Genomic DNA, 53,445 nt, shown 5'->3' with positions numbered 1-53,445 from the left:
TCTCGAACTGGGTCGTCGCCTGACCAAGGCCGATCAGCAGATAGGCCGCGATCCACACCGCCGGGCGCGCCTCGGCAAAGGCCGCCAGCGCCAGCCCCGCCGCCCCGACCAGCGGGCCGTAGCGCAAGAGCGTGGCGCCCCGGCCCCGGTCGACCAGCCGCCCCATGCGCGGCGCGATCAGCGCGGCAAGGATCAACCCGACGGTCGGCCCCGCCGCCAGCAGGGTGCGTGGCATCTGCGCGCCGGTCACCGGATCGCTCAGCGCGACCAGAAGGGCGGCAAAGGCGAAGTTCAGCGTGGCGTAGCCGGTGGTCTGGCCCGCCGCGATCAGCCAGACGCCAAGGCCCCCGGCCGAAGGCGCGGCGGCGCGGCTCACAATGCGTAGATCTCGCCGAACTTGGCTTCCAGGTAGTCCAGCAGCGGCGCCTCGGAGGGCGCAAAGCCGCAGGCCCGCGCGATGACCTCGCGTGGTTCGTAAAGCCCGCCGTGGCGTTGCACATTCTGGTGCAGCCACGCCGTGGCCGGGCTCGCGTCGCCCTGCGCGAGTGCGCCGTCCACCCCCGGCACCGCCGCCCGCATCGCCCGGTTCAGGCACCCCGCATAGACATTGCCCAGCGTGTAGGTCGGGAAATAGCCGAAGAGGCCGACCGACCAGTGCACATCCTGCAACATCCCGTGCGAGGGCCTGTCGACCGCCACCCCGAAATCGTTCAGGAACCGGGCGTTCCAGGCCGCCTCAAGGTCCGCCACCTCCAGCCCGCCGCCGATCAGCGCGCGTTCCAGATCGAAGCGCAGCATGATGTGCAGGTTGTAATGCACCTCGTCCGCCTCGGTCCGGATGAAGCCGGGCTGCACCCGGTTCACCGCCGCATGGAAGGCGTCGGCCTCCGGGACGGACAGCGGGCCGAAGGTTTCGCCCATCCGCCCGTAAAGCCAGCCGGTGAAGGGGCGCGACCGGCCAAGCTGGTTCTCGTAGATCCGGCTCTGGCTTTCGTGCACCCCCATCGACACGCCCTGCCCCAGCGGCGTCAGCAGATAGGCGGGGTCGATGCCCTGTTCATAGCAGGCGTGGCCGGTTTCGTGGATCGTCGAGTAGACGCAGTTGAACGGCTCGGCCTCGACGACGCGGGTGGTGATGCGCACGTCATGGCCCGAACCGGACGAGAACGGGTGGACAGCAAGGTCCAGCCGCCCGCGCGACCAGTCATAGCCGAAGGCCCGCGCCAGCGTGCGGGCCAGCCGCATCTGGCCTTCGGCGGGGAAATGCCCATCCAGCGCGGCGGGGGTCGGCACCCCCAGCACCCGCTCGCGCAGCGCCACCAGCCGGGGCCGCAGCCCGTCGAACATCGCGCCGACACTGGCCGCCGTGGCGCCGGGCTCGTAGTCGTCCAGCATCGCGTCGTAAAGGTCGCCGTTGGCCGCCAGCGCGGCCGCCTCCTGCCGCTTCAGGTCCACGACGCGGGTCAGGGTGGGCAGGAATTGCGCCACATTCTCGGCCCGGCGCGCCTCGGCCCAGGTGCCCTGCGCGACCGAGGTGACGCGGGCAATCTCTTGCGCCAGATCGGCGGGGATGCGGGTCGCGCGCAGGTGGCTGCGGCGGATCAGCCGCAGGTTGGCGCGGGCCACATCGTCCTGCGGCGCGGCATCCTCCAGCCATTCGGCGATGCGCGGGTCCGACCGGCGGGCGTGCAACACGCCCTCGATCGCGCCGGTCTCCTCGCCGCGCTGATCGGCGGCGCCGCGCGGCATCATGGTTTCCTGATCCCAGCCCAGGCGGCCGGCGATCTGACCCAGCGCCTCGGTCTCGCGCTGGAAGGCCATCAGGCGGGTGTAGGCGGTCATGCGGTTCCCTTTCGGATCGAGCCCACGATGGGGTAGCGCGCAGTATGGCGGGCGCGCAGGATCAGCACCCAGAGGAGCACGGCGCCCAGTTGGTGGACAATGGCGATGTGCAGCGGCGCGGCATAAAGCGCGGTGAAGATGCCCAGCGTCATCTGCAGCACCAGCATCGCCGCCATCGCCGCAAAGGCGCCGCGCGTGGCGGCGTGCGAGGATCGGCGCGCGCGGATCGCCACGACCAGGCCGAAGACCACCAGCAGATAGGCCGTGATGCGGTGGACGAACTGCACGAGGCCCGCATTCTCGAAGAACGCCCGCCAGAGCGCGCCATCGACCTTGAACGCATCCTCGGGGAAGACGTGGCCGTTCATCAGCGGCCAGGTCGGATAGTTGCGGCCCGCGTCGATGCCCGCGACCAAGGCACCCAGCAGCACCTGCAGGAACGCCAGGTGCATCACCCCGGTAGCGAGGCCGAAGAGCTTGCGTTCGCCCTGCCGTCGCGCTTGCAGCAATGCGGCCTCGCTGCGCGACATCTGCAGGATGAACCATGCCGTCAGCCCGAGGATCACGAAGCCGATGCCAAGGTGGGTGGCGAGCCGGTAGGAAGCGACGGCGGTCACGTCGCCGGTCAGCCCCGAGGCGACCATCCACCAGCCGATCGCGCCCTGAAAGCCGCCGAGCACGCCCAACAGGAACAGCCGCCCGCGCCAGCCGGTGGGGATCATCCCCGCCGCCCAGAAGCCGAAGAACCCGATCGCCCAGACCAGCCCGATGCTGCGGCCAAGCTGGCGGTGGCTCCACTCCCACCAGTAGATGGTCTGGAAGTGGTCAAGGGTCATGCCCTTGTTCTCGATCAGGTATTGCGGGCTTTGCTGATAGGCCGCGAAGGCGTCGACCCAGGCCTGCGCCCCGATCGGCGGCAAGGCGCCCGAGACCGGCTTCCATTCGGTGATCGACAGGCCCGATCCGGTCAGCCGGGTCAGCCCGCCGACGATGATCATCGTGGTGAGCATCGCGAAGATCAGCATCAGCCAGGCCCGGATCGCGCGGCGGGCGCCTTGCCCCTTGCCGCTGATCAGGCTGCCTTGCGGGGTCGGGGCGGTCTTGCCGCCGACCTCTTCGAATATCATGCGTTTCTGAGCCATGCTGCCTCCGTTCGCGCGGGGGGAACAGTAGGCCCCGCCCCCGCCGCCTTCAAGTCGGCCCGCCGTCGCGTCCGCGGACGATCTGCCGCAGCATCCCGTGCAGCGTCTGCACATCGGCGCGCGTCAGCGGCAGGCGGCCCCACATGTTGCGCAGGTTGACCTTCATGCTGGGTGCCTTCGGGACCGGAAAGAAGAACCCGGCGCGGTCCAGCACATCCTCGACATGGTCACCCAGCTTCTCGATCTCGATGCCGGTGGCAAAGTCGGTGCCCGCCAGCGCCATCGCCTCGGGCGGCAGTCCGGCGGCAAGGCGGCGCCATTCGTAGGCCACCAGCAGCACGCATTGCGCGAGGTTGAGCGAGGCGAAATCGGGGTTCACCGGCACCGTGATGATGGCATCCGCGCGCGCCACGTCGTCATTTTCCAGCCCGGTGCGCTCGGGGCCGAACAGGATGGCGACCTGCTTGCCCTCGGCCGCCAGCGCGCGGGCGTGTGCCATCGCGCGTTCGGGCGTCATCACCGGCTTGGTCAGTTCGCGCCCGCGCGCCGTGGTGGCAAAGACATAGTGGCAGTCGCGCAAGGCTTCCGGCAGCGTGTCGAAGCGGCCCGCAAGGTCCAGCACCCGGCTGGCGCCCGAGGCCATCGCGACCGCCTTGGGGTTGGGCCAGCCGTCGCGCGGCGCCACCACGCGCAGCTTCGTCAGCCCGAAGTTCAGCATCGCCCGCGCCGCCGCCCCGATGTTTTCGCCCATCTGCGGGCGCACGAGGATGACGGCGGGCTCTGGCATGGGCTCTGGCATGGGCTCTGGCATGGGCTCTGGCCCGGACTCTGGCATGGGCACCTTCGGCGTGGAACGGCGGGTCGCGGCCTGATACGCTGCGGCCACCGGCAAGGCAAGCGGAGGGGCGTCATGGCCTATGACGAGGGGCTGGCGCAACTGATGCGCGACGAACTGGAGGAGCTGCCCGGCCTCACCGAAAAGAAGATGTTCGGCGGGCTCTGCTTCCTGCTGGACGGCAACATGGTCTGCGGCGTGCACAAGGGCGGCGCGATGTTCCGGGTCGGCAAGGGCAATGACGCCGCCGCAAAGGCCCTGCCCGGCGTGGGCGAGATGACCTTCACCGGCAAGCCGATGGCCGGTCTGGTGCAAGCCGACCCCGAGGCGACCGGCGACGACGCCACCCGCGCCAGCCTGATGGCGATGAGCGTGGCGACCGCCCGCGCCCAGCCGCCGAAGTAAGTGCCCGACCAGCCCCCCAAAGGCGGTTATGACCCCGTCGGCCGCATCGCCGACCTCGACGCCGGGCGGCGGCGGCTGATCGTCCATGCCGCCGAAAGCTGGCACGCGGCGGTGATGGGCGGGCGTTTCGACTTCTTCGTGAAGCTCGCCGCCACGGCGCGGGCCGAAGCGGTGCAGCCGCTGCTGGTGAAGGCCGAACGCCCGGCCTCGCAGCGGCTGCTGGGCCAGCGCGGGCTGCACCTGCTGATCGGACCGCGCCATCCGGTGGCGCCGAACGTGCTGCACGTCCACCCCGGCTATCTGTGGGGCTTCTGGTATCTCGACCCGCAGGGGGTCAACTACCGCTCTTCGCTTGGTCAATTGACCTTCGACCCGCAGGGGATCGACCCGCAAGAGGCAGCGGACTTTGTGCGCGAACTGCGCGACCGCCTCGTCGCCGCCAACGTCTCGAAATTCCCGCAGGCGGCGCGGGCGCCGCTGCCCCCGGCCTACGCCGCGATCTTCGTGCAGGAGATCGAGAGCTATGGCACCCCCGTCCACCACCTGACCAGCGAGACGATGCTGCGCGTCACGGCCGCAGCGGCGGGCGGCGCGCCGGTGCTGGTCAAGCTGCACCCGGCGCAATCGGCCGATACCGCCGCGCGGCTGACCGCCCTTGCCGCCACCCTGCGCGGCGTGCAGGTCACCGCCGCCAGCCTGCACGACATCGCCGCCGCCGCGCGGGTAATCGTCACCCAGAACTCCGCCGCCGGGTTCGAGGCTCTGGTGCAGCATCGCCCGGTGATCATCTGCGCGATCAGCGACTACCATGCCGCCACCCTTGTCGCGCGCACCCCGGCCGCGTTGACCGAAGGCCTGCGCGAGGCCCCGGCCCGGCTCGCCGCCTTTCCCTACGACGCCTTCCTTTACTGGTTCCTGCGCCAGCACCAGTTCCAGCCCGCCGCGCCGGACTTCGCCGCCCGCGTCTGGGCGGCCTGCCTGGCCACCGGGGCGATTTGAGCGGATTGACGGAATCGGCGTCCGGGCCCAGCATTCCGGAACGCCTCGCCCGCAGCGTTCCGCACAAAGGATTTCGCCATGAAACTGATGCTTTCCGCAGCACTTCTCGCGGTATCGGTCCTGCCCGCCGCGGCGCAGTCCATTGGCGGCCGCTATGCCGTGCAGGGCACCAACCTCGACGGTTCGGCCTACACCGGCACCGCCACCATCACGCTGATCAGCCAGACCACCTGCACGATCAAGTGGGTCACCGGCGGCAGCACCTCGACCGGCATCTGTTCGCGCAATGGCGACGCCTTTGCGGCGGCTTATGTGCTGGGCAAGGATGTCGGGCTGGTGATCTACAAGGTCAACGGCGACGGCACGCTCAGCGGGCTCTGGACCATCGCCGGGCAGGACGGCAGCGGCACCGAAGACCTGACGCCCGAGTGACCTGACAGCCCAGTGACCTGACGGCGTCGATGTCGCAAACGGACGCGACCGGGGGCTGTGCGACGGCTACCCACGCCGCATGACCAAGCCCGCCGACCGCATCCCCCTCGGCGTCGCCTTCATGGTGGGGTTCTGCGCGATTGCCCCCCTGATCGACGTCTTCTCGAAGCTCGGCGCGCAAAGCGTGTCGGTCGGCGAGGTCACGCTGGCCCGCTTTGTCGTGCAGGCCGTGCTGATGGCGCCGATGGTGGTCTGGTCGGGCCAGGGCTTCCGGATGTCGCCGCGCGTGCTCTGGCTGACGACGATGCGCGCGCTGGTCTCGATCCTGTCCACCTACTGCTTCGTGGCGGCGGTGCAGAAGATGCCGATCGCCGATGCGCTGGCGATCGCCTTCGTCGAGCCGTTCATCATCCTGCTGCTGGGTTGGCTGGTCTACAAGGAACACGTCGGGCCGCGCCGCCTCGGCGCCGCCACCGTGGGCTTTCTGGGCGCGCTCCTGGTGATCCAGCCGAGTTTCAGCCATTTCGGCGCGGTCGCCTTCTTCCCGCTGGGCACCGCGCTGTTCTTCGCGCTCTACATCCTGATCACGCGGCAACTGGCGCCGCTGATGCACCCGATCGCGATGCAGTCGCACACCGCCATCGTCGCCACCCTGCTGTGGCTGCCGGTGATGCTGATCGCGACCGGCGCAGAGATCCCGTCGCTGGCCTTCGACATGCCCGCGCCGCTGGTCTGGGCGTTCCTGTTCGGCGTCGGCTTCGCCGCGACGGTGTCGCACATGTCGATGAGCTTTGGCTTGCGGCTGGCCCCCGCCTCGACCCTCGCGCCGCTGCACTATCTGGAAATGGTCAGCGCGGCCACCTTCGGCTACCTCGTCTTCGGCGACTTCCCGAACGCGCTGACCTGGACCGGGATCGGCATCATCTGCGCCTCGGGGCTTTACATCATCCACCGCGAACGCGCGCTGGCCCGCCGTCCGGCCGATGATCCGGGACCAGCGACGCTATTGCCGGAGGCAGCGCTGCCCGAGGAAGGATGACCAGCATCCGCGGCGCCGAGAAGGTCAGCCGCACCTCGGGCGCCGAAACCTCGTTCGAGGTGCCGATCCGGCCGTCGGGCGCGAACGCCAGCCCACCGATCGGCCAGCGCAGCCCGGTGCTTTCCCCCGCCACCGGCCCCAGCGGATAAAGCGACAGCCGCGCGCCGACCTTCAGCCTTAGCGTCAGCGACAGCGGCGCCAGAAAGCACACATCCTGCGCCGACAGCACCAGACAGCGGCGCTCGGCGTGCTGCGCCAGCGCGCTGAAGACCGCCAGCGTGTGATCGACCCGCGCGCCGGAAAACCCCACCGCCAGCACGAAGGGCGCGTCGATGCTGCGCAGCGCCTTGTCGAAGTCGGTCGTTTCCTGTTCCGCGATGCGGTGCAGGGCGGCGGCGGGCAATCGCGCCCGCGCCGCGGCACTGATCGAGTCGAAGTCGCCGATCACCGCCTCGGGCATCAGCCCCGCCGCCAAGGCCCGGTCCGCGCCGCCATCCGCCGCCACCAGACGCGGCGCAAGCCGCAGCGCGGCCCGCAGCAACGCCGGGGTCGCCTGCCCGCCGCCCACCAGGGTGACGCCGGAGCGTGACTGGACAATCATCCGTTTCATGGAATCATTGTCACCGAATAAGGCAGGGGTGCACAACGGTGGCCACAATCAATCCTTGAAATTACCCGCGTCTGTGCACGGAATTGTTCCCCCGGTCGGGCAAAGTTGATCGAACTGGAATTGTCAGAAAGCGAGCTTCCGATGGTCGGTGCAAGCAAGATCCTCACGGTATCTTACGGAACCTTCTCCTGCACGTTGGAGGGGTTCGACGAGCCATTCTCGACGATGAAGGCAATTGCCGAATACTTCCGCGACCTTGCGGCCGATGATCGCTACTTCGGCGCCGAACCGCCCACCCCCGATGCCGACATGCTGCACCGCATCGCCGAGCGCGAGATCCAGCGCCGGGTCGAGGCGAAGATTCAGGAACATGGCGTCGTGCTGCGGGCCGAGGCTCCGGCGGCCCCGCTCGCCGCCCCGGCCCCCGCCATCGTGGAAGCGGCCCCCGTCAGCGCCCCCGCCGCCGCTGCAGCCGTGCCGCCCGCCGCCGAAAGCATCGCCGCCAAGCTGCAACGCATCCGTGCCGCCGTCGACCATGCCCGCGCGGCGAGTGCCGCCGAAGACGCCGAACTGGCCGAGGATGTTGAAGAGCCCGCGCCGGTCGCCGAGCCCGTGGTGGTGAAAGCCGCCGCGGCCGAACCCGAGCTGGCCGCCGAGGAGGCGGTGTTTACGGTCGAGGACACCTTCGCGGCAGAGCCGACGATTGTCGCGGCGCCCGCTGCGGCGGCCGAACCGGTCGCGGAACCCGTGCAATACCTCGAAGACACGATCAGCGCCGTGATGGCCACCTTCTCGCTCGACGCGGCGGCCGAACCCGCGCCGCAGCCGGTGACCGAAGCGCCCGCCGCGCCGGAACCGGTCGCACCCGACGCCGCCCCGCGCACCCGCGCCCGGGTCATCAAGGTGCGCCGGATCGAGTCGGACCAGCCGGGCGGCCGCACGACGATCGAAACCGAACACCTCGACCCCGAAACCGCCGCCGCACGCGACGCCGAGGCCAAGGCCGCGGCGGCGACGAAGGCAGCCGAAGCGAAAGCGGAAGCCGAGGCGAAGGCGGAAGCAGAAGCGGAAGCCGAAGCGAAAGCGGAAGCCGAGGCGAAGGCGGCGGCCGAAGCGGAAGCCGAAGCGAAAGCGGAAGCCGAGGCGAAAGCGGAAGCCGAAGTGAAGGCGGAAGCCGAGGCGCAAGCGGAAGCCGAGGCGAAAGCGGAAGCCGAGGCGAAAGCGGAAGCCGAGGCGAAAGCGGCGGCCGAGGCGAAGGCGGAAGCCGAAGTGAAGGCGGCGGCCGAGGCGAAAGCGGAAGCCGAGGCGAAAGCGGAAGCCGAGGCGAAGGCGGAAGCCGAAGCCGCGTTGGAGGTGATCGCTGCGCCGGTGGTCGAAACCGCCGTGGCGGCGTCGACCCTGACGCCCGAACAGGAAGCCGAACTCCAGGCCGAACTGGCCGAGGTCGAGCGCGAACTGGCGGCGGAGCCTGTCGCGGAAGTGCCGCAAGCGCCTGAAGCCATTGCCGAACCCGAAGTCGCGGTGGAACCCGAAGTCACGGCCGAACCCGAGGTTGCGGCGGAACCCGAAGTCGCGGCGGAACCCGAAGTCGCGGCGGAACCCGAAGTTGTGGCCGAGCCCGAAGTCGCGGCCGAACCCGAAGTCACGGCGGAACCCGAAGTCGCGGCCGAACCCGAAGTCGCGGCGGAACCCGAAGTCGCAGCGGAACCCGAGGCCGTCGCCGCGACGCCGGTCGAACCCGCCGCCCCGGAAGCACCTGCCCCGGCGCGCACGCCGCTGTCGGTCCGGATCGGCGATCTCGCTGCCGGCGCGTTGGCGGCGGCCGGTCTGAGTGGGGCCGCGAAAGTCGCTGCCAAGGTTGGCGAAGGCCAGACCCGCCAGGGCTTCCTCGGCGGCAATGTCGAGGCCGATCCGAACGCGGTCGACCGCCTGATGCAGCATGCCGAGACCGAGGCGGGCGAGCCCGAGACCCGCCGCCGTCAGGCCACGCTCTCGCACCTCAAGGCCGCCGTCGCCGCGACCGAGGCCGAAAGGGAACTGAGTGACGGCCCGGCGGACAGCACCGCCCCGACCGAGCTTGACCGTTACCGCGACGATCTGGCCCAGGCCGTGCGCCCGCGCCGCCCGTCGGCGCCCGCCGCCCCGACCACCCGCCCGGTGGTGCAGCCCGAACGCCCGGCCCCGCTGGTGCTGGTGTCCGAGCAGCGCATCGACGCGCCCGGCCGGGTCGAGCCCGTGGTGATCCGCCCGCGCCGCATCGCGGCGTCGAACATCGTCGCGCTGGAAGAAGCCGAGGACGACGCCGAAGAGGCGGAAGGCGATACCGGCAACATCTTCGCCGACTCGCGCAGCTTTGCCGAGTTTGCCGAACGCATCGGCGCGACCGCACTGCCCGACCTGCTGGAAGCCGCCGCCGCCTATTCCGCCTGTGTCGAGGGTCGCCCCACCTTCTCGCGCCCGCAGATCCTGCGCTCGGCCGCCGCCGCCGCGGAAACCCCGGTCAGCCGCGAACAGAGCCTGCGCAGCTTCGGGATGCTGCTGCGGCAGGGCAAGATTCAGAAGGTGAAGCGCGGCCAGTTCGCCATCGCCGAAACCTCTCGCTACCTGCCCGAGGCGCGCAAGATCGCGCGCTGACGGCCAGACGAGTGGGTGTCGTCACGAGTATCGGGCGGCGGGGGAAACCCGGCCGCCTTTGTCACTTTTCGGGCGGGGCGTCCGGGTCGGACTGGCCGACGCCCAGAAAGACAAAGCGGAACGGCAGCATCCACAGAAAGCCGAGCCCGACGTAGACCGCCAGTTCCAGCCAGACCGGCGGCCGGTCGAGCAGACCGACCAGCGTGACCGCCACCACGATGTAAAGCGGCAGACCGACCAGCAGGATGACCAGCGACCAGCGCCGCCGCGCCTTGTAACTCAGGGCCATGCGCCTAGTCCGCGAAAGGGTCGGTGACGAGGATCGTATCGTCACGCTCGGGCGAGGTCGACAGCAACGCGACCGGGCACTGGATCAGCTCTTCGATGCGCTTGACGTATTTGATCGCGGCGGCGGGCAGGTCGGCCCAACTGCGCGCGCCCGCGGTGCTTTCGCTCCAGCCGGGATGCGTCTCGTAGATCGGTTTGACGCGGGCCTGAAGGTTGGCGGCGGTGGGAAGGTAATCCCAGGTCTTGCCGTCCAGCTCATAGCCGGTGCAGATCTTCAGCGTCTCGAACCCGTCGAGCACGTCCAGCTTGGTCAGCGCGATGCCCGACACGCCCGAGGTCGCACAGGTCTGGCGCACCAGGACCGCATCGAACCAGCCGCAACGGCGCTTGCGCCCGGTGACGGTGCCGAATTCGTGCCCGCGACGGCCGAGCGTGTCGCCGTCGGCGTCGAACAACTCGGTCGGGAACGGGCCTTCGCCGACGCGGGTGGTGTAGGCCTTCACGATGCCCAGCACGAAGTCGATCGCGGTGGGCCCGAGCCCGGTGCCGCTGGCCGCCATGCCGGCCGTGGTGTTGGACGAGGTCACATAGGGGTAGGTGCCGAAATCGACATCGAGCAGCGAGCCCTGCGCGCCCTCGAACAGGATGCGCTTGCCCGCCCGGCGCGCCTCGGTCAGCACCTTCCAGACCGGGGCCGCGAAGGGCAGGATCTTCGGCGCAACCTCCAGCAGCGCCGCCGTCAGCGCCGCGCGGTCGATCGGGTCAAGGCCAAGGCCCGCCCGAAGCGCGTTGTGATGCGTGAGCAAGCGGTCGATGCGCAGGTCCAGCGTCGGCGCGTCGGCAAGGTCGGCGACACGGATCGCCCGACGGCCCACCTTGTCTTCATAGGCCGGGCCGATGCCGCGCCCGGTGGTGCCGATCTTGGCAACCGCGTTCTGCGCTTCCCGCGCCCGGTCAAGCTCGCCGTGGATCGGCAGGATCAGCGGCGTGTTCTCGGCGATCAGCAGGTTCCCGGGGGTTACCACCACGCCCTGCCCGGCGAGCTTGTCGATCTCGGCCAGCAGCGCCCAGGGGTCGAGCACGACGCCGTTGCCGATCACGCTGAGCTTGCCGCCCCGCACGATGCCCGAGGGCAGCAGCGACAGCTTGTAGACCACGCCGTCGATCACCAGCGTGTGGCCGGCGTTGTGCCCGCCCTGGAACCGCGCGATCACGTCGGCCCGCTCTGACAGCCAGTCGACGATCTTGCCCTTGCCTTCGTCGCCCCACTGGGCGCCCACCACCACGACGTTGGCCATTCGCCCCTCGCGTTGCCTGAAACCGAAGCGCGGTATAGCCCCCCGGACCGGGCCGCGAAACCACTATTTCGTCGCGTCTTCCCGATGGTTGGCCCGGAACGCTGGACAGGGCGCGCCTTGTGAGGGTAACCAAATGATATTTGCGTGACAGGTCCGGGGAGGGCGAATGACGGGCATATTCCTGCGGTGGTTCTTCGCCTTCGTGCTTCTCGCTGCCACCTTCAACCCGACGCCGTTCAACTATGTCCGCTGGGTCGAGGCGAACCAGACCAGCAATCTGTCGCTGTCGGTGTTCTTCGGGCTGATCCTCTTTCTCGGCTACGTCATCTACCTCAGCGCCACGCTGCGCTCGATCGGCACTTTCGGCGTGATCATGGTCTTCGCCGTGTTCGGCTCGCTGATCTGGGTGCTGCACGATCAGGGCATCCTGCTGCTCAGCAACTCCGACCTCAACCTCTGGCTTGGCATCTTTGCGCTGTCGCTGGTGCTGGGCATCGGCCTCTCTTGGGGCTTCCTGCACCAGGCGCTGACCGGCCGCGTCGACGTCGACGAACACGAGGAGTGAGGGCGGCGACGTCAGGGGTGATGGATTGAATAAGATGCGTCAATTAGAAGAAACTGCGGGAGCCATCACGCTTTGATAGCGATTACCCGGACTCATACTTACGGGGGCGGGGTTTCGCGGATAGGGTTCAAGTCCGAGTTTACAGACAACCTGAAGCTTGTCCTCGTTGAAAGGCGCAGGTTGATTGCCTTTGAAATCCACGATCAGCGCATCGTAGGCAACCGTGACCGGCCTTTGGAATGGGCGTTTGAGCACAATTCCCCTTGCGTCGAAAAACGCTGCGTCCAGCCCGGACACATTCTGTTTCTGAAGGGCCGTCAACGCGCTGGTTGCCGTAGCCGCGGCGTCGGTCGTCGTTGTGGTTCCGACGACGACCGTGGGTCCATAGCTCGCGCCTCCCGTCCCCGCAACCGCAGCGGATTGCTTGGCCAAGGCCAGGATAGAGGCGTTTTGATAGCTGAAATTGATCTCACGGGTCAAATAGTCGAGCGTCACGACCTTGTAGTCCAGAACCACGTCGATCGGCTTGGACGGATCATCGCCCGCTCGCCGCCGCTTGTCCTGAAAGCGCTCGAACAGGAGTTTGACCGCGCGTCGGCATTCCTCCGGCCGCTTCGGAGGCATCATCTTCTCGATCTGCCCACTCAGGTCTGCGGCAACTCTAAACTTGGACGCTGCGTAGCTGCGCACGTCGCCAAAGTCGACAGTGACCGTCGTTCGATTGCTGCTGAACAACCCGCCAAGAAAGGCCGGGCCCACGTTGGCCCAACCGAAGTTTGTGCCTGCGTCTGCACTGATTGACGGAAACGCGACCGCTGGTAGTGGAACATTCGTGGCGGCGCCCGCCGAGAGTTCCAGCCGCCCCTTCGGGAGGTCCAACTGTTTGATATCCAAAGCGGTCCCGGTCACCGTGGTGTCACTGAACGAAACCCGCCCGTTCAGGTTCTTCTGCGCGTCGGAAAATACTTCCGCGATGTTCCCGACGCGAATCTCCTCGGAGTCCAGCGGCCCTGCGATCTCACCCGGCTTAAGTTTCCGTGCAATTTCCAGGTACACATCGCCGACCTGAAAATCCTCTCTGGGCGGATACACAGGGATCAGGTCGAGTTTTCGCACCTCGGCGTCATATTGTTGCTCTACGCTGTCCTTGGGCAGACTGCACGCAGAGAGCGAGAGCAACCCAAGAAATGCCGCGCCAATTCTAGAAGCATGCATGAATTCCTCCCAACGACAAGGAAGAGGTGAGATGCAAGTAAAATACCGAATCAGATCACGTTTCCGTGAATATCGACAATAACATGGTGCAAGCCAGTTTTCTATTTGGAATTGGTTTTCCGACGTGGCGTTCGCGCCCGCTCCACCTCAGGCGCGCTGACTGCCCGACCTGCGTCACCCCAACGTCAGGGGTTGCGGCACGGAGTGCATGCGCCTAAATAGCCCCGTCCGAAGCCAGCGGAGCCCCGGCGCTATGGAAAATGTCGTCCTTGTCATCCACCTGATCCTGGCGCTTTGCCTGATCGGCGTCGTGCTGTTGCAGCGGTCGGAAGGCGGCGGGCTTGGCATGGGCAGCAGTGGCGGCGGTGGCGGCGTGATGACCGGGCGGCAGGCGGCGACCGCGCTGGCCAAGCTGACCTGGATCTTCGCCGCGGGCTTCTTCGCCACCTCGGTGACGCTGACCGTCCTTGCGGCGCGCCAGGCCAGCGTGGGCTCGGTCGTCGATCAGCCGACCAGCAGCGCCCCGGCCACCACCACCGGCCCGGCCCCGCTGCCGAAATCCACGCTGCCCGCGCCTGGCGAGCTGTTGCCGCCCTCCGCGACCGGCACCGCACCGGCCCCCGACACCACGGCCCCCGCCGCGCCAGCCGATGCGCCCGCCGCACCGCCCCGCGCTGGCAACTGAGGCAATCCACTAGCCTTTGATCGCGCCCGCCAATTGATTACTGCATCTTGCGGTCCGCTTGCGGTCGCGCCGGATTTGGACTATGAGTCAAATCCCGTGATGCTGTTCCGCGCAGGCCGCGAATCGCATTCCTTGAACCGGAACTTTCACGGGGGTCCATCCGCATGGCACGTTACGTTTTCATCACTGGCGGCGTGGTGTCCTCGCTCGGCAAGGGGCTGGCCTCGGCCGCGCTTGGCGCGCTGTTGCAGGCGCGCGGCTACTCCGTCCGGCTGCGCAAGCTCGACCCCTACCTGAACGTCGATCCCGGCACGATGTCGCCCTTTGAACACGGCGAGGTCTTCGTCACCGACGACGGCGCGGAAACCGACCTTGACCTCGGCCACTACGAACGCTTCACCGGCGTCGCCGCGCGCAAGACCGACAGCGTCTCTTCCGGCCGCATCTATTCCAACGTGCTGGAGAAGGAACGCCGCGGCGACTACCTTGGCAAGACGATCCAGGTGATCCCGCACGTCACCAACGAGATCAAGGACTTCCTGAAGATCGGCGAGGCCGAGGTCGACTTCATGCTGTGCGAGATCGGCGGCACCGTCGGCGATATCGAGGGCCTGCCGTTCTTCGAGGCGATCCGCCAGTTCACCCACGAACGCCCGCGCGGCGAGTGCATCCTGATGCACCTGACGCTGGTGCCCTACCTTGCGGCCTCGGGCGAGTTGAAGACCAAGCCGACCCAGCACTCGGTCAAGGAACTGCAAAGCATCGGCCTTGCCCCCGACGTGCTGCTGCTGCGCTCCGAACACCCGATCCCCGACAAGGAACGCGAAAAGATCGCCCTGTTCTGCAATGTCCGCAAAAGCGCCGTGATCGCCGCGCCCGACCTCAAGACCATCTACGACGCCCCGCTGGCCTATCACCGCGAGGGGCTGGATCAGGCCGTGCTGGACGCCTTCGGCATCTCGCCCAGCCCGCGCCCCAACCTCGCCCGCTGGGAAGACGTGATGGACCGGCTGACCCATGCCGAGGGCGAGGTGCGCGTCGCCGTGGTGGGCAAGTACACCCAACTGGAAGACGCCTACAAATCCATCGCCGAGGCGCTGACGCATGGCGGCATGGCCAACCGCACCCGCGTGAAGGCGGAATGGATCGACGCCGAAATCTTTGAACGCGAAGACCCGGCGCCGTACCTGGAGCCCTTCGACGCCATCCTCGTGCCCGGCGGCTTTGGCGAGCGCGGCACCGAGGGCAAGATCAAGGCCGCCCAGTTCGCCCGCGAAAAGGGCGTGCCCTACCTCGGCATCTGCCTGGGCATGCAGATGGCGGTGATCGAGGCCGCGCGCGATCTGGCCGGCGTGACCGACGCGGGAAGCGAGGAATTCGACCACGAGGCGGGCCGCAGACGCTTCACGCCGGTGGTCTACCACCTGAAGGAATGGATTCAGGGCAACCATGTGGTGGAACGCAAGCTGGGCGACGACAAGGGCGGCACCATGCGCCTGGGCTCCTACACCGCCACGCTCGCCCCCGGCAGCCGCGTCGCCGCGATCTACGGCAAAACCTCGATCGAGGAACGCCACCGCCACCGCTACGAGGTCGACCTGCGCTACCGCGACAAGCTGGAAAGCTGCGGCCTGATCTTCTCGGGCATGTCCCCCGACGGCCGCCTGCCCGAGATCGTCGAAATCCCCGACCACCCCTGGTTCATCGGCGTGCAGTTCCACCCGGAACTGAAGTCGAAACCGTTTGCACCGCATCCGCTGTTCGCGGATTTCATAAGGGCGGCGGTGGAGGTGAACCGGCTGGTGTAGACATTCTACCTTTACAAGTAACTTTTCATCCGGTATGTGTTCAAAGTGGACATTGGAGGCTGGCATGAAAGTACTTGGATTTTGGAACAACAAAGGCGGCACGGGCAAGACTAGTCTGTCCTTCCAGACCATATGTGCGTTTGCAGCGCAAAACCCCGAATCGAGGATACTTGTGGCGGATGTCTGCCCACAGGCAAACCTGAGCGAATTGCTATTGGGTGGACAGGAAAATCACGGCGGCCAGAACCTACTATCTCTTCACGGAAGCATTCCAAGGCGTTCTATTGGTGGATACTTCCAAACCAGAATGCCGAAGCCCTTCGATCCCTCCGGTACTGCAACTGGTAGTTTTATCTCTATCCCGCATAAATTCAACAAATCAATCCCAAGGAATGTGTCGCTGCTTGCTGGTGACCCACTGTTAGAATTGCAGGCAAATGCGGTTTCCACGCTGGCGAATACACAACTCCCCGGCACCGATAGTTGGGGTATGGTAGTGAGTTGGCTGAGGGACTTCCTAGAAGTGAGCATTGATGAATTTGACTTTTGCTTTGTGGATATGAATCCAAGCTTTTCGATGTATACGCAAATAGCTTTGGCCGCCTGTGAACGTTTGGTACTGCCCGTAACTGCGGACGACTCTTCACGACGCGGGATTCAAAACGCTTTGAGCCTCATATATGGAATTGCATTGCCATCGGATATTTACGCTCGGCACAACTTCCAGTCTCGCATGAGCGCTGCGTCTCTCCCGCTACCAAAGGTTCACTTGATCGCCAAAAACAGACTGACGCAGTACATCAAAGTTGCAAAGAGCTATTCGGCAGTGCTTGACGGAATCGACGACGATATCAAGGCGCTCTTGAAATCATCTCCTAGTTTCTTTACGTTCACGAAGTTGAACGATGGAGTGTTCAACGTCAAAGATTTTCAGACGGCGGGGGTGGTAGCGTTTGCTCGAGGCACTCCATTTGTAAACATGCAATCGGGCACCTTAAGTGTTGCTACACAACGAGTACAGGTCAATAAGGATCAGTTGGACGAGGACCGTGAAATCGTGGATACGCTGGCTAAATTGCTCTGGTGAGCGAAGCAAGGGATGCCCCCCCGCCGCCCCGCCCGCTATCACTGCCCCAGCCCCGAGCGGAGCCGCCATGACCGACGACCTCAGCCTGTTCTTCGTCATCGACGGCCCCCGGCTGGAGGTGCAGTCGCTGCTGCTGGCCGCCACGCTCAGGCACCACAATCCGCAGGCGCGGCTGATCGGCTACATCTCGGCCGAGACCCGCACCGCGCTGCGCGAGGTCAGCCGCGCCGTTTATGCGGCGACGGGGGTGGAGCTGCGCGATCTGCCGGGGCCCGGCGCGCTCTGGGCGCGGCCCTACCCGCATGGCAACAAGCTGATCGCGGCGGCGGAACCGCGCGAGACTTCGGTCTCGGTCTTCCTCGACACCGACATGGTGGCGGTGGCGCCGATCGACCCCGCCGACCTGCCGGGGCCGGGCGAGGTCTGCGTGGTGCCCGAAGGCGTCGCCAGTTGGGGCGCCAAGGGCGATCGCTGGGAACGCGCCTATGGCTTCTTCGACCTGCCGCTGCCGACCGAACGGGTGACGCTGATCCGCCACGGCCGCAGCTTCGTGCCCTATTTCAACGCCGGTTTCGTCGCCTTCCGCGAGAATGACCCCGCGCCGGGGCAAAGCTTCGGCCGGCTCTGGCGCGATACCGCCAGCGCCTTCGATTACGGCTGCCAGATCGCCAACAAGCGGCCCTGGCTTGACCAGATCACGATGCCGCTGGCGATGGCGCGGCACGGGCTGCGCTACCGGGTGATCGACGCCGCGAACAACCTGACGATCTCGAACCGGCTGCCGGTGGAGGGGCTGGCGCCGAAGATCCTGCACTATCACCGCGGCCGCTATCTGGTGCCCTGGCCGCAGTGGCCGGGCGTGCTGGCGCAGACGCTGGACGCGATGCCGCCCGCGCTGCGCCCGGCCTTCCTGACCGCGCTGGACGACAGCCGGTTCGCCGCCGAGGATGACGCGCCCGAGGCCGACGCCGCCGAATAGCGGCGCCGCTCCGCCCATGCGCGCGCCTCCCCCTTTTCCTAAGCCGACACCCCGGCTATCACGGCTCCGTCAACCGGAGCGACCGATGCGCCCATTCCCGATCCTTGCCGCCACCGCACTGCTGGCGCTTGCCGCCTGCGCGCCCGGGCCGACCCCTCCCGCCGCCGAGGCGCCGCTGGGCCGCGTGGCGGGCGAAACGCCCGAGATGGACGCACTGATCGCCCGGGCCGCCAAGTCTTATGACGTGCCGGTGACGCTGATCCACCGCATCGTGCGGCGCGAGTCGAGCTACAACCCGCGCGCCCGCAACGGCCCCTATTACGGGCTGATGCAGATCCTGCCGCAGACCGCGCATACGATGGGCTATCAGGGCCCCGACAGCGGGCTTTACGATCCCGGCACCAACCTGACCTATGGCGTGAAATACCTGCGCGGCGCCTGGCTGCTGTCGCACGGCAATCAGGACACCGCGGTGATGTGGTACGCCAAGGGCTACTACTACGAGGCGCGCCGCCGCGGGATGCTGGAACAGGTCGGCCTGAACTGAGCCTCACTCACGCGCGGATCACGTCCCGGCGACCGGGCGTCCGCGATGTTGCCCGGCCTGGAGACCGCCGCTATCCTGCGCGCCGACAGGGGGGACGTGCGATGGCGGGCTCGATTTCCACGCGGATGGGCGGATGACCGGCAGCCTGCCCGGTGCCGCAGGGGCCGCACTGATCTGCGCGCTGGCCGGGCCGGTGGCGGCGCATCCGCATGTCTGGATCAGCTATCACCTGGATCTGGTGTTCGATCATGCCCGGCTTTCGGCGATCCATCAGAACTGGCAGCTTGACCCGCAGTTCTCCTCGATGCTGTTGCAGGATCAGGCGCCCGACCACCGCAAGGGCCAGCCGCTGAGCGCCACCGATATCGCGGCGCTGCGCGATCACGCCTTCGCCAACCTCGCGCATTACGCCTACTTCACCCAGGTCTGGGCGGGGGCCAACCCGGTCGCGCTTGGCCCCGCGCGCGACTACACCGCGCACCTGACCGGCGACGCGCTCAGCTACAGCTTCGTCACCCCGCTGGCGGTGCCCGCCGACCCGCGCGCGGCCCCGCTGATGATCGGCGTGTGGGACGACAGCTACTACGTCGATCTCGAACCGACCGACCCCGAAAGCGCCGCCGTCACCGTGCAGGGCGACAGCACCTGTCGCGCCGCCATCGCCGAAGCCAAGGATCACCCGATCTACTTCGGCACCGTCATCCCCCTTGCCATCAGGATTGCCTGCTCATGACCGCTTTCCGCGCCCTCGCCGTCCTGCTGCTCGCGTTTTTCTGCCTCGCCGCCCCGCCCGGCCCGGCGCGCGCGGGCACCGACTACTTCGGCCACCCCGACGCCGCCACCGCGGCACAGGCCGCCCAGACCCCGGTCGAGGCGCGCGTGACCCTGCCAGAGCCGTTCCGGACCCTCCTCGGCACCGCCGTCCTGTTCCAGCGCGCGCTCGACGCCCGGCTGCGCGCCGATCTCGATGCCGCGAACCACGGCGGCGGCTGGGCGGCGGATGCGGCCATCGTGCTCGCGGCGTTCCTGTACGGCGTGCTCCACGCCATCGGCCCCGGCCACGGCAAGGTGGTGGTCGCCAGCTACCTTGCCACCCGCCGCACCCGCTTTGTCCATGCGCTGGAGATGAGCGGCACCGTCGCCGCCGTGCAGGCGCTGTCGGCGGTGGTGCTGGTCGGCGTGCTGGCGGTGATCTTCGGCACCACCGGCAAGGCGATCCTCGACCATGCCGGCACGATCGAGATGGCAAGCTACATCGCCATCGCCCTGATGGGCCTCGGGATGGCCTGGGCCGCGCTGCGCCCCGGCCCGGCCCCGGCCTGCGGCTGCGGGATGCCGCATGACCATCACCACGGGCATGAGCACGCGCACGGGCATCACCATGACGCCGCACCGCCCCGCAGCCAGCTTGCGCAGATGCTGACCACCGGCGGGCTGGCCGGGTTGCGGCCCTGCTCGGGCGCCATCCTCGTGCTGCTGTTCACGCTGGCCAACGGCATCTTCCTCGTCGGCGTTGCGGCGACGCTGGCGATGGGGGTCGGCGTCGCGCTGACGGTGGCGGCGGTCAGCGTCGGCGCGGTCGGGCTGAACCGCGCGGTGGCGGCCACGGGCGGCGGCGCGCGCGGCCGCTGGCTTGGTCGCGCCGCCGCCTTCAGCGGCGCGATGGTCATCGCCACCTTCGGCGCCGCCGCCGCGACCGCCATCGCCACCGGCATGATCGCCCCGCTCATCGGCTGAGACAGCGCGGATAGGCGGATTTGCTCTGGATCATGGCCCCCTGCGCGGGATCGCGTTAGATGAATCTCATATCTGGCTGCTCTAAGCGGCCCGGTGTTTTCACGCCCTGCATTCGGAGCTGCTGATGCCCACCCCCGAAGACCTGCCCGGCCGCGACTGGCTGGAAGCCGAACTGGCCGACACGCTCGACGAGGATATCGAGCTGGAACTGGAAGATGCCGCCCTGAGCCGCGAAATCGCGCGCATCTACAAGACCAAGCACCCCGACGCGATCGACCGCGTGACCTATTTCCACGCGCTGATCCGGATGCAGGCCGAACTGATCAAGCTGCAGGACTGGGTGCAGCATCACAAGGAAAAGGTCGTGGTCATCTTCGAGGGCCGCGACAGCGCCGGAAAAGGCGGCGTCATCAAGCGGATCACCCAGCGCCTGAACCCCCGCGTCGTCCGCGCCGTGGCGCTGCCCGCGCCGTCCGACCGCGAGAAATCGCAGTGGTATTTTCAGCGTTACGTCCCCCACCTGCCCGCGGGCGGCGAGATCGTGCTGTTCGACCGCTCGTGGTACAACCGCGCGGGCGTTGAACGCGTGATGGGCTTTGCCTCGGACGCGCAGGTGGAAGAGTTCTTCCATGACGTGCCTGAATTTGAACGGATGCTGGTAAGGTCCGGGATTCGCGTGATAAAATACTGGTTCTCGATCACCGACGAAGAACAGCAGATGCGGTTCCTGATCCGCATTCACGACCCTTTGAAGCAGTGGAAACTCAGCCCGATGGACCTGCAATCCCGGGTCCGCTGGGAACAGTACACCAAGGCCAAGGAAGAGATGTTCGCCCGCACCAACATCCCCGAGGCGCCGTGGTATATCGTTGAGGGCAATGACAAAAAGCGCGCGCGGCTGAACTGCATCGACCATTTCCTGTCGATGGTTCCTTATGGACCGGTGCCGCATGACGAGGTCAGCCTGCCCGACCGCGTGTTCAACCCCGACTACGAACGCACCGTGCTGCCGCCCGAGCTTTATGTGCCGCAGAAATACTGACCGTTCAGTAATTGCCGGTGTTGCCGCCCCCGGTCGACCCACCGCCGCCTTTGTTCCCGCCCCCATTGTTCTGGGCCGGCGGAGGGGCGGCCGCGACGCCGGGGATCAGCACGAACCCGTGGCCGTTCGGGCCGACGCCGAGGGTCGCGGGCCCCGAGCCGCTCACGTTGGCCTCGACCCGGCCGGTGAGCCGGAGGATCGTGATTCCGGGCAGCCCGGAGGTGTCGATGGTCAGCGTCTTGAACGGTTGCCGCAGCGCCTGTGCGGGCTCCGCCTTCCCGGTTGCCGACAGGTGCGCAGCCGTCATGTCCGCGAACCGCAAGTTCTCGCAGGGCGCACCCCCGCGGCAATCGGGGAAAAACAGGTAGACGCCGGGCGTCAATTTCAGCGTCGTGGTGAACCGGCCCTTGTGGTCGGTATGGAAGGCGGCGATCGTGGCGCCGCTGGACACGATCCGCGAGAAGCCATCATAAAGCGCGCCCGCCACCGGTGGGGCGATCGGCTCGGGGATGCTGTGTTGCTCATCCGCCACCGTCGGCAGGGCAAGACCGGCCACCAGAGCCACAACCAGCGGGGCGAGGCGACGCATCGGCGCCAAGACAGCGATCAGCCGGGTGAGAACCTTCAAGACAGGGCGTCGCATTGCAAACCTCATACCAGAAATGACTTTAACAGCGCTGTCGTGAATACCTGCGCCTGTCCGATGAGTCGATCAAGGGGCAAGGCTTCACCGCGCGCTTCGCCGCCGCTACCATGCCGCTCCGGAGGCCGCGATGCTGACGTTCCACAGGCTTGATGTCTTCCCCCCCCGGCCTTTCGTCGGCAGTCGGCTGGCCGTGGTGGTGGGGGCCGACGCGCCCGGCCCGCGCCGGATGCCGACCCTCGCCCGCGCCCGCCTCACCCCCGCCGGGGTCGGTGCGGACGTTCAGGCCCGCATGATCTCGACCGGCACCGGTATACCGGAACACCACGCCACCGGGTCGGTGAGCGCGATCCTCGCCGTGCAACCGCACGCGGTCGGACTTGTGGCGCCCGGCATTACCCGCTCCCCCCTGATGCAGGGCGTCGAGGTGGCCCGCCCGCCCGATCTGGCGCTGACGACCTGGGTCGGCGGCCGGACGGCGATCCGCGTCAAGGGCGCGGCGGTGCCGATCTCGTCGGGCCTCCTCCACATGCCTGAGCTTCCACCCGCAACCGATTGACACAGAAGGATACCACATCGTGCCCAAGGGATACTGGATCGTTCAGGTCGACGTCCATGACGCGGCCGCCTACAAAGCCTATCAGGCGCTGACCCCGGCCGCGCTCGCCAGGTTCGGCGGGCGGATGATCGTGCGCGGCGGCGCGCAGGAGATCCGCGAGGGCAGCGCGCGCCCGCGCAGCGTGGTGGTCGAATTCCCCAGCCTGCAAGCCGCGCGGGACTGCTACGACAGCCCGGATTATGCGAAAGCCCGCGCCCTGCGCGCCAAGGTGGCGACCGCCGACCTCATCATCATCGAGGGGGCGCCCGACTGATCACCGCTCATTTCCGCGTCATCGCAGGCGCTTGCCTCTTGGCGCGTCGCCTTCGGCTGCCTATACCCCTTTCATGTTCGCCGATCTCCTCCGTGGCCTGCTGGCCCCCGAACCCTCGCGCCTCAGCCACCCTGACGCGCGGCTGGCGCTGGCTGCGCTGATGGTGCGCATTGCGCGCGTCGATGGCGACTATTCCGACGCCGAGATCGGCCGGATCGACCGCATCCTCATGTCGCGCTACGCCCTGTCGCCCTTCGACGCGATCGCGCTGCGCCACGAGGCCGAGGCGCTGGAGGCGGAGGCCCCCGACACCGTCCGCTTTACCCGCGCGATCAAGGAGGCGGTCGATTATGATCACCGCGAAAGCGTGATCGAGGCGCTATGGGAGGTCGTGCTGGCCGATGGCGCACGCGATGGCGACGAGGATGCGATCCTGCGGCTGCTGGCCAACCTGCTCGGCATCAATGACCGCGACAGCAACCTCGCCCGCCAACGTGTTGAGTCCCGGCAGAAATGATCGCCACGCTGCCGATGTACGACATGACGGCGCTGCAAGGCGCCAATGATGCGTTCTGGGCCGCGGTGCGCGACGCCCTGCGGGCGCGCGGGATCGCCGCGCCCGATGCGCTGAGCCGTGACATCGGCATGTGGGAGGGCTGGCAGGCGCCCGATCTGGTGCTGGGCCAGACCTGCGGGATGCCCTACCGCACCCGTCTGCACGGCCGGGTGGCGCTGATCGCCGCTGCCGATTACGGGCTCGATGACACCGCGCCCGGCCACTACCACAGCGTCTACGTTGTGCGCGCGGATGAACCCGGCGACGGGGCCGAAGCCTTCGCCACCCGCCGGTTCGCCTACAACCAGCCCGACAGCCATTCGGGCTGGGCCGCGCCGCAGACCTGGGCCGCCGCGCGCGGTTTCCGGTTCGATCCCACGCTGGAGACCGGCGGCCACCGGCTTTCCGCGCTGGCCGTGGCCGAGGATCGCGCCGACATTGCCGCGCTTGACGCCGTGACCTGGCGGTTCCTGACGCGCCATGATCCCTCTCTCACCACCCGGCTGCGCGTCGTCGGGCGCACCCAGACGGCCCCCGGCCTGCCCTTCATCGCCGCCCCCGGCGCCGATGCGGCGGGAACGCTGGCGGCCCTGTCCGAGGCGCTTTCAACCCTCGACGAAAGCACCCGCGACACCCTGATGATCCGGGGCTTTGTCGCCATTCCGGCGGTGGATTACCTGGCCGTGCCAACCCCGCCCGGCCCCTGACCTGCCGAATTCCGTTGCTTTCCGACCGGCTTTCAGCCAACTGAGGGGTGTAGCAACCCCCAAGTGACATTGTGACCGCGCCCGCCCCCGCCCGTGACCCCCACCGCCAGCCCGGCAATCCCGGCTGGATCGGGGGCCAACCCGGACGGGGACGCGCTCTGTCATTGTCGCTGGGGACTGCCCTTCGGCGCGCTGCGCCGGAGGCCCTGCCGCGCCATTCCGGTCGGCAGCCCAACCCCCGGTGAGATGATGAAGAACTGGCTCAGAAAACACCCCGAGGTGCGCACAATCCGCGTGGCCGCCGCCGACCTGAACGGTCAGGCCCGTGGCAAACGCATCCCCGCGCGCTTTGCCGAAAAGGTCGTGACCGACGGCACCCGCTTCCCGATGTCGGTCCTGAACCTCGACATCTGGGGCGAGGATATCGAGGACAGCCCGCTGATCTTCGACTCGGGCGATGCCGACGGCGTGCTGCGCCCGACCGAACGCGGCTTCATCCCGATGCCCTGGCTGGAGGCGCCGACCGCGCTTTTGCCGATCTGGATGTTCCGCGAGAACGGCACGCCCTACGAGGGCGATCCGCGCCACGCGCTGGCCGCCGTGCTGAACCGCTATAAGGCGCGCGGGCTGACCCCGGTCGTCGCAGTGGAGCTGGAGTTCTTTCTGATCGACGACAGCGGCAAGACGCTTCAGGTGCCCACCAGCCCGCGTTCGGGTCGTCGCCGCAAGGCCGCCGAGACGCTGGCGCTGCGCGCGCTCGACGCCTTCGACACGTTCTTCACCGACCTTTACGACATGTGCGAGGCGATGGACATTCCCGCCGATACCGCCATTTCCGAGGCCGGGTTGGGCCAGTTCGAGATCAACCTGATGCACAGCGATGACGCGCTGAAGGCGGCCGACGATGCCTGGCTGTTCAAGATGCTGGTGAAGGGCCTCGCCCGGCGCCACGGCTTTGCCGCAAGTTTCATGGCCAAACCCTACCCGGATTATTCCGGCAACGGGCTGCATACCCATTTCTCGGTGCTGGATGCGGACGGCGCCAACATCTTCTCGAATGGCGGCCCCGAAGGCTCCGCCGCGCTGCACCACGCGATTGCGGGGTGCCTGGCCGCGATGCACGACTCCACCCTGGTCTTCGCGCCGCACGCCAACAGCTACGACCGGCTGGTGCCCGAGGCGCATGCGCCCAACAACGTCTGCTGGGCCTATGAAAACCGCACCTCGGCGATCCGTGTGCCTTCGGGCAGCGTCTCGGCGCGGCGGATCGAACATCGCGTGTCGGGGGGCGACATCAACCCCTATCTGATGCTGGCCGCCATCCTTGGCGCCGCGCTGATCGGGATCGAGGAAGCGCTGATCCCGCCGCCGCCGATCACCGGCAGCGCCTACGCGCTTGATCTGCCGCAACTGCCCGTGGCCTGGGACGAGGCGATCGACGCCTTCGACAAGAGCAAGATCATGCCCCGGATCTTCCCGGCCGAACTGATCCGCAACTATGTGCTGACCAAGCGGCAGGAACAGCGCTACATGGCCGAACTGAGCGCCGAGGAGCAGGTTGAAGTCTACCTCGATACCGTCTGACGCCCCCCTTGCCGCGCGGCGGGGGCCGGTCTAGGCTTTGTGAAACAACCAACAAGAGCACCATATGCTGATTGGCATCCTGCAAACCGGAGAAGCGCCAGAGGCGCTTCGCGGGCGCACTGGCGACTATCCCGACATGTTCGAAACCCTGCTGGCGGGCTATGGCTTCACCTTCCGCACCTGGCGCGCGCTCGACAACGAACTGCCCGCCTCGGTGCAGGACGCCGACGGCTGGCTGATCACCGGCTCGCGCCACGGCGCCTATGACGACCTGCCGTTCATCAAGCCGCTGGAAGCCTTCATCCGCGCCGCCTACGAGGCGCATGTGCCACTGATCGGCGTCTGCTTCGGCCACCAGATCATCGCCCAGGCGATGGGCGGCAAGGTCGAGAAATACCACGGCGGCTGGTCGGTCGGCCCGCAGGAATACGATTTCGATGGCAGCAAGATGGTCATCAACGCCTGGCATCAGGATCAGGTGACGGAAAAGCCGCCGGGGGCGACCCGCGTCGCCTCGTCCGATTTCTGCGAGAATGCGGCGTTCCTCTATGACGACCGCATGTTTTCGGTGCAGCCCCACCCCGAGATGACCGACGACTACGTCGCCGCCCTGATCGAGACACGCGGCAAGGGCGTGGTGCCCGATCATGTCATGCAGACCGCCACCGCGAAGCTTGGCACCCCGCTTGACAGCGGCAGCCTGGCCGACCGCATGGCGGCATTTTTCAAGCAACCCAGAGGTTAAGCCCGAAAGGCCACCCGATGTCCGACTGGAGCCAGAAACTGCCCGAAGCCGCCCGCGACTACATCGCCGGGCGCCGCCTTGACGAAGTGGAATGCATCATCGGCGATATTGCCGGCGTGGCGCGCGGCAAGGCCATGCCCGCGTCGAAATTTGCCAAGCAGCCCAGCTTCTTCCTGCCGAACTCGATCTTTCTGCAAACGATCACCGGCGAATGGGCGAACAACCCGGTCGGCGCCTTCACCGAGCCGGACATGATCCTGGTGCCGGATTTCTCGACCGCCACCGCCGCGCCCTGGACCGCCGACGTGACGCTGCAGGTGATCCACGACGCGCAGGATCAGCAGGGCAACCCGATCGCCTTCAGCCCGCGCAACGTGCTGCGCCGCATCATCTCGCTTTACGAGGCCGAGGGCTGGACCCCGATCGTGGCGCCCGAGATGGAGTTCTTCCTCGTCGCCCGCAACACCGACCCGAACCAGCCGATCATCCCGCCGATGGGCCGCTCGGGCCGCCGCGCCGCCGCGAAACAGGCTTATTCGATGTCGGCGGTGGACGAATACGGCAAGGTCATCGACGACATCTACGACTTCGCCGAAGCGCAGGGCTTCGAGATCGACGGCATCCTGCAGGAGGGCGGCGCCGGTCAGGTCGAGATCAACCTGAACCACGGCGACCCGGTGAAGCTGGCCGACGAGATCTTCTACTTCAAGCGCCTGATCCGCGAGGCGGCGCTGCGCCACGACTGTTTCGCTACCTTCATGGCCAAGCCGATCGAGGGCGAGCCGGGATCGGCGATGCATATCCACCACTCGATCGTGGACGTGAAGACCGGCAAGAACATCTTTTCGGACAAGAAGGGGCAGGAAACCGAAAGCTTCATGCACTTCATCGCCGGGATGCAGACGCACCTGCCCGCCGTGATCGCGCTGCTCGCGCCCTATGTGAACAGTTACCGCCGCTACGTTCCGGACTTTGCGGCGCCGATCAACCTCGAATGGGGCCGCGACAACCGCACCACCGGCCTGCGCGTGCCGATCAGCGACCCGGCCTCGCGGCGGCTGGAAAACCGGCTGGCGGGGATGGACTGCAACCCCTACCTCGGTTTCGCGGCGTCGCTCGTCTGCGGCTACCTTGGGCTGAAAGAGGGCAAGCTGCCGCGCGCCGAATGCACCGGCGACGCCTATATGTCGGAGGACGAGCTGCCCACCAACCTCGGTGATGCGCTCGACATCTTTTCGGAAAGCACGCCGATCCGCGAGGCGCTGGGGGCCGATTTCTGCAACGTCTACGAGTCGGTGAAGCGCAACGAATACAAGGAGTTCCTGCAGGTCATCAGCCCGTGGGAGCGTGAACACCTGCTGTTGAACGTATGAACCTGCTGCACGCCAACGACCGGCCCGGCGCCTATCCCGCCAGCTTGTATGCCGCCACCGCCACCCCGCTGGCGCCCTTCCCGGCGCTGGCGGGTGCCGTGCGCGCGGATGTCTGCATCGTCGGCGGCGGCTACACCGGCCTGTCGGCGGCGCTGCATCTGGCGCAACAGGGGCTGTCGGTTGTGCTGCTGGAGGCGCACCGGGTTGGCTTCGGCGCCTCGGGGCGCAACGGCGGACAGGTCGGTTCGGGCCAGCGACTTGAACAGGACGCGCTGGAGCGGATGGTGGGCAAGGCCGACGCCCGCCGCCTGTGGGACATGGGCGAGGATGCCAAGGCGCTGTTGCGCGCGCTCATCATCGACCATGCGATGCCGGTAACCTTCCACCCCGGCGTCGCCCATGCCTGTTCCCGCCCCGGCGAGGTGGCGCAATCGCACGCCTATGCCGAAAAGCTTGCCCGCGATTACGGCTACGACAAGGTCCAGCCGCTCGACCACGCCGAAATGGCCGCCCTTACCGGATCGGCGGCCTATGCGGGCGGGGCCCTCGACCACGGCGCCGGGCACGTTCACCCGCTGAACTTCGCGATCGGGTTGGCGAAGGCAGCCGCCGCGGCGGGCGTGCGAATTTGCGAGACCAGCGAGGTCACGGCGATCACCCAAGGCCCGCCGCACCGCATCCGCACCGCGCAGGGCGAGGTTACGGCGGATCATGTGATCCTGGCCTGCAACGGCTATCTTGGCGGGCTGGAACCGCAGGTCGCGGCCCGGGTGATGCCGATCAACAACTTCATCGTCGCCACGGAACCCCTTGGCGAGCGGTGGAAATCCATCCTGCCGGGCAATCAGGCGGTCGCCGACTCCAAGTTTGTCGTGAACTACTGGCGCCGCTCCGACGATGGCCGCCTGCTGTTCGGCGGCGGCGAAAGCTATGGCTACCGCTTCCCGCGCGACATCGCGGCGGTGGTGCGCAAGCCGATGCTTCAGGTCTACCCCCAACTCGCCGATGCCCGCATCGACTACGCCTGGGGCGGCACGCTGGCCATCACCATGAGCCGCCTGCCCTGCTTCCTGCGCATCGCCCCCACCATCCTCTCGGCCTCCGGCTATTCCGGCCATGGCGTCGCCCTCGCCACCCTCGCGGGCCGCATCCTGGCCGAGGCCGTGGCGGGTCAGGCTGGCGCCTTCGACCTTGTGGCGAAGCTTCCGATGCGACGCTTCCCCGGCGGGCCGGGCCTGCGCACGCCGCTGCTGATCCTTGCGATGACGTGGTACGCCCTGCGTGACCGGATCGGCATGTGAACGCCGATCACGCCCTTTTGCCATAGCCAAATCGCCCGTCAGCATTTACACAAATCCTGAAACAGACCTTCAGGAAAGGTGAAGCATGGCCCTTGCTCCCAACGTCTATGACGCCGAGCCGATCCCCGATGCCGCCCGCGCCGAGATCGAGCGGCTGCTGACCTCGGGCGACCTCTTCCGCTACACCTCCGAAGGCTCGCCCGTCTACCTGCTGGAGCAGGAATTCGTCGCCCTGATGGGCAGCCGCTACGCCCTCGCCGTCTCGTCCTGCTCGGCCGCGCTGTTTCTGTCGCTGAAGGCGCTGGGCCTGCCGCGTGACGCCCGCGTGCTGATCCCCGCCTTCACCTTCGCCGCCGTCCCCTCGGCCGTCGTCCACGCAGACTGCGTGCCGGTGCTGTGCGAGGTCGGTGCGAACTACCGCATCGACATGGCTGATTTTGCGCGCAGAATCGACGACAACATCGCCTGCGTCCTGATCAGCCACATGCGCGGCCACACCTCCGACATGGACGCGATCATGGCGGCCTGTGACGCCCGCGGCATTCCGGTGGTCGAGGATGCGGCGCATTCGCTCGGCACCGAGTGGAACGGGCGCAAGATCGGAACGATCGGCAAGATCGGCTGCTTCAGCTTTCAGTCCTACAAGCTGGTGAACGCAGGCGAAGGCGGCATCCTGATCACCGACGACCCCGAGCTTGCGGCCCGTGCCACCATCATGTCGGGGGCCTACGAGCATAACTGGAAAAAGCACGCGGGGCTGCAGAACAGCTTTCACCACTGGCAGAACAAGCTGCCGCTCTACAACATGCGCCTGCAGAACCTCTCGGCCGCGATCATCCGGCCGCAACTGCCGCTGGTGGCCGAACGGGTCGCCAAGGGCCGCGCCAACCACGATTACGTCGCCGACCGGCTGAACACCTCGGCCTGGCTCGACGTCCCGCCGCCGCTGGGGCCCGAGGAACGCGCGCCCGACTCGATCCAGTTCAACCTCGTCGGCTTTGCGACCGACGCCGAGGCGCGGGCGTTTCAGGATGCGGCCAAGGCGCGCGGCGTGGTGGTGCAGGTGTTCGGCCTCAGCGCCGATAACGCGCGGGCATTCTGGAACTGGCAGTTCCTGGGCGAGGCGCCCGACCTGCCGCAGACCCGCGCCATGCTGATGCGCGCCTGCGACGTGCGCTTGCCGGTGCGCCTGAGCCGGGAAGACCTCGACGTCATCGCCGGGGCGCTGCTGGCCGCTGCCGAAGACGTCAAGGGCGAGGCGCGCGCCTACGGCACCTGAGCCCGCCCGTCATCCCCGCGCCAGCGGGGATCTCCCCGTTCGCGCATCCGCTCAGACATCGGCAAGGACGAGGTAGGCGGCCACCTCCCACGGCGTGCCATCCGGGCGGGGCACCAAGGCACGCAGCACCTCCACCGCGACCTGCCTGAACCCCGCCGCGCGGTGCAACGCAGACAGGTCTTCGGCCGTGCGGGTCACGATCCCGAATTCGGCCCGCATCGCGGGCATGTCGGCGGCCGTCTCGGGCGTGGTCGAGGCCGTCACCAGCCGCCCGCCCGGGGCAAGAACCCGGCGAATCTCGCGAAGTTGCCGGACGGGGTCGGGCCAGAAGTAGATGACGTTCACCGCCAGCGCCCGGTCGAAGCTGCTGTCCGCCACAGGGATCGCGGCGGCCTCGGCCAGTTCGAAGGCGGCCACCCCCGCGGCGATGCGGTCGGCGTTGAACGCCCGGGCCTCGGCCACCATCGTGGGCGAGACGTCGATCCCGAGGTAACGCAGCCCCTCGGCCCGCGCGAGCAAATCGGGCAGAAGGCGGCCGTTGCCCGGCCCGATCTCCAGCACCGACTGGCCGGGGGCCAGCCCCAGCCGGTCCAGCGCGGCGGCGTTCCCGGCGCGATTGGTCCGGTTCATCCGAAGGCCGATGTCGATGCCGACCTCGCCCTCCGGCTGTCCGAGTTGCTGCGCCTGCGCCGAAGGGGGCAACGCTGTGAAATCCGCCATGGGGCCTCGTGCGTCCTGTTCTCCCTCACCTCAGCATCGGCGCCGTGGCCTGTCAACACCGTCCCGTCATCCCCGCGCAAGCGGGGATCTCCCGTCGCCGCGCCCGTTACAGCACCCGCAGGTCGCCCGCGATCCAGGGCATCCGCGCCTCCGCAGGCGCCACGATCAGCTCCTGCAACAGCGGCCGGAGCCGCCCCGCGACCTGTTCCGGCATCCCCCGCAGCACCCCGCGCCGGGCGTTCAGCGAAATCGTGCGGCTGAGCGGCGCGAAGGGCAAGGGCAGCGCGTCGGCCTTGTCGCGGAACCGCTGCGCGTGCTGCAGCCCCAGCGGCGTCAGGATCGTCCAGCCCGCGCCCTGCACGACCATCGCCATGATCGCGTGATAGCTGTCCAGTTCGAACCGGTGCGCCAGCCGTAGATCCTGCCGCGCCAGGTGTCCGGCGATCTGGCGCCCCATGTGGTGACGTTGCGAGTAAAGGATCAGCGGCAGCGCCCTCAGTTGCGCCAGCACGTCGCCGCCGGGATCGACCGCCCCCTTGGGGGCCGCCACCACGAAGGGCTCGGTCAGCAGCGGATGCACCTCCATCCACTCGGCCGCGGCGCCCATGTCGGCCGCCACCACCATGTCCAGCGCGCGCCCGTCAAGCTGGTCGAACAGCCGGTGGCTGGCGCCGGTTTCCAGCAGGAACTGGCAGCTTTTCAGTTCCTCCGCCATCGCGCTCAGCAGGCGGGGTGTCACGTCGCTGTCGAAATCCTCGACCATGCCCAGCCGGAACAGCGTCAACCCCGCCAGATCGCCCGAGGCGAGTTCCGCCCGCGCCTGTTCGGCCTCGTTCACGATCACCTGCGCCCGGCGGCGAAACATCTCGCCGGCCGGGGTCAGCGTCATCGGCCGGGCCGAGCGGTCGAGCAGTTCCACCCCCAGCGCCAGTTCCAGCGCCGAGATCTGCTGGCTGACCCCCGAAATGCTCGCCCCGAGCCGCCGCGCGGCGGCCGAGATCGAGCGTTCCTCGGCGGCGGCGAGGAAAACCTCGACCCCCCACAGCGTGATGCGACCCTGCGTGTCGGCCATAGGGCCAGCCTCCCGGGCCGGCGCTACAGCTTCGCGAGCTTGGCCTGAAGATCGGCCAGTTGCTTGCGGATCTGCTGGAGTTCCCTGGAATTGTCGGCGGCGGGCGTCGCTTCCGACTCGGCCCCGGTCGAGGCCGCGGGCCAGCCCGCCATCATCGTGCGCATGAAGGCCTGCTGCTGATGCTGCATCGCCTCGAAGCCCGGCAGGCTGGCCATCGGGTTGGGGAGATGCGTCAGGTTTTCCATGATCTTCGACTGGCCATCGCGCAGCATCTCGAACGACATCGCGAGGAACTGCGGCACCACGCTTTGCGCCTGCGTCGTGTAGCTGCGCACGAGGTCGGTCAGCACATTGATCGGCAGCACGCTTTCGCCCTTGCTCTCATGCTCGGCGATGATCTGAAGCAGGTATTGCCGGGTCAGATCGTCGCCGCTTTTCAGGTCGATGATCTGCACTTCGCGGCCCGCGCGGATGAACCTGGCGATGTCGTCGAGCGTGACGTAATCGCTGGTTTCGGTATTGTAGAGTCGACGGCTGGCGTAGCGCTTGATCAAAAGCGGCTTGTCGGTCTCGGCCATCGGTCTCTCCCCATGTCGCGGTGCAGAGAACTCTAGGACGCTTCCGCAGAAAAAGAAAGGGCGGGCACAAGGCCCGCCCTCTGCATCACCGACGGGGAGGACGTCGGTTCTGCGTCGATTACTTCACAGCCGCAGCGGCTTTCTTCGTCGCGGAGGTAACGTCGTCGGTCGCCTTCTTCACGGCGGAGGTCGCGTCTTCCGAGATGTCCTTGCCAGCGGCCAGCATCAACTCGACGGTTTCCATCTGGACCTTCTTCGCGACTTCGGCGAAGGCGGCCAGATTCTCGGCGGCCATCTCAGCGGCCGACGAGGCGAAATCCGAGATCGACTTGGTGTAGTCGGTCGGCTCGTCCTTGGCTTTCGCCATGTCGCCGAACTTCGCGATGGTGTCCTTGGCCCACTTGCTGGAAATCTCGGTCGATTTCTCGGCAGCCTCCAGCGCAACCTTCGCCATCTTCTCGCCCAGCGCGGCCTGGGTCTTGAACGCGCCTTGGAACGCGGTGGTGTCCATCGGGAACGACGCCATCATGTCCTGCATGGTTTTGGTGAAATCTTGGGTCTTCGCCATGATCTTGATCTCCAACTGGTGCAGGGCCACCCGGTCCCGCTTCTGGACACTGTATACACGCCGCAGCGCAGCAATTCAAGAAAAATGCTGCACTGCGGCATTATGACGGAAGGCCACCCGAGAGCCTTGCAAGATCAGGGACTTGGTGTCGCCGTCACATAGGTTCCGGGCGCCCCAGCCAGCACGGGATGGGTCGAATCACCCGCAACACGGGCCGGAACCCTGGCCCCCGACCGCTTCGCCAGCCACTCGCCCCAATGGGGCCACCAGGAGCCGCGATATTCGGCGGACCGCGCCTTCCAGGCATCGGGATCGTCGAGCGGCCCCTCGCTGAGGTAGTGACCGTACTTCTGCTTGGAGGGCGGATTGACGATGCCCGCGATATGCCCGGACTCCGACAGGATGAAGGTCTTGTCCTTGGCGCCGAACTGCCGGATGCCGTTGAAGCTCGACCGCCAGGCGGCGATGTGGTCGGTCTCGCAGGCCACGGCGCAGACCGGCAGCGTGATGTCCTTCAGCGACACGGTTTCGCCCAGAATGGTGAATTCCCCCTTGGCCAGCTTGTCCTCCTGACACAGGCCGCGCAGGTATTCCACGCTCATCTTCGCCGGCAGGTTGGTGCTGTCGCCGTTCCAGAACAACAGATCAAAGGCGGGCGGCGCCTCGCCCATCATGTAGCTTTTGATCGCGGGCTGGTAGATCAGGTCGTTCGAGCGCAGGAACGAGAAGGTCCGCGACATGAAGAACGAACTGAGCATCCCGGTTTCGTTCACCTCGCGCTCGATGCCGTCGACGAAATCGTTGTCGAGGAACACGCCGACCTCGCCCTGATCCGAGAAATCGGTGAGCGTGGTGAAGAAGGTCGCCGAATTGACCGACCTGTCGCCGGTTTTCTTCATGTAGGCCAGGGTCAGGCTCAGCGTGGTGCCCGCGATGCAGTAGCCGACGGCGTTCACCTTCGGCACGTCGCAGATCGTCTTCACCACCTCGATCGCGGTCAGATAACCCTCGCGCACATAGTCACCAAGGCCGACGTCGCGGTAGCTGGCGTCCGGGTTGACCCAACTGACGACGAAGAGCGTGAAGCCCTGATCGACGATCCATTTGATCAGGCTGTTCTGCGGCTTCAGGTCAAGGATGTAGAACTTGTTGATCCACGGCGGAAAGATGATCAGCGGGGTCTTGTGCACCGTCTCGGTGGATGGCGCGTACTGGATCACCTCCATCATGCGGTTGCGGAACACCACCGAGCCCGGTGTGGTGGCAAGGTCCACGCCCACTTTGAAGGCGTCCTTGTCGGCTAGGGTGACCATCAGATCGCCCTTGTTCGCCTCCAGATCGCGCACCAGGTTTTCCAGCCCCTGCACCAGCGACTGCCCCTCGGTCTGCACCGCCCGTTCCAGCGCATCCGGGTTGGTGGCCAGAAAGTTGGTGGGCGACATCAGATCGACGATCTGCTGGGCGAAATACTCGACCCGCTTCTTCTCGCGCGGATCGAGCCCGTCAAGACCCTCGATCGCCTTGTCCATCGCCTCGGCGCCGAACAGATACTGCTGCTTGATGAAGTTGAAGTAGGGATGGGTTTCCCACAGCGGGTTGGCAAAGCGGCGATCCTTCGGCGTCGGGTCGGGCGGTGCTTCCAGCTTGCCCTTGGCCAGCAGTTGCTGCGCCTCGACATAGTGCTTCAGCGACTTGCCCCAGTAGGACACCTGGTTCTCGATGATCTTGGCCGGGTTGTTCATCATCTCGGCCATGTAGGCCGCCGCCGCCTTCATGAACAACTCGTCACTCGGCCGCTGAAGGCTGGCGTCGATGGTTCGCTTCTGTGCCATCGCGGCCACAAGTCGCTGCGTCAACCCCTCGACCTTGGCGAGGTTGGCGTTGAGGCGGTCGAGCTTGTCGGCCTCTGCGGCCTCTTGCTCTGTTGTCATGCTAATGTTTCCCCCCTATCTTGCCGCTAAGCAGCATACTGTCGCCCTTCTGGGGGGAAAAGCGACGATTTTTCCGCGGGCATCGCCCGACAAGGAGACGACATGAAGAATATGGCCACCTACGACCTGATGGAGGCGACGCGGAACACCAACGAATGGCTGGGCGCCTCGGCCCGCGCCTTCGCCTCTTACCCCATTTTCGGCATGGTGCCGCATCCGTTCTTCAAGGTGCTCTCGGCCTGGGGCCGCATCACCGAACGCAGCTTTGCCCGCATGGTGATCAAGCCCGACTGGGGCATCATCTCGGTTCCCGGCGACGACGGCCGCGATGCGGTTGTCACGGTCGAAAGCACTGTAAAGAAAGCCTTTGGCGACCTGATCCACTTCAAGGTGCAGGGCCGCGCGCCGCGCCCGCGCCGGGTTCTGCTGGTCGCGCCGATGTCTGGCCACTATGCCACGCTCCTGCGCTCCACCGTCATCAGTCTGATCCCTGATTGCGAAGTCTACGTGACCGACTGGCACAATGCGCGTGACATTCCGGTGTCCTCCGGCAAGTTCGATATCGAGGATTACACGCTTTACCTGGTGGAGTTCATGCGCGCGCTGGGGCCGGAGATCAACGTGATCGCGGTCTGCCAGCCCGCGCCGCTGACGCTGGCCGCGACCGCTTATCTGGCCGAAGAAGACCCCGCGGCACAACCGCGCACCCTGACCCTGATCGGTGGCCCGATCGACCCCGATGCCGCCGCAACCGACGTGACCGACTTCGGTCGTCGGATCACGATGGGCCAGCTCGAACACCTGGCGATCCAGCGCGTGGGCTTCAAGTTCGCGGGCACCGGGCGGCTGGTCTATCCCGGCCTCCTTCAGCTTGCCTCGTTCATCTCGATGAACTCCGACCGCCACGCGCAGGCGTTCTATGACGAGATCATCCGCGCCGCCAAAGGCGAGGCGGGCGAGCGTGATGCGCACAACCGCTTCTACGACGAATACCTCGCCGTGATGGACATGCCGGCCGAGTTCTATCTCTCGACGGTCGAGCGGATCTTCAAGAACCGCGAGATCGCGAAGAACGAATTCGTGGTGGCGGGCAAGCACGTCGATATCGGCAAGATCACCGACGTGGCCGTGCACACCGTCGAGGGTGCCAATGACGACATCTCGGCCCCCGGCCAGTGTGTTGCGGCGCTTGACCTTTGCACCGGATTGCCCGCCTCGAAGAAGGCGCAGCACCTTGAGCCGGGCGCGGGCCATTACGGCATCTTCGCGGGCAAGTCGTGGCGGCAGAACATCCGCCCGCTGATCCTTCAGTTCATCGACGCGAACGGCGGCGGGCCGAAGCGGGAGAAGCCGATCAGCCTCGTCTCAGCGAAGTCGTAGCGGCGCGGTCAGCCCTCCCGGTGGCGGCCCCCGCCCTCGGGGCGCCTTGCGCAGGCGACGCCGTCAGAGGCCCTTCGCCCAGTCGAGGATGCGCGCGACCGTGGGCGCCGTCTGATCCGGGCTGAGAATATCGCCCGCGATGACATGCGAGGATGGATCGTCGCGCGGCCCCATCACCGGGGTCACCACCTGCTTCGGTCCGCCCCAGCGCGCCACCACCCTGTCGGTCAGGTCCGGCCGCACCACCTTGTCGGCGCGGGTGTAGATAAACAGCGCCGGGGTTTTCGCCGTCGCATAGTCCTGCCGGTCGGCATAGGCGACCAGCGCGCCCAGCGGAACGGCCGCGACGGTAGGATAGGATGTGGTCCAGAACATCGCCTGCCGGTCATTGCGCGGCACGAAGGAATGCACCGGCCCCGCAACCCAGGGCGCCCAGACCCGCACCAGCGGCCAGGTCAGCAGGAAGGCCAGCGGGTCGTTGATGCCGAAGTTCGGCGACAGGAAGACGATGCCCGAGATCTCGGGGGCAAGCCGGGGGTCGGTGGCGGCGATGGCGGCCAGCGTGCCGCCGGTCGAGGTGGAGATGACGATCACCTTGTCGCCCAGCCGTTTGCCGATTGCCAGCGCCTCGGCGGTATCGTTGATCCAGTCGCCCGCCGTCGCCTGCCCCATCGCGGCACCGCCGCGGCCGTGGCCGGTGAAGCGGGTGAAGAACAGGTTGGCGCCAAGCGCCTTGGCGACCTCGTCCGGCACCGGGCGAATCTCCTCGGAGGTGGCGGAATAGCCATGCAGGTAAACAACGGCAAAGGGCGTCCTGGCTCCGGCCGCGCCAGCCCAGATGATCCGCTTCTCTGCACCCGGCGTTATATCTGAAAAATGATGCTCTTCGTTGGCAAGATATGCCTCAAGATCGTCTCCCAACATCGCTTTCTGAAAATGAATTGCCGCATCGACTCCGGGTCTTGGCATGACGAGCCATACCCCGCCAAGAAGTACGATAAGTGCAATTGTAACCCGCACCAGCCACCGCCCGACACGCCGCATTCACGCCTCCTCCACAATATCCGCCACCATCGCCGTGATCAGCCGCAGGCATCCCGGCGTTGAAAAGCGGTGATCGGCCGCCTTCACCAGCGTCAGCCGGACGTCCGGCCCCTCGATGTGGGCGAAGAACCGTTCGGCCACCGCGACCGGCACATCCTCATCCGCGGTGCCCTGCAACAGTCGCACCGGGCAGGCCAGCCGCAGCGGCGCCCGCAGCACCAGATGGCGGCGGCCGTCCTCGATCAGCCGACGGGTGTAGACATAAGGCGCTTCGGAATAGGCCGAGGCGCGCTCCACCCGCCCGTCGCGCAACAGGGCAGTGCGGTCGGCAGCGGTCATCCGGTCCCACAGGCTGTCCTCGGTGAAATCCGGCGCGGCGGCGATACCGACCAGCCCGGCGACCCGCGCGGGCATTGCCTTCGCCACCAGCAGGGCAATCCACCCGCCCATCGACGAGCCCACCAGAACCTGCGGTCCCTCGGTCAGCGCGCCGATCGCGGCCATCGCATCCTCGGCCCAGTCCCCGATCGCGCCCTCCTCGAACGCACCGGACGATGATCCGTGCCCCGAATAGTCGAACCGCAGGAAGGCACGGCCGGTTGCCGCCGCCCAGGCGTCCAGCGCCTGCGCCTTGGTCCCCTCCATGTCGGACTTGAAGCCGCCGAGGAACACGATCCCCGGCCCGTGCCCCGTCCGCCGCCGATAGGCGATGCGCCGCCGCTGCGGCGTTTCCAGAAATGCCGACCCGTCCATGTTCCCCCCGTTTTCCCTCGGTATACGCGGCGGCGTGCCACAGGCAAACCGTCGCGACACCACCGACCCCACGTCACGGGCACCCGGCCCGCCGTTGACAATGCCCAAGTGGCGCGGCACAACCTGCCCGACCATACCCGCAACCGGGCGCATCCGTTGGCGCCAAACCGACGAGGAGAGCCATGATGGCCCTGGACTCACACGACATTTCGCTGACCTTCCCCGATGGTTCCGTGCGGACGTTCGCCCGTGGCAGCACGCCCGCCGAGGTGGCGAATTCGATCGCCACCAGCCTTGGCAAGAAGGCGATCTCGGCCACCGTCAACGGCGCGCATTTCGACCTGCAATGGCCGCTGATGGCCGATGCGGCGATCAAGATCAACACCATGCAGGACGATGCGGCGGCGCTGGAGCTGATCCGCCACGACCTCGCGCATATCATGGCGCGCGCGGTGCAGAAGCTTTGGCCCGACGTCAAAGTGACCATCGGCCCGGTGATCCAGAACGGCTGGTACTACGACTTCGACCGCGCCGAGCCGTTCACGCCCGAAGACCTTGGTGCGATCGAGAAAGAGATGAAGGCGATCATCAACGCCCGCGACCCGGTCAAGACCGAGGTCTGGGACCGCTCGCGCGCCATCGCCCACTACATCGCCAAGAACGAGCCGTTCAAGGTGGAACTGATCGACGCCATTCCCGGCGACGAGCCCCTACGGATGTACTGGCACGGCCACTGGCAGGATCTGTGCCGGGGCCCGCATTTCCAGAACACCGGGCAGGTGCCCGCCGACGCCTTCAAACTGATGTCGGTGGCGGGCGCCTATTGGCGCGGCGACAGCAACAACAAGCAGTTGCAGCGCATCTATGGCGTCGCGTTCAAGACCCGCGACGACCTGAAGGCCTACCTGACCATGATCGAAGAGGCCGCCAAGCGCGACCACCGCAAGCTTGGCAAGGAGATGGAGCTGTTCCACCTGCAGGAAGAAGCGCCGGGCATGGTGTTCTGGCATCCGAACGGCTGGACGATCTGGCGCGCGCTGGAGGATTACATGCGCCGCCGTCTGCGCAGCGCGGGCTACAAGGAGATTCGCACGCCGCAGGTGGTGGACCGCGTGCTCTGGGAGCGCTCCGGCCATTGGGAGGCCTACCGCGAGAACATGTTCATCGTCGAGGTCGACGAAGAGGGCGCCAGCGAAAAGCGCATCAACGCGCTGAAGCCGATGAACTGCCCCTGCCATGTGCAGGTCTATAATCAAGGGCTGAAATCCTATCGCGACCTGCCCTTGCGGCTGGCCGAGTTCGGCTCGTGCCACCGCTACGAGTCCTCGGGCTCGATGCACGGGCTGATGCGGGTGCGCGGCTTCACGCAAGATGACGCGCATATCTTCTGCACCGAGGACCAGATCGGGAGCGAGTGCGCAGGCTTCATCGCGCTGCTGTCCAGCGTCTACAAGGACCTCGGTTTCGCCAGGTTCGACATCAAGCTGTCGACCCGTCCCGACGTGCGCATCGGCACCGACGAACAATGGGACAAGGTGGAAGGTGCGCTGACCGGCGCCATCAAGCATCTGGGCCTGCCCTATGAGATCAATCCCGGCGACGGCGCGTTCTACGGGCCGAAGCTCGACTTCAAGCTGACCGACGCGATCGGGCGCGAATGGCAATGCGGCACTTTCCAAGTTGACGCGCAATTGCCGCAGCGTCTGGGCGCGGAATACGTCGGCGAGGACGGGGCGAAACACATGCCCTACATGCTGCACCGCGCCATCCTTGGCAGTTTCGAGCGTTTCATCGGCATCCTGATCGAGAACTACGCCGGGCGGATGCCGTTCTGGCTGGCGCCGCGTCAGGTCGTCGTTGCCTCCATCGTGTCGGGCGCCGACGCCTTTGTGGACGAGATCACGGCGGCGCTGCTGGCCAGAGGCATCCGGGCCGAGGCCGATACGCGCAACGAAAAGATCAACTACAAGGTGCGCGAGCATTCGGTCGGCAAGGTTCCGGTTCTGCTGGCCATCGGCCTGAAAGAGGTCGAAGAGCGCAGTGTTTCGGTTCGCCGCCTGGGCGACACGCAGACCGAAACGCAGACGCTCGACGCCTTTCTTGGCGCGGCGCTGGCCGAGGCGACGCCGCCGGACCTGCGCTAACCTCTTGATCCGGCACGACAGCGGGCGCCCCCTTTTGGACGCCCGTTCGCATTCGTCGGCAATATTCGGCGCCGCGACAATCTGTTACATTCCATAACGGGCACGGCATGCACGGCCACGTGAGTGGCGGGCGGGCCGCGCCTTCGTTTATGCCTTCCCCAGTCGCGGACGCCGCGGCTTTGTCACCGGATTGAAGGGATCAGACCATGACCAGGAATTTCAACGGCCTTGCCATCGCCGGCGCAATTGCCGCCGCACTTGCCACCCAGATCGCCACTCCCGCCAACGCCGCGGCACAGGAAAAGTGCTTCGGCGTGGCCCTGAAAGGGGCGAACGACTGCGCCGCCGGGGCGGGCACGACCTGCGCGGGCACCTCGAAGGTCGACTACCAGGGCAACGAGTTCAAGCTGGTCCCCGCGGGCACCTGCACCACGATGAAGCTGCCGGGTGACCGCATGGGCGCGCTGACCGCGCTGACCCGCGACATGCCCCAGATGTGACGCCGCCGCCTCTGGCGGAAACGCCGGGGGCACCCCCAAGGAGGCTCGGATGCGCGACACCTGCCCCCCGACACTGCCGGATCGCCCCGGCGTGGGCTACAAGCCCCAGCACTTTTCCAACATTCTTGAGCAGTCCGGACCGGTCGAATGGCTCGAAATCCATGCAGAAAACTACATGGGGGCCGGGGGGCGCCCGATTGCGCAACTGCGCGCGCTGGCCGAACGGTTCCCGATCTCCTGCCACGGCGTCGGCCTGTCGATCGGCGGCGACGCCCCGCTGGACGCCGATCACCTCGCGCGGGTGAAGGCGCTTGTCGGCTGGCTGGCGCCCGCGAGCTTTTCCGAACACCTCGCCTGGTCCACCCATGACGGCGCCTATCTGAACGACCTGTTGCCGCTGCCCTACACCGCCGCAACGCTGGCCCGCGTGGTTGATCATGTCGATCAGGTGCAGCACACGCTCGGCCGCCGGATGCTGCTGGAAAACCCCTCCGCCTACCTCGACTTTGCCGAGGCCGAGATGGACGAGATCACCTTCCTGACCGAGATCGCGCGCCGCACCGGCTGCGGCCTGCTGCTGGACGTGAACAACGTCTTCATCTCGGCCACCAACCGGCAGACCGACGCCACCGCCTGTATCGACGCCTTCCCGCTGGGTCTGGTGGGCGAGATTCACCTTGGCGGCCATGATGCGCAGGCCGACGACAGCGGCGCGCCGCTGCTGATCGACAGCCACGGCACCCCGGTCACCGACCCGGTCTGGCAGCTTTACGCCCGCACCATCGCGCGGGGCGGGGCGAAACCGACGCTGATCGAATGGGACAATGAGGTGCCCGACTGGCCGGTTCTCGCCGCCGAGGCGGGCCGCGCGGCGCTGATCCTCACCCCGGTTCCGGCATGAGCCAGACCGTATTCCGCACCGCGCTGCTCGACCCCGCGCACCCCGAGCCACCGGGCCTGCAAGACCCGCAGGGCCGCCCCGCGGGCCGCCGCTTCGCCGTTTACCGCAACACCGTGGCGGTTGCGCTGACGGATGCGCTTGCAGCCTCGTTCCCGGCGCTTCAGGCGCTGGTGGGCGAGGCGTTCTTCCGCGCGATGGCGGGCATCTTCCTGCGCCGCCACCCGCCTCAAACGCCGGTTCTGGCCGATTGGGGCGAGGCGATGCCCGGCTTCCTTCAGACCTTCGCGCCGCTCGCAGGCTACCCCTACCTGGCCGATGTGGCCCGTCTGGAACTGGCGATCCGCCAGTCCTACCACGCCGCCGACAGCCTGCCGGTCGCGCCCGAAGCCTTCGCGGCGATCCCGCCGGATCAGCTTGGTGCTTTGCGCCTGACCCTGGCCCCTGCGCTACGGGTGGTGAAATCCGGCTGGCCGTTGCACGATCTGTGGCGCGCGGCCACCACGCCCGGCACCGAACCGGGGACCGAGCCGCAGGACGTCCTGATCACCCGCCCGCGTTACGACCCCGTGGCCGAAGTGCTGCCCCCCGGCGGCGCGGCCTTCCTTGGCGCCATCGCCGCAGGCCGTCCGCTCGCCGCGGCGCTGGGGGCGGCAGGCGACAGCTTCGAGCTTGCCGCCACGCTCTCGCTGCTGCTCGCGGGCGGGGCCATCACCGCACTCACCCTGGGGAACCCGCCATGACCGCCCTGCTGAGGCTTCACAACCGGCTCTTCGCCTGGGTCACCGTGGCGCTTGCGCCAGTTCTGGTTCCGACCGCCGCGCGGCTGGTCTTCGCGGGGGTGCTGCTGGTCTATTACTGGACATCGGCTTGGACCAAGCTCGGCGCGGGCCTGTTCGGATTTCTGCACCCAAGCGTCGGCGCCTATGTGCAGATCTTCCCGAGGGCGATCGACGCGGTGGGCTACGATGCCGACATGCTGCCGCTGCCCTACCATGTCGTCGCGACGTTGGGCATGTGGGCCGAGTTCACGCTGCCGCTGTTGATCACGCTCGGCCTTGCCACCCGGTTGGCGGCGCTGGGAATGACCGGTTTCATCGCGGTGCAGAGCTTTGTCGACATCACCGGCCACGGCGTCTCGCACGAGGATATCGGCCGCTGGTTCGACGCGGCATCGGGCGCGCTGATCCTGGATCAGCGGGCGTTCTGGGTGCTGACGCTGCTGACCCTCGCCGCGCTCGGCGCAGGGCCGCTGTCGCTGGATCGGGCCTTGCGTCAGTGGGCGTCGGGCTGACGCGCGGCCAGCGCGAGGATGCCCCCCAGCCCGCACATTGCGATCGGGAACATGGTGAAGACGCCAAACCCGAAGGCGATCTGCATCCCCGCCGCCGAGGCCAGCAGCAGCACGCCGGCGATGATGTTGCGCGATCGTGCCATCGCGCCGCCCGCAATGGCAAGGATCGGCGCGATCAGGCTGGCGCCCTGCACCAGCCCGACGTTGTGCACCTGTTCAGCCACGCCCGAAAGCTGGGTGCCATAGGACTGCATCACCACCGTGTAGCCATAGCCGAAGAAGCCCACCACCATGCCCCAGATGCCGCCGATGATGCCCAGGATCAGGGCCGAATTGCGCATGGTTCCGCTCCGTCTTCCGCTTTTGCCGATATAGCGGGCAGCGCGTCCGGGCGAAAGGCCCGGATCGGCAACCGGGCGCGCGCAGCCTCGGGTCGCGCCGCGATCCAACTTGATTTTTTGCACGAATTTGGCATTCTTTCAGGGTGACAACAGACTTCTCAACGACCCGCCTCCTGATTCAGGCAGCCGGACAGACTTGGAAGACCTGGCTGCACGGCCCGCAGCAGTCCCGCTGCGGGAGGGATGACAGAGGAGAAACGGAATGCCAACCGGCACCGTGAAGTGGTTCAACAGCACCAAGGGCTTCGGGTTCGTCGCGCCGGATGACGGCGGCAAGGACGTATTCGTTCACATCTCGGCCGTCGAACGTGCCGGCCTGAAGGGGCTGAACGACAATCAGAAGATCGGCTACGAGCTGCAATCCGGCCGCGATGGCCGCGCCTCGGCCAGCGACCTGCGCCTGCTCTGACTGCGTTTGCCGCGATGGCGGATTTCCCGCGCTTTCTCTAGACGCGGAACGCCCGGGGAATGGTCCGGGCGTTTTTCGTTTGACGGCAACCGGCGCGCACCCGGTCAGGCGGGCTCGGCCATCCGCATCGCCCACATCGCCTTGAACGCCGGGCGGGCCTGGCACCGGGCCAGCCAGTCCTTCAGCCGCGGGAACTCCCCCAGCAGCGTCGGATGCCCGGCGGCATAGCGGATGCACTCGGCGCTGTTGATGTCGGCCACGGTGAAACGATCCCCCATCAGCCAGTCGCGCCCCGTCAGACAGGCGTCCAGCCTGCGCAACGGGCGGCGCAGCTTCTCGGCCGCGATGGCAATGGTCGCCTGCCCCTCCGGCGTGTCGGCACCGCCGTCACCCTGAATATACAGGATCTCGATCGCCGGGCCTTCGATGCCGGTGGCGGCATGCAGCGCCCATTGTTCCATCAGCGCATCCTCGGCCAGATCCCGCGGCCCAAGATCGCCACCGTAGCGCTTGGCGAGGTAAAGCGTGATGCCCAGCGACTCGGTCAACACCAGATCGCCATCGGTCAGGCAGGGAATCTGCCCCTGCGGATTGACCGCCAGATAGGCGGGCGACGCCGTGTTGAGCGGCGCACCCTCGGCCCTGGCGTCGGGCAGCCGGTTAGCCTGGATCACCGGCTCGTGCCGATACTCCATCCCGATCTCGGCCAGCAGCCAGAGCGGGCGCGAGGCGCGCGAGCGCGCGACGCCATAAAGGGTGACCATCGCGAAAACCTCCCTGTTCGCAGCGCGCCGAGCCTAGAGCGGCGCGGGCGCGGGGGAAAGGCCCCCTTCGCCCGCTTGCCGCCGTTGCAGGGCGCGGATATGGGTCGGGCATGACCTCAGCTTTGACATATCGCGGCCATGCCCGTGCGCTGCTGGTGCTGGGCCTGCCGCTGATCGGCTCAAACCTGGCGCAGATGGCGCTGCACGTCACCGATACCGTGATGATGGGCTGGTATTCGGTGCCCGGCCTCGCCGCCGTGGTGATCGGCGCGTCGAGTTTCTTCATCATCTTCATCTTCGGCTCGGGCTTTGCCATCGGCGTGATGCCGATGGTCGCCTCGGCCGCCGCCGATGGAGACGAGACCGAGGTGCGCCGGGTGACCCGGATGGGCATGTGGCTGTCGCTCTTGTTCTCGGTCGTGGTGCTGCCGGTGTTCTGGTTTTCGGGTCCGATCTTCGTCGCCCTCGGCCAGCAACCCGATGTCGCGGCAAATGCGCAATCCTTCATGCGCATCGCGGGCTTCGGCATGGCGCCCGCCTTGCTGGTGATGGTGCTGAAAAGTTTCGTCTCGGCGCTGGAACGCACGCATGTGGTGCTCTGGGCCACGGTGACGGCGGTTTTCCTCAACCTCGGCCTCGACTGGCTGCTGATCTTCGGCAACTGGGGCGCGCCCGAGCTTGGGGTGCGCGGGACCGCCATCGCCACCACCTCGACCCAGGTGCTGACGCTGGTCGTCATCGGCCTTTATTCGGCACTGAACCCGATGTTGCGCCGCTATCATCTGTTCGTGCGGTTCTGGCGCCCGGACTGGCCCGCCCTTGGCCGCGTGTTTCAGCTTGGCTGGCCGATCGGGCTGACCGGGCTGGCCGAGGGCGGCCTTTTCAACGCCTCGGCGCTGATGATGGGCTGGATCGGCACCGTCGAGCTTGCCGCCCACGGCATCGCGCTGGAGCTTTCGGCGCTGACCTTCATGGTCCACCTCGGGCTCAGCCAGGCCGCCACGGTGCGCGCCGGGCGCGCCAGGGGCCGCGATCCGCAGGGCCTGCGCGACGGCGCGCTGACGGCGGTCGTGCTCTCGCTCGGCTTCGCGCTGATCGCGGTGACACTGTTCCTGGCGCTGCCGCGCACGCTGGTCGCGCTCTGGGTCAACCCGGACGACCCGCTGGCGCCGCGCATCCTTGCCTTCGGGGCCCGCCTGCTGGCCGTCGCCGCGCTCTTTCAGCTTTTCGACGCGATGCAGGTGATGGCCCTCGGCCTGCTGCGCGGTGTGCAGGACACCCGCGCGCCGATGATCATGGCGGCGCTCAGCTACTGGGCGATCGGCATCCCGGCCAGCTATATCATCGCCTTCCCGTTGGGGCTTGGCGGGGTCGGGCTCTGGCTCGGCCTCGTCATCGGCCTGATGTGCGCCGCGGCGCTGATGATGGCGCGCTTCTGGCGCGGCATGGCGCGCGCCTGAGCCTGCATCTTCCGTTCTGAAATATCCCGGGGGGTGAGGCCCGCAGGGCCGAGCGGGGCCGCGCCCCCCTTACTCCTCCGCCGTGCCGCCGCTCAGCCGTTCCGCCTTCCTGCGCACCAGCACCGTGCGCAGATCGTGCATCGCCAGCAGCAGCGCATCGGTCACGTCTTCCAGTTGCACGTCGGTGGCCCGCGTCTGCACCCATTGCGCCGTCAGGTTCAGGTGATCGACCGCCCGGTGGATGTCGTCGACGTCGCGCTGCGCCAGCACCTCGGTGCGCTCGGCGAGCCAGAGCTTGATGCGGGCGATCTCGTCGGGCGTCAGCTTGCGCTCGCCCTGCGCCTTGATCTCGCCGTTGCGCAGGTTCGCAACGGCGATCGGTTCAAGCTCGATGCGGCGCTGCCGGTTCTCGGTATCGACCCGGAACACGACAGCGCCGTTCTCGCGCACGCGAAAGTAATAGTCCGGCAGATCGCCCGGCATCGGATCTCCGTTACGTCAGGCCCTTGCAGAAAGCCTGAATGCGCGTGCAGGCCTCGGTCAGGGCCGCATCGGACGTAGCGTAGCTGACGCGGAAATTCGGCGAAAGCCCGAAGGCCGCACCGAACACCACTGCGACCCCGGTTTCCTCCAGCAGCGCGGTGGCAAAGGCCTCGTCATCGGCGATCTTCGTGCCGGCCGCCGAGGTCTTGCCGATGCAGCCCGCGATGCTGGGGTAGACGTAGAACGCGCCCTCGGGCGTCGGGCAGCGCACCCCCTCGGCCGCGTTCAGCATCGCCACCACCAGGTCGCGGCGGCGCTGGAATGCCACGCGGCTGGTCGCGATGTAGTCCTGCGGCCCGTTCAGCGCCTCGACCGCCGCCCACTGGCTGATCGTGCAGGGGTTCGAGGTGGATTGCGACTGAACCTTGCCCATCGCCTTGATCAGCTTCTCCGGCCCGGCCGCATAGCCGATCCGCCAGCCGGTCATCGCATAGGCTTTCGACACGCCGTTGCAGGTCAGCGTGCGATCGTAAAGCGCGGGCTCCACCTCGGCGGGGGTGCAGAATTCGAACCCGTCATAGGCGAGGTGTTCGTACATGTCGTCGGTCATCACCCAGACATGCGGGTGGCGCATCAGCACCTCGGTCAGCGCCTTCAACTCGGCGCGCGAATAGCCCGCACCGGTCGGGTTCGAAGGCGAGTTGAAGATGAACCACTTGGTTTTCGGCGTGATCGCCTCTTCCAGTTGCTCGGGCGTCAGCTTGTAGCCGGTCTGCATCGGGCATTCGACCGCCACCGGCTCGCCGCCCGCCAGCAGCACCATGTCGGGATAGCTGACCCAGTAGGGCGCCGGAATGATCACCTCGTCGCCGGGGTTCAGCGTCGCCACCAGCGCGTTGTACAGCGTCTGCTTGCCGCCCGAGCCGACGCTGATCTGCGCGGGCGTGTAGTCCAGCCCGTTCTCGCGCTTGAACTTGGCGCAGATCGCCCGCTTCAGTTCGATGATGCCGTCGACGGCGGTGTATTTCGTCTTGCCCGCCTGAATGGCCGCGATGGCGGCGTCCTTGATGTTCTGCGGCGTGTCGAAATCCGGCTCGCCCGCGCCAAGGCCGATGATGTCGCGCCCGGCGGCCTTCAGCTCTGCCGCCTTCGTCGTCACCGCGATGGTCGGCGAGGGCTTCACGCGGTCCAGCGTAGAGGACAGAAACGCCATTTGGGGAACTCCGGTTTGAACTTGCCGGGGCCATGTCTTAGGGTGGGCCGCAATCGCGATCAAGCGCTATCACCCGATGCGAGGCAAGATGTCAGAGTCCCCGGAACACCGCCTGAAACGGATGCGGATGCGCGCCTGGCACCGCGGCATGAAAGAGATGGATCTGATCTTCGGCCCCTGGGCCGACGACCGCCTGGCCGGGCTCGATGCGGCCAGGCTCGACCTGTTCGACGCGATGATGGCCGAGAATGATCAGGAGATTTACACTTGGTTCACCGGCCACGCCGCCCCGCCCGCCGCCTTTGCGCCGCTGGTGGCGCAGATCGGCGCCTTCGCGCGCGGCCGACTTGGCCCGATCGGCAGAAATCCATCGTAGTTTAACCGAATGTTCGCCTTTTGCCCCGATTCTCCCTCCAGACGTGATGGTGGAGACGGTGATGAGCATCCATGCCCCGCTGAAGGACGGCCCGCGCGAGGCGCTGCTGTCGGGCTATCTTGAAAGCCTGGCGCTGGTCGAACGGCTGCACCGCCTGCTGCTCGACGTGATCAAGGACGAGTTCGAGCGGCTCGGGCTGCTGGAGATCAACGCGGTGCAGGCGCTCCTGGTGTTCAACATCGGCGACAACGAGGTAACGGCGGGCGAGTTGAAGACGCGCGGCTACTACCAGGGCTCCAACGTCAGCTACAACCTCAAGAAGCTGGTGGAACTTGGCTACATGCACCACCAGCGATCCGAGATTGACCGACGATCGGTCCGCGTCCGGCTGACCGAGAAGGGCCGCCGTGTTCGCGCGGTCATCACCGATCTGTTCGCCCGCCATGCCGAAGGGCTGGAAGCGCGCGGCGTGGTGGGGGCAGACAGCATCGACCAGATCAACACCATGCTCAAGCGGATGGAACGCTACTGGGCCGACCAGATCCGGTATATCTACTGAGTGCCCCACGGGATCAAACGGGCCCCGGCGCGCCGCGCGCTTTCATCTTGGCGAAAGATATCCCCGCCGGAGGCTCCCGCCCGAAAATCCGGGCGGACCGCCTCCGATCGGGGGCGCCGCCTACCAGTGCCCGGTATTGGCCATGCTCAGCCAGGGTTCCGCCGGGGTCTTGGCCGCGCCCTTCTGCAACAGTTCGATCGACACGTTGTCGGGCGAGCGCACGAAGGCCATCCGCCCGTCGCGCGGCGGGCGGTTGATCGTCACGCCATGTTCCATCAGATGCGCGCAGGTGGCATGGATGTCGTCAACCTCATAGGCCAGATGGCCGAAATGGCGGCCGTCAGACGGCAGACCCGGATCGCCATCCCAGTTGTATGTCAGTTCCACCGGGCAGTCTTCCTGGCCCTCGGGCGCCATGAAGACCAGCGTGAAGCGGCCGCCCTCGTTCTCCCACCGCCGGGTCTCTTTCAGGCCCAGCAGCTTGTAGAACGCCATCGACGCGTCGAGGTCCAGCACGCGGACCATGGTGTGCAGGTAGCGGATCGTCATTGCCTCATCCTTCTTGCCGTTGCGCGGCGGACCATAGCACAGGCGGGTCCGCGGGCGAGGGGTCAGAAGGCCGATTTGATGCCCACCGCGATGCCGATGTCGCGCGTGTCATAGAGGCTGACGGTCGAGCGCACGCGCTGAAATTGCAGATCGACGCTGGGCGAAAACCCCATGTAGCTCGCCCGCGTGAACAGCAGGCTCAGGTCGGCGGTCACGTTGGTGTCGTGCCGCCCGTCGGCCGACAGCGGGAAGGTGGCGTAGCTTTCGCGTGCCAGATACAGGCTTGCGCCCACCTTCACGCCCAGCACCGGCGCGGCTTTCGTCCAGTTGATCTGGGCAAAACCGGTCGCATGCTGAATGTCGTTCGCGTTCGAGCGGGTGAAGCGGTCGCCAAGCGTCAGGCTGACCTGATCGCTGTTGGCAAAGCGTCGCGTCAGGCCAACGGTTCCCGTCGCCACCGTGGCCGAGCGATCGCGCACGTCCTGCCGGGCCTGGCGTTCCAGCGTGAACCCGAGGCTGGCGGTGGTCAACGCATCCAGCGGCCGATCGACCCCGCCCTGCAGGCGCAGATAGTTCGACAGATCCGCGCCGCCATACCAGTTGTGCCCCGCCGTCACGCCCCAGGTGTAGACCGCAAGCGATGTGACCCCGGCGCGCCACTGCTGCTGCACGCCGGCCTCCACCGCGCCGTAGTCGTAATCCGACCCCTTGGCGCCCGGAGCCTGCGCCTGCGCCGCGGCGCTGAGCCAGTTGTGCCGCTCCAGCGCGCTGAACTGAAGCTGGGTCACCGTGTTCTGCGTCGGCGTCAGCCGGTAGATGGCCGTGGCATTGACCGAGCCGACCAGACCCGACAGTGCCTGCGCGTCGCCCGACAGAACGAAGGGCAGGCCCAGAAGCGTGATCGTGCTGCTGGTGCTGCCGTTATTGACGTTCGACGACGGCACCAGCGAGGCCCCGAACTGGAACGACCAGTGGCTGCGGTCGCGGACATAGGTGAAATCGTGGATGGCAACCGCCCGCGCATCGGGGTTTGGCGCCAGTTGCACCGCGCGTCGCAGCCAGATCTGCGCCGCCGTGCGCAGATCGGAACTGGCAAGCGCCTGCGCCCGCACCATCGCCGCCGCGTAGCGGTCGGCCGGGGTGCGCGCGTGTTGCCAGGCCGCCCGCGCCGCCTCCCGCGCCTCGCCCAGATTTCCAAGCGCCCGCGCCGACCGCGACCGCAGGATCAGCGCCAGAAAATCGTTCGGGTCGCGCTGCAGCAGCGCCAGCGCGATGGCGTGCGCCTCGGCGGCGTGGCCCGCGTTCATCGCCTTGTAGCCGTCCGCCCGGAGCGTGTCGGGCGTCAGCGTCGCGGCCGGGGCCTGAGCGGCCGCGGCCCAGAGGCTCAGCGCGAGGCCGGCCGCAAGCCCGGCCCGCATCACTGCCGTTGCGCGATGAAGCCGCCCGTTTCCCGCGCGGTGACACCCGTCGCGCCGGGTGACGCCGAGGTGACGACGATGATGCCGGCGACTTCGCTGGCATTGGTTCCCGCCAGAACGGCGTAGTAGGTGCCGGTTTCGTAAGGGGTGGGGCCGGATTTGCCCGCCAGCGTGCTCGTCACCGCGCCCGCGATCTCGCCGTTCGTGGTCATCACGCTGGGTTGCACGGTGAAAAAGAGCGTCGGCAGCGCCGAAATCGTCACCTGCTGCTGTGTGCTCAGGGCAGCGAGCAGCGTCGGGGTGACGACATTGCCGTTGATGTCGTAGACTTGGCGGTTCGTGACGGTGCCGTTGACCGCATTCACCCCGGCGCCGGTCTGCGAGGTGTTGAACGCGGTAAAGTCGATCTGCATCGCCATCGTGCCGGTGGTGTAGTTCAGCCCGCCCGCCCCCGAATAGTCGATCAGACCAGCGTAGTTGCCCAGATAGTTCGCCTGGCCGCTGGTCGGCAGCGTCACCGCGCCGTTGCGCTGGTAGACATAGCCACCGAAGCCGTAGTTGATGAAATCGCCGGTCCGCACGATGGCGACCTGGGTCTTGCCGCTCGGGCTGACGGCATAGATGGCGCGATAGCCGAACTGGTTGATCGCGGTCCCGGTGACGGAATCCGCTGCCGTGGTCGGCCCGTCATAGACCGCGAAGGGGCTGATCCCGTTCGTCGTCACGCCCAGTTGCGATACGGCCGCCCCGCGCGTGAAGGTCTTGTCACCCGAGAACGGCAGGTTCTGCACCGTGAAGGTGTCCTTTGCCGCGTCGTAGACAACGTTCGTCGCGTAGCCCGAGCCGGTGGTTGCATCCGACGCCTCGTAGCGCACGATGTTGCTGCTGGCGGTGGGCGAGGTCGTGCCCGGCGGCAGCGTGGTCGGGCCGGACACGCCTCCCGTGGTACCGCCGCCCGTTGTGCCGCCGCCGGTTGTGCCGCCGCCTGCTGTGCCGCCCAGCGGGTTGCCGTTGCATGCGCCAAGCGCCACCAGTGCTACCAGTGCGTAACCGAATTTCATGGGACTGCCCGCCTCATTATGTTTTGCGCAAGTGTCCCAACCAAAGGCGCAAAAGTCAATTCGGCTGTGCAGCTTTCCCGGCGCCCGTGGCCGCCGTGCCGCGCCACCGCATCTCGTGGTTTCCAGAGCGCTGCCCCCAAGATAGAGTGGCCAGACGACTCATTCATCCCTTCGGAGGCCGCGATGCCCCTTTCCCCCGACCAGCTTGCCGAAATCGAGGCGGCCCGCGCCACGCCGCGCCCCACGCTGCGCGCCGTGTCCGAGGGGATGGAGGCGCACCTCTACCGCGCGCATCCCGTGCTCGACCACGGCTTCATCCGCGTGATCGACTACATGGGCGACGATGCCGCCATCGTGCAGGCCGCCCGTGTCAGCTATGGCGCGGGCACCAAACACGTGCAGAACGACGAGGGGCTGATCCGCTATCTGATGCGGCACTGGCATTCGACCCCGTTCGAGATGTGCGAGGTCAAGCTGCACGTCAAGCTGCCGGTCTTCGTCGCGCGCCAGTGGATCCGGCACCGCACCGCCAATGTCAACGAATACTCCGCCCGCTATTCGATCCTCGACCGCGAGTTCTACATCCCCGCGCCCGAGCAATTGGCGGCGCAATCCAGCGTCAACAATCAGGGCCGTGGCGATGTGCTGGGCCTCGAGGAATCCGCCCGCGTCCTCGGCTGGCTGAAATCCGACGCCATGCAGGCCTATGACCATTACGAGGCGATGCTATCGCAAGACGGCCAGCAGGGCCTGGCCCGCGAACTGGCGCGGATGAACCTGCCGATGAACATCTATACCCAGTGGTACTGGAAAACCGACCTGCACAACCTCTTCCACTTCCTGCGCCTGCGCGCCGACGCCCACGCGCAATACGAGATTCGCGTCTACGCCGAAGCCATCGCCCGCGTCACCGCCGACTGGGTGCCGCTCGCCTTCCGCGCCTTCGAGGACTACCGCCTGGGCGGCATCACGCTCTCCTCCAGGGCGATTGACTGCGTGAAGCGGATGCTCAAAGGTGAAGCGGTGACCGCCGAAACCTCGGGGATGAGCAAGGGGGAATGGCGGGAGTTCAGGGAGGTGATCGACTGACGCGCGCCCCCGGTGCCGCCCGCCGCAGGCGCGCTGCGGCCGTCCTGCTCGTGCTCGCCCTCGCGGCCTGCGACGACCCGGAGAGTTTTGCCCGGGACCACCCGATCCTGATGACGTTCCTGCGGACGCGGGATTTGAATGTCATCGACTATCACTTCTGACCCCCGGTGCGGGGCGTTCTCCCGCAAGGCGATTGACGGCGGGTAATGGATGCTGAAGGGTGAGCAGGTGACCGCCGAGACCTCGGGGATGCGCAAGGGGGAGTGGCGGGAGTTTAGGGAGGTGGTGGGGTGATATGAAGCTTTCTCCGAATGACGTCCAGCAAGAACTGGCTCGAGTTAGAAACAATAACTACAATAAATTTGTTAAGAAAATTAGACTAATTAGTCGGTGCTGAACAATCCTGAAGTCTATGATTTTGTTCGGTGATTCCACGGAACTGATAGCTTTAGATTGCAGGATTTCGTACGATTTGGCTCGAAACCTTGCGAAGTCGGGACCCCGGTATGAAGCACCGTCCGCGCTCTGAAGA

General features: G+C 67.0%; 58 protein-coding genes (1 of these 58 only partly in view). 35 read left to right on the top strand and 23 right to left on the bottom strand.

Going from position 1 to position 53,445, the window contains the following annotated elements:
• The 4 genes in view from AC11WY_RS11835 to AC11WY_RS11820 are tightly spaced (at most 49 nt apart) and all read right to left on the bottom strand, a layout consistent with a single transcriptional unit that may run on beyond the window.
• A protein-coding gene (locus AC11WY_RS11835) for an MFS transporter (protein WP_482925668.1) crosses the window boundary here: on the bottom strand, positions 1-376 show its 5' end (the start). The gene continues 839 nt to the left of window position 1, outside the view; the window shows 376 of its 1,215 coding nt (coding positions 1-376); it begins with the start codon at positions 374-376; the stop codon falls past the left edge of the window.
• Positions 373-1,842 (bottom strand): carboxypeptidase M32, encoded by a 1,470-nt coding sequence (locus AC11WY_RS11830; protein WP_482925666.1) that lies wholly within the window; start codon positions 1,840-1,842, stop codon positions 373-375. The genes AC11WY_RS11835 and AC11WY_RS11830 overlap by 4 nt, the downstream gene beginning before the upstream one ends.
• Positions 1,839-2,984: a heme A synthase gene (gene ctaA / locus AC11WY_RS11825; protein ID WP_482925664.1), complete on the bottom strand. Its 1,146-nt coding sequence runs from the start codon at positions 2,982-2,984 to the stop codon at positions 1,839-1,841. The genes AC11WY_RS11830 and ctaA overlap by 4 nt, the downstream gene beginning before the upstream one ends.
• Positions 2,985-3,033: 49 nt before the next feature.
• On the bottom strand, positions 3,034-3,771 hold the full coding sequence (locus AC11WY_RS11820) for an RNA methyltransferase (RefSeq protein WP_482925662.1): 738 nt from the start codon (positions 3,769-3,771) through the stop codon (positions 3,034-3,036).
• Positions 3,772-3,894: 123 nt separating this feature from the next.
• Between AC11WY_RS11820 and AC11WY_RS11815 the strand changes: the two genes are divergently transcribed.
• The 4 genes from AC11WY_RS11815 to AC11WY_RS11800 all read left to right on the top strand — a co-directional run bounded on the left by AC11WY_RS11815 (position 3,895) and on the right by AC11WY_RS11800 (position 6,694).
• Positions 3,895-4,224, top strand: coding sequence for a TfoX/Sxy family protein (locus AC11WY_RS11815; RefSeq protein WP_482925660.1), 330 nt, complete (start codon positions 3,895-3,897; stop codon positions 4,222-4,224).
• Positions 4,225-5,223, top strand: a complete 999-nt coding sequence (locus AC11WY_RS11810; protein ID WP_482925658.1) for a capsular polysaccharide export protein, LipB/KpsS family — start codon at positions 4,225-4,227, stop codon at positions 5,221-5,223. It abuts the gene before it with no gap.
• 78 nt (positions 5,224-5,301) lie between these two features.
• Complete coding sequence (locus AC11WY_RS11805) at positions 5,302-5,655, top strand: hypothetical protein (RefSeq protein WP_482925656.1); 354 nt, start codon at positions 5,302-5,304, stop codon at positions 5,653-5,655.
• Between the two features lie 79 nt (positions 5,656-5,734).
• Complete coding sequence (locus tag AC11WY_RS11800; protein ID WP_482925654.1) at positions 5,735-6,694, top strand: DMT family transporter; 960 nt, start codon at positions 5,735-5,737, stop codon at positions 6,692-6,694.
• Here the strand turns inward: AC11WY_RS11800 and AC11WY_RS11795 are convergent.
• A complete protein-coding gene (locus tag AC11WY_RS11795; protein ID WP_482925652.1) occupies positions 6,600-7,304 on the bottom strand; it encodes a thiamine diphosphokinase in 705 nt (234 codons plus the stop codon). The two genes, AC11WY_RS11800 and AC11WY_RS11795, sit on opposite strands and share 95 nt — an antisense overlap.
• A gap of 141 nt (positions 7,305-7,445) precedes the next feature.
• On the opposite strand from AC11WY_RS11795, the gene AC11WY_RS11790 reads away from it, so the two are divergent.
• On the top strand, positions 7,446-9,938 hold the full coding sequence (locus AC11WY_RS11790) for a hypothetical protein (RefSeq protein WP_482925650.1): 2,493 nt from the start codon (positions 7,446-7,448) through the stop codon (positions 9,936-9,938).
• A gap of 61 nt (positions 9,939-9,999) precedes the next feature.
• On the opposite strand, the gene AC11WY_RS11785 is transcribed toward AC11WY_RS11790, so the two are convergent.
• Positions 10,000-10,227 (bottom strand): DUF2842 domain-containing protein, encoded by a 228-nt coding sequence (locus AC11WY_RS11785; RefSeq protein WP_482925648.1) that lies wholly within the window; start codon positions 10,225-10,227, stop codon positions 10,000-10,002.
• A 4-nt stretch (positions 10,228-10,231) separates the two neighbouring features.
• Positions 10,232-11,524 carry an adenylosuccinate synthase gene (locus tag AC11WY_RS11780; protein ID WP_482925646.1) on the bottom strand — a complete coding sequence of 431 codons (1,293 nt, stop codon included), beginning with the start codon at positions 11,522-11,524 and terminating at the stop codon, positions 10,232-10,234.
• A gap of 166 nt (positions 11,525-11,690) precedes the next feature.
• Here AC11WY_RS11780 and AC11WY_RS11775 point away from each other — a divergent pair, with 166 nt between their 5' ends.
• Positions 11,691-12,089 (top strand): DUF6524 family protein, encoded by a 399-nt coding sequence (locus AC11WY_RS11775; protein WP_482925644.1) that lies wholly within the window; start codon positions 11,691-11,693, stop codon positions 12,087-12,089.
• A 39-nt stretch (positions 12,090-12,128) separates the two neighbouring features.
• Here the strand turns inward: AC11WY_RS11775 and AC11WY_RS11770 are convergent, their stop codons facing one another.
• Positions 12,129-13,304, bottom strand: a complete 1,176-nt coding sequence (locus AC11WY_RS11770) for a hypothetical protein (protein WP_482925642.1) — start codon at positions 13,302-13,304, stop codon at positions 12,129-12,131.
• A gap of 253 nt (positions 13,305-13,557) precedes the next feature.
• Here AC11WY_RS11770 and secG point away from each other — a divergent pair, with 253 nt between their 5' ends.
• From secG to ppk2, 8 genes are all read left to right on the top strand, one after another.
• A complete protein-coding gene (gene secG / locus AC11WY_RS11765; RefSeq protein ID WP_482925640.1) occupies positions 13,558-13,989 on the top strand; it encodes a preprotein translocase subunit SecG in 432 nt (143 codons plus the stop codon).
• A 164-nt stretch (positions 13,990-14,153) separates the two neighbouring features.
• Positions 14,154-15,797, top strand: a complete 1,644-nt coding sequence (locus AC11WY_RS11760) for a CTP synthase (protein ID WP_482925638.1) — start codon at positions 14,154-14,156, stop codon at positions 15,795-15,797.
• Positions 15,798-15,861: 64 nt separating this feature from the next.
• On the top strand, positions 15,862-16,884 hold the full coding sequence (locus AC11WY_RS11755) for a ParA family protein (protein ID WP_482925636.1): 1,023 nt from the start codon (positions 15,862-15,864) through the stop codon (positions 16,882-16,884).
• Between the two features lie 67 nt (positions 16,885-16,951).
• A complete protein-coding gene (locus AC11WY_RS11750) occupies positions 16,952-17,863 on the top strand; it encodes a hypothetical protein (RefSeq protein ID WP_482925634.1) in 912 nt (303 codons plus the stop codon).
• An 85-nt stretch (positions 17,864-17,948) separates the two neighbouring features.
• Positions 17,949-18,410: a transglycosylase SLT domain-containing protein gene (locus tag AC11WY_RS11745; RefSeq protein ID WP_482925632.1), complete on the top strand. Its 462-nt coding sequence runs from the start codon at positions 17,949-17,951 to the stop codon at positions 18,408-18,410.
• Between the two features lie 133 nt (positions 18,411-18,543).
• Complete coding sequence (locus AC11WY_RS11740) at positions 18,544-19,143, top strand: DUF1007 family protein (protein WP_482925630.1); 600 nt, start codon at positions 18,544-18,546, stop codon at positions 19,141-19,143.
• Positions 19,140-20,147 carry a nickel/cobalt transporter gene (locus AC11WY_RS11735; protein ID WP_482925628.1) on the top strand — a complete coding sequence of 336 codons (1,008 nt, stop codon included), beginning with the start codon at positions 19,140-19,142 and terminating at the stop codon, positions 20,145-20,147. The genes AC11WY_RS11740 and AC11WY_RS11735 overlap by 4 nt, the downstream gene beginning before the upstream one ends.
• Positions 20,148-20,271: 124 nt before the next feature.
• Entirely contained in the window at positions 20,272-21,189 is a 918-nt protein-coding gene (gene ppk2 / locus AC11WY_RS11730; RefSeq protein WP_482925626.1) for a polyphosphate kinase 2, read from the top strand.
• A 4-nt stretch (positions 21,190-21,193) separates the two neighbouring features.
• Here ppk2 and AC11WY_RS11725 read toward each other — a convergent pair whose 3' ends face one another.
• A complete protein-coding gene (locus AC11WY_RS11725) occupies positions 21,194-21,817 on the bottom strand; it encodes a hypothetical protein (RefSeq protein WP_482925624.1) in 624 nt (207 codons plus the stop codon).
• 145 nt (positions 21,818-21,962) lie between these two features.
• On the opposite strand from AC11WY_RS11725, the gene AC11WY_RS11720 reads away from it, so the two are divergent.
• The 9 genes from AC11WY_RS11720 (at position 21,963) to AC11WY_RS11680 (ending at position 30,249) form a co-directional block, all read left to right on the top strand.
• The gene (locus AC11WY_RS11720) at positions 21,963-22,391 is read left to right on the top strand and encodes a hypothetical protein (RefSeq protein WP_482925622.1); all 429 of its coding nucleotides are present in this window, start codon (positions 21,963-21,965) and stop codon (positions 22,389-22,391) included.
• Positions 22,392-22,410: 19 nt separating this feature from the next.
• Entirely contained in the window at positions 22,411-22,704 is a 294-nt protein-coding gene (locus AC11WY_RS11715) for a DUF1330 domain-containing protein (protein WP_482925620.1), read from the top strand.
• A 73-nt stretch (positions 22,705-22,777) separates the two neighbouring features.
• Positions 22,778-23,221: a tellurite resistance TerB family protein gene (locus tag AC11WY_RS11710; RefSeq protein WP_482925618.1), complete on the top strand. Its 444-nt coding sequence runs from the start codon at positions 22,778-22,780 to the stop codon at positions 23,219-23,221.
• Positions 23,218-23,967 (top strand): phosphate/phosphite/phosphonate ABC transporter substrate-binding protein, encoded by a 750-nt coding sequence (locus tag AC11WY_RS11705; protein WP_482925616.1) that lies wholly within the window; start codon positions 23,218-23,220, stop codon positions 23,965-23,967. Before AC11WY_RS11710 ends, AC11WY_RS11705 begins: the two co-directional genes overlap by 4 nt.
• Before the next feature lie 249 nt (positions 23,968-24,216).
• Positions 24,217-25,551, top strand: a complete 1,335-nt coding sequence (locus AC11WY_RS11700) for a glutamine synthetase family protein (RefSeq protein ID WP_482925614.1) — start codon at positions 24,217-24,219, stop codon at positions 25,549-25,551.
• Between the two features lie 64 nt (positions 25,552-25,615).
• On the top strand, positions 25,616-26,296 hold the full coding sequence (locus AC11WY_RS11695; protein ID WP_482925612.1) for a type 1 glutamine amidotransferase: 681 nt from the start codon (positions 25,616-25,618) through the stop codon (positions 26,294-26,296).
• A gap of 17 nt (positions 26,297-26,313) precedes the next feature.
• Complete coding sequence (locus AC11WY_RS11690; protein WP_482925610.1) at positions 26,314-27,669, top strand: glutamine synthetase family protein; 1,356 nt, start codon at positions 26,314-26,316, stop codon at positions 27,667-27,669.
• Complete coding sequence (locus AC11WY_RS11685) at positions 27,666-28,970, top strand: NAD(P)/FAD-dependent oxidoreductase (RefSeq protein WP_482925608.1); 1,305 nt, start codon at positions 27,666-27,668, stop codon at positions 28,968-28,970. The genes AC11WY_RS11690 and AC11WY_RS11685 overlap by 4 nt, the downstream gene beginning before the upstream one ends.
• Before the next feature lie 85 nt (positions 28,971-29,055).
• Complete coding sequence (locus AC11WY_RS11680) at positions 29,056-30,249, top strand: DegT/DnrJ/EryC1/StrS family aminotransferase (protein WP_482925606.1); 1,194 nt, start codon at positions 29,056-29,058, stop codon at positions 30,247-30,249.
• A gap of 51 nt (positions 30,250-30,300) precedes the next feature.
• On the opposite strand, the gene AC11WY_RS11675 is transcribed toward AC11WY_RS11680, so the two are convergent.
• The 5 genes from AC11WY_RS11675 to AC11WY_RS11655 all read right to left on the bottom strand — a co-directional run bounded on the left by AC11WY_RS11675 (position 30,301) and on the right by AC11WY_RS11655 (position 35,118).
• Positions 30,301-30,969 carry a class I SAM-dependent methyltransferase gene (locus AC11WY_RS11675; RefSeq protein ID WP_482925604.1) on the bottom strand — a complete coding sequence of 223 codons (669 nt, stop codon included), beginning with the start codon at positions 30,967-30,969 and terminating at the stop codon, positions 30,301-30,303.
• A gap of 106 nt (positions 30,970-31,075) precedes the next feature.
• The gene (locus tag AC11WY_RS11670) at positions 31,076-32,041 is read right to left on the bottom strand and encodes a LysR family transcriptional regulator (RefSeq protein WP_482925602.1); all 966 of its coding nucleotides are present in this window, start codon (positions 32,039-32,041) and stop codon (positions 31,076-31,078) included.
• 23 nt (positions 32,042-32,064) lie between these two features.
• Positions 32,065-32,619, bottom strand: coding sequence for a polyhydroxyalkanoate synthesis repressor PhaR (gene phaR / locus AC11WY_RS11665; protein WP_482925600.1), 555 nt, complete (start codon positions 32,617-32,619; stop codon positions 32,065-32,067).
• Positions 32,620-32,737: 118 nt separating this feature from the next.
• Positions 32,738-33,187 (bottom strand): phasin family protein, encoded by a 450-nt coding sequence (locus AC11WY_RS11660; protein ID WP_482925598.1) that lies wholly within the window; start codon positions 33,185-33,187, stop codon positions 32,738-32,740.
• Between the two features lie 134 nt (positions 33,188-33,321).
• Positions 33,322-35,118 (bottom strand): PHA/PHB synthase family protein, encoded by a 1,797-nt coding sequence (locus AC11WY_RS11655; protein WP_482925596.1) that lies wholly within the window; start codon positions 35,116-35,118, stop codon positions 33,322-33,324.
• 102 nt (positions 35,119-35,220) lie between these two features.
• Here AC11WY_RS11655 and phaZ point away from each other — a divergent pair, with 102 nt between their 5' ends.
• Entirely contained in the window at positions 35,221-36,498 is a 1,278-nt protein-coding gene (gene phaZ / locus AC11WY_RS11650) for a polyhydroxyalkanoate depolymerase (protein WP_482925594.1), read from the top strand.
• A 63-nt stretch (positions 36,499-36,561) separates the two neighbouring features.
• On the opposite strand, the gene AC11WY_RS11645 is transcribed toward phaZ, so the two are convergent.
• Together AC11WY_RS11645 and AC11WY_RS11640 are read right to left on the bottom strand one after the other, a co-directional pair.
• Entirely contained in the window at positions 36,562-37,422 is an 861-nt protein-coding gene (locus AC11WY_RS11645; RefSeq protein WP_482925592.1) for an alpha/beta hydrolase, read from the bottom strand.
• Between the two features lie 120 nt (positions 37,423-37,542).
• Entirely contained in the window at positions 37,543-38,295 is a 753-nt protein-coding gene (locus AC11WY_RS11640; protein WP_482925590.1) for an alpha/beta hydrolase, read from the bottom strand.
• A 185-nt stretch (positions 38,296-38,480) separates the two neighbouring features.
• Between AC11WY_RS11640 and thrS the strand changes: the two genes are divergently transcribed.
• The 5 genes from thrS to AC11WY_RS11615 all read left to right on the top strand — a co-directional run bounded on the left by thrS (position 38,481) and on the right by AC11WY_RS11615 (position 43,131).
• Positions 38,481-40,439 carry a threonine--tRNA ligase gene (gene thrS, locus AC11WY_RS11635; RefSeq protein WP_482925588.1) on the top strand — a complete coding sequence of 653 codons (1,959 nt, stop codon included), beginning with the start codon at positions 38,481-38,483 and terminating at the stop codon, positions 40,437-40,439.
• A 206-nt stretch (positions 40,440-40,645) separates the two neighbouring features.
• Positions 40,646-40,939, top strand: a complete 294-nt coding sequence (locus tag AC11WY_RS11630) for a BufA1 family periplasmic bufferin-type metallophore (protein WP_482925586.1) — start codon at positions 40,646-40,648, stop codon at positions 40,937-40,939.
• Between the two features lie 49 nt (positions 40,940-40,988).
• Entirely contained in the window at positions 40,989-41,840 is an 852-nt protein-coding gene (bufB, locus tag AC11WY_RS11625) for an MNIO family bufferin maturase (RefSeq protein WP_482925584.1), read from the top strand.
• Entirely contained in the window at positions 41,837-42,580 is a 744-nt protein-coding gene (locus AC11WY_RS11620; protein WP_482925582.1) for an HvfC/BufC N-terminal domain-containing protein, read from the top strand. The genes bufB and AC11WY_RS11620 overlap by 4 nt, the downstream gene beginning before the upstream one ends.
• The gene (locus tag AC11WY_RS11615) at positions 42,577-43,131 is read left to right on the top strand and encodes a DoxX family membrane protein (RefSeq protein ID WP_482925580.1); all 555 of its coding nucleotides are present in this window, start codon (positions 42,577-42,579) and stop codon (positions 43,129-43,131) included. The genes AC11WY_RS11620 and AC11WY_RS11615 overlap by 4 nt, the downstream gene beginning before the upstream one ends.
• On the opposite strand, the gene AC11WY_RS11610 is transcribed toward AC11WY_RS11615, so the two are convergent.
• Complete coding sequence (locus tag AC11WY_RS11610; RefSeq protein ID WP_482925578.1) at positions 43,113-43,472, bottom strand: hypothetical protein; 360 nt, start codon at positions 43,470-43,472, stop codon at positions 43,113-43,115. The two genes, AC11WY_RS11615 and AC11WY_RS11610, sit on opposite strands and share 19 nt — an antisense overlap.
• Before the next feature lie 262 nt (positions 43,473-43,734).
• On the opposite strand from AC11WY_RS11610, the gene AC11WY_RS11605 reads away from it, so the two are divergent.
• Positions 43,735-43,941: a cold-shock protein gene (locus AC11WY_RS11605; RefSeq protein WP_482925576.1), complete on the top strand. Its 207-nt coding sequence runs from the start codon at positions 43,735-43,737 to the stop codon at positions 43,939-43,941.
• 104 nt (positions 43,942-44,045) lie between these two features.
• On the opposite strand, the gene AC11WY_RS11600 is transcribed toward AC11WY_RS11605, so the two are convergent.
• Positions 44,046-44,705, bottom strand: coding sequence for a glutathione S-transferase family protein (locus tag AC11WY_RS11600; RefSeq protein WP_482925574.1), 660 nt, complete (start codon positions 44,703-44,705; stop codon positions 44,046-44,048).
• Positions 44,706-44,815: 110 nt separating this feature from the next.
• Here AC11WY_RS11600 and AC11WY_RS11595 point away from each other — a divergent pair, with 110 nt between their 5' ends.
• The gene (locus AC11WY_RS11595; RefSeq protein WP_482925572.1) at positions 44,816-46,165 is read left to right on the top strand and encodes an MATE family efflux transporter; all 1,350 of its coding nucleotides are present in this window, start codon (positions 44,816-44,818) and stop codon (positions 46,163-46,165) included.
• A 69-nt stretch (positions 46,166-46,234) separates the two neighbouring features.
• Here AC11WY_RS11595 and AC11WY_RS11590 read toward each other — a convergent pair whose 3' ends face one another.
• Both AC11WY_RS11590 and AC11WY_RS11585 read right to left on the bottom strand, forming a co-directional pair.
• A complete protein-coding gene (locus tag AC11WY_RS11590; protein WP_482925570.1) occupies positions 46,235-46,648 on the bottom strand; it encodes a hypothetical protein in 414 nt (137 codons plus the stop codon).
• A 10-nt stretch (positions 46,649-46,658) separates the two neighbouring features.
• Entirely contained in the window at positions 46,659-47,861 is a 1,203-nt protein-coding gene (locus AC11WY_RS11585) for a pyridoxal phosphate-dependent aminotransferase (RefSeq protein WP_482925568.1), read from the bottom strand.
• Positions 47,862-47,949: 88 nt separating this feature from the next.
• Here AC11WY_RS11585 and AC11WY_RS11580 point away from each other — a divergent pair, with 88 nt between their 5' ends.
• Positions 47,950-48,237, top strand: coding sequence for an FAD assembly factor SdhE (locus tag AC11WY_RS11580; protein ID WP_482925566.1), 288 nt, complete (start codon positions 47,950-47,952; stop codon positions 48,235-48,237).
• Between the two features lie 61 nt (positions 48,238-48,298).
• A complete protein-coding gene (locus AC11WY_RS11575) occupies positions 48,299-48,796 on the top strand; it encodes a MarR family winged helix-turn-helix transcriptional regulator (protein ID WP_482925564.1) in 498 nt (165 codons plus the stop codon).
• Positions 48,797-48,916: 120 nt separating this feature from the next.
• Here AC11WY_RS11575 and AC11WY_RS11570 read toward each other — a convergent pair whose 3' ends face one another.
• From AC11WY_RS11570 to AC11WY_RS11560, 3 genes are all read right to left on the bottom strand, one after another.
• Positions 48,917-49,345, bottom strand: coding sequence for a VOC family protein (locus AC11WY_RS11570; protein ID WP_482925562.1), 429 nt, complete (start codon positions 49,343-49,345; stop codon positions 48,917-48,919).
• A gap of 62 nt (positions 49,346-49,407) precedes the next feature.
• On the bottom strand, positions 49,408-50,763 hold the full coding sequence (locus tag AC11WY_RS11565) for a hypothetical protein (RefSeq protein ID WP_482925560.1): 1,356 nt from the start codon (positions 50,761-50,763) through the stop codon (positions 49,408-49,410).
• Positions 50,763-51,824, bottom strand: coding sequence for a hypothetical protein (locus AC11WY_RS11560; protein ID WP_482925558.1), 1,062 nt, complete (start codon positions 51,822-51,824; stop codon positions 50,763-50,765). Before AC11WY_RS11560 ends, AC11WY_RS11565 begins: the two co-directional genes overlap by 1 nt.
• Before the next feature lie 183 nt (positions 51,825-52,007).
• On the opposite strand from AC11WY_RS11560, the gene thyX reads away from it, so the two are divergent.
• Together thyX and AC11WY_RS11550 are read left to right on the top strand one after the other, a co-directional pair.
• Complete coding sequence (gene thyX, locus AC11WY_RS11555) at positions 52,008-52,913, top strand: FAD-dependent thymidylate synthase (RefSeq protein WP_482925556.1); 906 nt, start codon at positions 52,008-52,010, stop codon at positions 52,911-52,913.
• Positions 52,883-53,074, top strand: coding sequence for a hypothetical protein (locus tag AC11WY_RS11550; protein ID WP_482925554.1), 192 nt, complete (start codon positions 52,883-52,885; stop codon positions 53,072-53,074). The genes thyX and AC11WY_RS11550 overlap by 31 nt, the downstream gene beginning before the upstream one ends.
• Positions 53,075-53,445: the final 371 nt, after the last annotated feature.

This window comes from Solirhodobacter sp., from assembly GCF_964715405.1.
This window is presented reverse-complemented; position numbering and strand designations above follow the sequence as displayed.

Excerpts from the sequence above, each read along its gene's own strand:
- AC11WY_RS11830 (WP_482925666.1), bottom strand. The coding sequence starts at position 1,842 with ATGACCGCCTACACCCGCCTGATGGCCTTCCAGCGCGAGACCGAGGCG.
- ctaA (WP_482925664.1), bottom strand. The coding sequence starts at position 2,984 with ATGGCTCAGAAACGCATGATATTCGAAGAGGTCGGCGGCAAGACCGCC.
- AC11WY_RS11820 (WP_482925662.1), bottom strand. The coding sequence starts at position 3,771 with ATGCCAGAGCCCGCCGTCATCCTCGTGCGCCCGCAGATGGGCGAAAAC.
- AC11WY_RS11815 (WP_482925660.1), top strand. The coding sequence starts at position 3,895 with ATGGCCTATGACGAGGGGCTGGCGCAACTGATGCGCGACGAACTGGAG.
- AC11WY_RS11805 (WP_482925656.1), top strand. The coding sequence starts at position 5,302 with ATGAAACTGATGCTTTCCGCAGCACTTCTCGCGGTATCGGTCCTGCCC.
- AC11WY_RS11800 (WP_482925654.1), top strand. The coding sequence starts at position 5,735 with ATGACCAAGCCCGCCGACCGCATCCCCCTCGGCGTCGCCTTCATGGTG.
- AC11WY_RS11795 (WP_482925652.1), bottom strand. The coding sequence starts at position 7,304 with ATGAAACGGATGATTGTCCAGTCACGCTCCGGCGTCACCCTGGTGGGC.
- AC11WY_RS11790 (WP_482925650.1), top strand. The coding sequence starts at position 7,446 with ATGGTCGGTGCAAGCAAGATCCTCACGGTATCTTACGGAACCTTCTCC.
- AC11WY_RS11785 (WP_482925648.1), bottom strand. The coding sequence starts at position 10,227 with ATGGCCCTGAGTTACAAGGCGCGGCGGCGCTGGTCGCTGGTCATCCTG.
- AC11WY_RS11780 (WP_482925646.1), bottom strand. The coding sequence starts at position 11,524 with ATGGCCAACGTCGTGGTGGTGGGCGCCCAGTGGGGCGACGAAGGCAAG.
- AC11WY_RS11775 (WP_482925644.1), top strand. The coding sequence starts at position 11,691 with ATGACGGGCATATTCCTGCGGTGGTTCTTCGCCTTCGTGCTTCTCGCT.
- AC11WY_RS11770 (WP_482925642.1), bottom strand. The coding sequence starts at position 13,304 with ATGCATGCTTCTAGAATTGGCGCGGCATTTCTTGGGTTGCTCTCGCTC.
- secG (WP_482925640.1), top strand. The coding sequence starts at position 13,558 with ATGGAAAATGTCGTCCTTGTCATCCACCTGATCCTGGCGCTTTGCCTG.
- AC11WY_RS11760 (WP_482925638.1), top strand. The coding sequence starts at position 14,154 with ATGGCACGTTACGTTTTCATCACTGGCGGCGTGGTGTCCTCGCTCGGC.
- AC11WY_RS11755 (WP_482925636.1), top strand. The coding sequence starts at position 15,862 with ATGAAAGTACTTGGATTTTGGAACAACAAAGGCGGCACGGGCAAGACT.
- AC11WY_RS11750 (WP_482925634.1), top strand. The coding sequence starts at position 16,952 with ATGACCGACGACCTCAGCCTGTTCTTCGTCATCGACGGCCCCCGGCTG.
- AC11WY_RS11745 (WP_482925632.1), top strand. The coding sequence starts at position 17,949 with ATGCGCCCATTCCCGATCCTTGCCGCCACCGCACTGCTGGCGCTTGCC.
- AC11WY_RS11740 (WP_482925630.1), top strand. The coding sequence starts at position 18,544 with ATGACCGGCAGCCTGCCCGGTGCCGCAGGGGCCGCACTGATCTGCGCG.
- AC11WY_RS11735 (WP_482925628.1), top strand. The coding sequence starts at position 19,140 with ATGACCGCTTTCCGCGCCCTCGCCGTCCTGCTGCTCGCGTTTTTCTGC.
- ppk2 (WP_482925626.1), top strand. The coding sequence starts at position 20,272 with ATGCCCACCCCCGAAGACCTGCCCGGCCGCGACTGGCTGGAAGCCGAA.
- AC11WY_RS11720 (WP_482925622.1), top strand. The coding sequence starts at position 21,963 with ATGCTGACGTTCCACAGGCTTGATGTCTTCCCCCCCCGGCCTTTCGTC.
- AC11WY_RS11710 (WP_482925618.1), top strand. The coding sequence starts at position 22,778 with ATGTTCGCCGATCTCCTCCGTGGCCTGCTGGCCCCCGAACCCTCGCGC.
- AC11WY_RS11705 (WP_482925616.1), top strand. The coding sequence starts at position 23,218 with ATGATCGCCACGCTGCCGATGTACGACATGACGGCGCTGCAAGGCGCC.
- AC11WY_RS11700 (WP_482925614.1), top strand. The coding sequence starts at position 24,217 with ATGAAGAACTGGCTCAGAAAACACCCCGAGGTGCGCACAATCCGCGTG.
- AC11WY_RS11695 (WP_482925612.1), top strand. The coding sequence starts at position 25,616 with ATGCTGATTGGCATCCTGCAAACCGGAGAAGCGCCAGAGGCGCTTCGC.
- AC11WY_RS11690 (WP_482925610.1), top strand. The coding sequence starts at position 26,314 with ATGTCCGACTGGAGCCAGAAACTGCCCGAAGCCGCCCGCGACTACATC.
- AC11WY_RS11685 (WP_482925608.1), top strand. The coding sequence starts at position 27,666 with ATGAACCTGCTGCACGCCAACGACCGGCCCGGCGCCTATCCCGCCAGC.
- AC11WY_RS11680 (WP_482925606.1), top strand. The coding sequence starts at position 29,056 with ATGGCCCTTGCTCCCAACGTCTATGACGCCGAGCCGATCCCCGATGCC.
- AC11WY_RS11675 (WP_482925604.1), bottom strand. The coding sequence starts at position 30,969 with ATGGCGGATTTCACAGCGTTGCCCCCTTCGGCGCAGGCGCAGCAACTC.
- AC11WY_RS11670 (WP_482925602.1), bottom strand. The coding sequence starts at position 32,041 with ATGGCCGACACGCAGGGTCGCATCACGCTGTGGGGGGTCGAGGTTTTC.
- phaR (WP_482925600.1), bottom strand. The coding sequence starts at position 32,619 with ATGGCCGAGACCGACAAGCCGCTTTTGATCAAGCGCTACGCCAGCCGT.
- AC11WY_RS11660 (WP_482925598.1), bottom strand. The coding sequence starts at position 33,187 with ATGGCGAAGACCCAAGATTTCACCAAAACCATGCAGGACATGATGGCG.
- AC11WY_RS11655 (WP_482925596.1), bottom strand. The coding sequence starts at position 35,118 with ATGACAACAGAGCAAGAGGCCGCAGAGGCCGACAAGCTCGACCGCCTC.
- phaZ (WP_482925594.1), top strand. The coding sequence starts at position 35,221 with ATGAAGAATATGGCCACCTACGACCTGATGGAGGCGACGCGGAACACC.
- AC11WY_RS11645 (WP_482925592.1), bottom strand. The coding sequence starts at position 37,422 with ATGTTGGGAGACGATCTTGAGGCATATCTTGCCAACGAAGAGCATCAT.
- AC11WY_RS11640 (WP_482925590.1), bottom strand. The coding sequence starts at position 38,295 with ATGGACGGGTCGGCATTTCTGGAAACGCCGCAGCGGCGGCGCATCGCC.
- thrS (WP_482925588.1), top strand. The coding sequence starts at position 38,481 with ATGGCCCTGGACTCACACGACATTTCGCTGACCTTCCCCGATGGTTCC.
- AC11WY_RS11630 (WP_482925586.1), top strand. The coding sequence starts at position 40,646 with ATGACCAGGAATTTCAACGGCCTTGCCATCGCCGGCGCAATTGCCGCC.
- bufB (WP_482925584.1), top strand. The coding sequence starts at position 40,989 with ATGCGCGACACCTGCCCCCCGACACTGCCGGATCGCCCCGGCGTGGGC.
- AC11WY_RS11620 (WP_482925582.1), top strand. The coding sequence starts at position 41,837 with ATGAGCCAGACCGTATTCCGCACCGCGCTGCTCGACCCCGCGCACCCC.
- AC11WY_RS11615 (WP_482925580.1), top strand. The coding sequence starts at position 42,577 with ATGACCGCCCTGCTGAGGCTTCACAACCGGCTCTTCGCCTGGGTCACC.
- AC11WY_RS11610 (WP_482925578.1), bottom strand. The coding sequence starts at position 43,472 with ATGCGCAATTCGGCCCTGATCCTGGGCATCATCGGCGGCATCTGGGGC.
- AC11WY_RS11605 (WP_482925576.1), top strand. The coding sequence starts at position 43,735 with ATGCCAACCGGCACCGTGAAGTGGTTCAACAGCACCAAGGGCTTCGGG.
- AC11WY_RS11600 (WP_482925574.1), bottom strand. The coding sequence starts at position 44,705 with ATGGTCACCCTTTATGGCGTCGCGCGCTCGCGCGCCTCGCGCCCGCTC.
- AC11WY_RS11595 (WP_482925572.1), top strand. The coding sequence starts at position 44,816 with ATGACCTCAGCTTTGACATATCGCGGCCATGCCCGTGCGCTGCTGGTG.
- AC11WY_RS11590 (WP_482925570.1), bottom strand. The coding sequence starts at position 46,648 with ATGCCGGGCGATCTGCCGGACTATTACTTTCGCGTGCGCGAGAACGGC.
- AC11WY_RS11585 (WP_482925568.1), bottom strand. The coding sequence starts at position 47,861 with ATGGCGTTTCTGTCCTCTACGCTGGACCGCGTGAAGCCCTCGCCGACC.
- AC11WY_RS11580 (WP_482925566.1), top strand. The coding sequence starts at position 47,950 with ATGTCAGAGTCCCCGGAACACCGCCTGAAACGGATGCGGATGCGCGCC.
- AC11WY_RS11575 (WP_482925564.1), top strand. The coding sequence starts at position 48,299 with ATGAGCATCCATGCCCCGCTGAAGGACGGCCCGCGCGAGGCGCTGCTG.
- AC11WY_RS11570 (WP_482925562.1), bottom strand. The coding sequence starts at position 49,345 with ATGACGATCCGCTACCTGCACACCATGGTCCGCGTGCTGGACCTCGAC.
- AC11WY_RS11565 (WP_482925560.1), bottom strand. The coding sequence starts at position 50,763 with ATGCGGGCCGGGCTTGCGGCCGGCCTCGCGCTGAGCCTCTGGGCCGCG.
- AC11WY_RS11560 (WP_482925558.1), bottom strand. The coding sequence starts at position 51,824 with ATGAAATTCGGTTACGCACTGGTAGCACTGGTGGCGCTTGGCGCATGC.
- thyX (WP_482925556.1), top strand. The coding sequence starts at position 52,008 with ATGCCCCTTTCCCCCGACCAGCTTGCCGAAATCGAGGCGGCCCGCGCC.
- AC11WY_RS11550 (WP_482925554.1), top strand. The coding sequence starts at position 52,883 with ATGGCGGGAGTTCAGGGAGGTGATCGACTGACGCGCGCCCCCGGTGCC.